51 protein-coding genes, 1 pseudogene and 3 riboswitches (1 of these 55 running past the window's edge) are annotated in these 56,354 nt (G+C 64.3%); of the genes and pseudogenes, 21 read left to right on the top strand and 31 right to left on the bottom strand.

The annotated features are described in order from the left end of the window. A protein-coding gene (locus tag ACT4OC_RS12275; protein ID WP_444839259.1) for an indolepyruvate ferredoxin oxidoreductase family protein crosses the window boundary here: on the bottom strand, nt 1-1,072 show its beginning. It extends 2,438 nt beyond the left edge of the window; 1,072 of the gene's 3,510 nt are visible here — the first part of the coding sequence; it begins with the start codon at nt 1,070-1,072; its stop codon lies off the left edge, out of view. A 377-nt stretch (nt 1,073-1,449) separates the two neighbouring features. Here ACT4OC_RS12275 and ACT4OC_RS12270 point away from each other — a divergent pair, with 377 nt between their 5' ends. Then, nucleotides 1,450-2,817, top strand: a complete 1,368-nt coding sequence (locus ACT4OC_RS12270; RefSeq protein ID WP_444839258.1) for a TrpB-like pyridoxal phosphate-dependent enzyme — start codon at nt 1,450-1,452, stop codon at nt 2,815-2,817. Nucleotides 2,818-2,901: 84 nt separating this feature from the next. On the opposite strand, the gene ACT4OC_RS12265 is transcribed toward ACT4OC_RS12270, so the two are convergent. The 3 genes from ACT4OC_RS12265 to ACT4OC_RS12255 all read right to left on the bottom strand — a co-directional run bounded on the left by ACT4OC_RS12265 (nt 2,902) and on the right by ACT4OC_RS12255 (nt 5,472). Next, nucleotides 2,902-3,045 carry a hypothetical protein gene (locus ACT4OC_RS12265; RefSeq protein WP_444839257.1) on the bottom strand — a complete coding sequence of 48 codons (144 nt, stop codon included), beginning with the start codon at nt 3,043-3,045 and terminating at the stop codon, nt 2,902-2,904. A 49-nt stretch (nt 3,046-3,094) separates the two neighbouring features. Then, entirely contained in the window at nt 3,095-3,643 is a 549-nt protein-coding gene (locus ACT4OC_RS12260) for a zinc-binding dehydrogenase (RefSeq protein ID WP_444839256.1), read from the bottom strand. 616 nt (nt 3,644-4,259) lie between these two features. Further along, nucleotides 4,260-4,405, bottom strand: a riboswitch (FMN riboswitch). Nucleotides 4,406-4,503: 98 nt separating this feature from the next. Continuing rightward, nucleotides 4,504-5,472, bottom strand: a complete 969-nt coding sequence (locus ACT4OC_RS12255; RefSeq protein WP_444839285.1) for an AraC family transcriptional regulator ligand-binding domain-containing protein — start codon at nt 5,470-5,472, stop codon at nt 4,504-4,506. 167 nt (nt 5,473-5,639) lie between these two features. Between ACT4OC_RS12255 and ACT4OC_RS12250 the strand changes: the two genes are divergently transcribed. From ACT4OC_RS12250 to ACT4OC_RS12230, 5 genes are read left to right on the top strand one after another with little or no spacing between them, the layout of a single operon-like run. Further along, a complete protein-coding gene (locus ACT4OC_RS12250) occupies nt 5,640-6,575 on the top strand; it encodes a bile acid:sodium symporter family protein (RefSeq protein ID WP_444839255.1) in 936 nt (311 codons plus the stop codon). Continuing rightward, nucleotides 6,572-7,549: an SDR family oxidoreductase gene (locus ACT4OC_RS12245; protein WP_444839254.1), complete on the top strand. Its 978-nt coding sequence runs from the start codon at nt 6,572-6,574 to the stop codon at nt 7,547-7,549. Before ACT4OC_RS12250 ends, ACT4OC_RS12245 begins: the two co-directional genes overlap by 4 nt. Beyond that, complete coding sequence (locus tag ACT4OC_RS12240) at nt 7,546-8,355, top strand: SDR family oxidoreductase (protein ID WP_444839253.1); 810 nt, start codon at nt 7,546-7,548, stop codon at nt 8,353-8,355. The genes ACT4OC_RS12245 and ACT4OC_RS12240 overlap by 4 nt, the downstream gene beginning before the upstream one ends. Before the next feature lie 13 nt (nt 8,356-8,368). Then, nucleotides 8,369-10,189 (top strand): Vgb family protein, encoded by a 1,821-nt coding sequence (locus tag ACT4OC_RS12235; protein ID WP_444839252.1) that lies wholly within the window; start codon nt 8,369-8,371, stop codon nt 10,187-10,189. Beyond that, entirely contained in the window at nt 10,186-11,406 is a 1,221-nt protein-coding gene (locus tag ACT4OC_RS12230; protein WP_444839251.1) for an MFS transporter, read from the top strand. Before ACT4OC_RS12235 ends, ACT4OC_RS12230 begins: the two co-directional genes overlap by 4 nt. A 549-nt stretch (nt 11,407-11,955) precedes the next feature. Here ACT4OC_RS12230 and ACT4OC_RS12225 read toward each other — a convergent pair. Then, on the bottom strand, nt 11,956-13,926 hold the full coding sequence (locus ACT4OC_RS12225) for an AMP-binding protein (RefSeq protein WP_444839250.1): 1,971 nt from the start codon (nt 13,924-13,926) through the stop codon (nt 11,956-11,958). 254 nt (nt 13,927-14,180) lie between these two features. On the opposite strand from ACT4OC_RS12225, the gene ACT4OC_RS12220 reads away from it, so the two are divergent. The 6 genes from ACT4OC_RS12220 to ACT4OC_RS12195 all read left to right on the top strand — a co-directional run bounded on the left by ACT4OC_RS12220 (nt 14,181) and on the right by ACT4OC_RS12195 (nt 19,405). Then, nucleotides 14,181-15,029 carry a branched-chain amino acid ABC transporter permease gene (locus tag ACT4OC_RS12220; RefSeq protein WP_444839249.1) on the top strand — a complete coding sequence of 283 codons (849 nt, stop codon included), beginning with the start codon at nt 14,181-14,183 and terminating at the stop codon, nt 15,027-15,029. 2 nt (nt 15,030-15,031) lie between these two features. Then, nucleotides 15,032-16,036, top strand: coding sequence for a branched-chain amino acid ABC transporter permease (locus ACT4OC_RS12215; RefSeq protein WP_444839248.1), 1,005 nt, complete (start codon nt 15,032-15,034; stop codon nt 16,034-16,036). Continuing rightward, nucleotides 16,029-16,739 carry an ABC transporter ATP-binding protein gene (locus ACT4OC_RS12210; RefSeq protein ID WP_444839247.1) on the top strand — a complete coding sequence of 237 codons (711 nt, stop codon included), beginning with the start codon at nt 16,029-16,031 and terminating at the stop codon, nt 16,737-16,739. Before ACT4OC_RS12215 ends, ACT4OC_RS12210 begins: the two co-directional genes overlap by 8 nt. Continuing rightward, nucleotides 16,736-17,434 (top strand): ABC transporter ATP-binding protein, encoded by a 699-nt coding sequence (locus ACT4OC_RS12205; RefSeq protein ID WP_444839246.1) that lies wholly within the window; start codon nt 16,736-16,738, stop codon nt 17,432-17,434. The genes ACT4OC_RS12210 and ACT4OC_RS12205 overlap by 4 nt, the downstream gene beginning before the upstream one ends. A gap of 46 nt (nt 17,435-17,480) precedes the next feature. Next, nucleotides 17,481-18,683 (top strand): ABC transporter substrate-binding protein, encoded by a 1,203-nt coding sequence (locus ACT4OC_RS12200; protein WP_444839245.1) that lies wholly within the window; start codon nt 17,481-17,483, stop codon nt 18,681-18,683. A 74-nt stretch (nt 18,684-18,757) separates the two neighbouring features. Further along, nucleotides 18,758-19,405, top strand: coding sequence for a TetR/AcrR family transcriptional regulator (locus ACT4OC_RS12195; RefSeq protein WP_444839244.1), 648 nt, complete (start codon nt 18,758-18,760; stop codon nt 19,403-19,405). Nucleotides 19,406-19,426: 21 nt separating this feature from the next. Here the strand turns inward: ACT4OC_RS12195 and ACT4OC_RS12190 are convergent, their stop codons facing one another. The 6 genes from ACT4OC_RS12190 to ACT4OC_RS12165 form a co-directional block, all read right to left on the bottom strand. Beyond that, the gene (locus tag ACT4OC_RS12190) at nt 19,427-20,284 is read right to left on the bottom strand and encodes an enoyl-CoA hydratase family protein (protein WP_444839243.1); all 858 of its coding nucleotides are present in this window, start codon (nt 20,282-20,284) and stop codon (nt 19,427-19,429) included. A gap of 66 nt (nt 20,285-20,350) precedes the next feature. Continuing rightward, nucleotides 20,351-21,097 carry an SDR family NAD(P)-dependent oxidoreductase gene (locus tag ACT4OC_RS12185; protein WP_444839242.1) on the bottom strand — a complete coding sequence of 249 codons (747 nt, stop codon included), beginning with the start codon at nt 21,095-21,097 and terminating at the stop codon, nt 20,351-20,353. Nucleotides 21,098-21,116: 19 nt separating this feature from the next. Beyond that, complete coding sequence (locus tag ACT4OC_RS12180) at nt 21,117-21,878, bottom strand: enoyl-CoA hydratase/isomerase family protein (protein WP_444839241.1); 762 nt, start codon at nt 21,876-21,878, stop codon at nt 21,117-21,119. Between the two features lie 8 nt (nt 21,879-21,886). Next, the gene (locus ACT4OC_RS12175) at nt 21,887-22,924 is read right to left on the bottom strand and encodes an NADPH:quinone oxidoreductase family protein (RefSeq protein WP_444839240.1); all 1,038 of its coding nucleotides are present in this window, start codon (nt 22,922-22,924) and stop codon (nt 21,887-21,889) included. Then, nucleotides 22,925-24,043, bottom strand: coding sequence for a CaiB/BaiF CoA transferase family protein (locus tag ACT4OC_RS12170; RefSeq protein ID WP_444839239.1), 1,119 nt, complete (start codon nt 24,041-24,043; stop codon nt 22,925-22,927). Between the two features lie 11 nt (nt 24,044-24,054). After that, entirely contained in the window at nt 24,055-25,188 is a 1,134-nt protein-coding gene (locus tag ACT4OC_RS12165) for an acyl-CoA dehydrogenase family protein (RefSeq protein WP_444839238.1), read from the bottom strand. Between the two features lie 142 nt (nt 25,189-25,330). Here ACT4OC_RS12165 and aliA point away from each other — a divergent pair, with 142 nt between their 5' ends. Together aliA and ACT4OC_RS12155 are read left to right on the top strand one after the other, a co-directional pair. After that, nucleotides 25,331-26,974 (top strand): cyclohexanecarboxylate-CoA ligase, encoded by a 1,644-nt coding sequence (gene aliA / locus ACT4OC_RS12160; RefSeq protein ID WP_444839237.1) that lies wholly within the window; start codon nt 25,331-25,333, stop codon nt 26,972-26,974. A 53-nt stretch (nt 26,975-27,027) separates the two neighbouring features. After that, a complete protein-coding gene (locus ACT4OC_RS12155) occupies nt 27,028-27,822 on the top strand; it encodes an enoyl-CoA hydratase-related protein (RefSeq protein ID WP_444839236.1) in 795 nt (264 codons plus the stop codon). Nucleotides 27,823-28,751: 929 nt separating this feature from the next. Here the strand turns inward: ACT4OC_RS12155 and ACT4OC_RS12150 are convergent. Then, on the bottom strand, nt 28,752-30,182 hold the full coding sequence (locus ACT4OC_RS12150; RefSeq protein ID WP_444839235.1) for a PepSY domain-containing protein: 1,431 nt from the start codon (nt 30,180-30,182) through the stop codon (nt 28,752-28,754). Nucleotides 30,183-30,194: 12 nt separating this feature from the next. Beyond that, entirely contained in the window at nt 30,195-32,549 is a 2,355-nt protein-coding gene (locus ACT4OC_RS12145; RefSeq protein ID WP_444839234.1) for a TonB-dependent receptor, read from the bottom strand. A 116-nt stretch (nt 32,550-32,665) separates the two neighbouring features. After that, nucleotides 32,666-32,867, bottom strand: a riboswitch (cobalamin riboswitch). A 133-nt stretch (nt 32,868-33,000) separates the two neighbouring features. Between ACT4OC_RS12145 and ACT4OC_RS12140 the strand changes: the two genes are divergently transcribed. Continuing rightward, complete coding sequence (locus tag ACT4OC_RS12140; RefSeq protein ID WP_444839233.1) at nt 33,001-33,573, top strand: histidine phosphatase family protein; 573 nt, start codon at nt 33,001-33,003, stop codon at nt 33,571-33,573. A gap of 7 nt (nt 33,574-33,580) precedes the next feature. Here the strand turns inward: ACT4OC_RS12140 and cobT are convergent, their stop codons facing one another. From cobT to cbiT, 8 genes are all read right to left on the bottom strand, one after another. After that, a complete protein-coding gene (gene cobT / locus ACT4OC_RS12135) occupies nt 33,581-34,642 on the bottom strand; it encodes a nicotinate-nucleotide--dimethylbenzimidazole phosphoribosyltransferase (RefSeq protein ID WP_444839232.1) in 1,062 nt (353 codons plus the stop codon). Nucleotides 34,643-34,675: 33 nt separating this feature from the next. Next, nucleotides 34,676-35,425, bottom strand: a complete 750-nt coding sequence (gene cobF, locus ACT4OC_RS12130; protein ID WP_444839231.1) for a precorrin-6A synthase (deacetylating) — start codon at nt 35,423-35,425, stop codon at nt 34,676-34,678. 45 nt (nt 35,426-35,470) lie between these two features. Next, on the bottom strand, nt 35,471-36,148 hold the full coding sequence (locus ACT4OC_RS12125) for an energy-coupling factor ABC transporter permease (RefSeq protein WP_444839230.1): 678 nt from the start codon (nt 36,146-36,148) through the stop codon (nt 35,471-35,473). Between the two features lie 105 nt (nt 36,149-36,253). Continuing rightward, entirely contained in the window at nt 36,254-36,982 is a 729-nt protein-coding gene (gene cobA / locus ACT4OC_RS12120) for a uroporphyrinogen-III C-methyltransferase (RefSeq protein ID WP_444839229.1), read from the bottom strand. Next, nucleotides 36,979-38,289, bottom strand: coding sequence for a cobyrinate a,c-diamide synthase (locus ACT4OC_RS12115; protein WP_444839228.1), 1,311 nt, complete (start codon nt 38,287-38,289; stop codon nt 36,979-36,981). The genes cobA and ACT4OC_RS12115 overlap by 4 nt, the downstream gene beginning before the upstream one ends. Then, nucleotides 38,289-39,071, bottom strand: a complete 783-nt coding sequence (gene cobM, locus ACT4OC_RS12110) for a precorrin-4 C(11)-methyltransferase (RefSeq protein ID WP_444839227.1) — start codon at nt 39,069-39,071, stop codon at nt 38,289-38,291. Before cobM ends, ACT4OC_RS12115 begins: the two co-directional genes overlap by 1 nt. Beyond that, complete coding sequence (locus ACT4OC_RS12105; protein ID WP_444839226.1) at nt 39,068-39,436, bottom strand: cobalamin biosynthesis protein; 369 nt, start codon at nt 39,434-39,436, stop codon at nt 39,068-39,070. The genes cobM and ACT4OC_RS12105 overlap by 4 nt, the downstream gene beginning before the upstream one ends. Continuing rightward, on the bottom strand, nt 39,433-40,614 hold the full coding sequence (cbiT, locus tag ACT4OC_RS12100) for a precorrin-6Y C5,15-methyltransferase (decarboxylating) subunit CbiT (RefSeq protein ID WP_444839225.1): 1,182 nt from the start codon (nt 40,612-40,614) through the stop codon (nt 39,433-39,435). Before cbiT ends, ACT4OC_RS12105 begins: the two co-directional genes overlap by 4 nt. On the opposite strand from cbiT, the gene ACT4OC_RS12095 reads away from it, so the two are divergent. Then, on the top strand, nt 40,613-41,359 hold the full coding sequence (locus ACT4OC_RS12095; RefSeq protein ID WP_444839224.1) for a cobalt-precorrin-6A reductase: 747 nt from the start codon (nt 40,613-40,615) through the stop codon (nt 41,357-41,359). The genes cbiT and ACT4OC_RS12095 overlap by 2 nt on opposite strands. Here ACT4OC_RS12095 and cobJ read toward each other — a convergent pair. From cobJ to ACT4OC_RS12060, 7 genes are read right to left on the bottom strand one after another with little or no spacing between them, the layout of a single operon-like run. Continuing rightward, the gene (cobJ, locus tag ACT4OC_RS12090) at nt 41,335-42,069 is read right to left on the bottom strand and encodes a precorrin-3B C(17)-methyltransferase (protein ID WP_444839223.1); all 735 of its coding nucleotides are present in this window, start codon (nt 42,067-42,069) and stop codon (nt 41,335-41,337) included. The two genes, ACT4OC_RS12095 and cobJ, sit on opposite strands and share 25 nt — an antisense overlap. Further along, nucleotides 42,066-42,797 (bottom strand): precorrin-2 C(20)-methyltransferase, encoded by a 732-nt coding sequence (locus ACT4OC_RS12085; RefSeq protein WP_444839222.1) that lies wholly within the window; start codon nt 42,795-42,797, stop codon nt 42,066-42,068. Before ACT4OC_RS12085 ends, cobJ begins: the two co-directional genes overlap by 4 nt. 2 nt (nt 42,798-42,799) lie before the next feature. Beyond that, nucleotides 42,800-43,429, bottom strand: a complete 630-nt coding sequence (locus tag ACT4OC_RS12080; protein ID WP_444839221.1) for a precorrin-8X methylmutase — start codon at nt 43,427-43,429, stop codon at nt 42,800-42,802. Then, nucleotides 43,429-44,580, bottom strand: a complete 1,152-nt coding sequence (cobG, locus tag ACT4OC_RS12075) for a precorrin-3B synthase (RefSeq protein ID WP_444839220.1) — start codon at nt 44,578-44,580, stop codon at nt 43,429-43,431. Before cobG ends, ACT4OC_RS12080 begins: the two co-directional genes overlap by 1 nt. Continuing rightward, nucleotides 44,577-47,819, bottom strand: a complete 3,243-nt coding sequence (cobN, locus tag ACT4OC_RS12070; RefSeq protein WP_444839219.1) for a cobaltochelatase subunit CobN — start codon at nt 47,817-47,819, stop codon at nt 44,577-44,579. The genes cobG and cobN overlap by 4 nt, the downstream gene beginning before the upstream one ends. Next, nucleotides 47,819-48,853 carry a cobalamin biosynthesis protein CobW gene (gene cobW, locus ACT4OC_RS12065; RefSeq protein ID WP_444839218.1) on the bottom strand — a complete coding sequence of 345 codons (1,035 nt, stop codon included), beginning with the start codon at nt 48,851-48,853 and terminating at the stop codon, nt 47,819-47,821. The genes cobN and cobW overlap by 1 nt, the downstream gene beginning before the upstream one ends. Next, the gene (locus ACT4OC_RS12060) at nt 48,850-49,224 is read right to left on the bottom strand and encodes a DUF1636 family protein (protein ID WP_444839217.1); all 375 of its coding nucleotides are present in this window, start codon (nt 49,222-49,224) and stop codon (nt 48,850-48,852) included. The genes cobW and ACT4OC_RS12060 overlap by 4 nt, the downstream gene beginning before the upstream one ends. 93 nt (nt 49,225-49,317) lie before the next feature. Beyond that, nucleotides 49,318-49,536, bottom strand: a riboswitch (cobalamin riboswitch). Nucleotides 49,537-49,579: 43 nt separating this feature from the next. On the opposite strand from ACT4OC_RS12060, the gene cobO reads away from it, so the two are divergent. Further along, nucleotides 49,580-50,221, top strand: coding sequence for a cob(I)yrinic acid a,c-diamide adenosyltransferase (gene cobO / locus ACT4OC_RS12055; protein WP_444839284.1), 642 nt, complete (start codon nt 49,580-49,582; stop codon nt 50,219-50,221). A gap of 10 nt (nt 50,222-50,231) precedes the next feature. Then, entirely contained in the window at nt 50,232-51,680 is a 1,449-nt protein-coding gene (locus ACT4OC_RS12050; protein ID WP_444839216.1) for a cobyric acid synthase, read from the top strand. Between the two features lie 4 nt (nt 51,681-51,684). Here ACT4OC_RS12050 and cobD read toward each other — a convergent pair whose 3' ends face one another. After that, on the bottom strand, nt 51,685-52,650 hold the full coding sequence (cobD, locus tag ACT4OC_RS12045; RefSeq protein ID WP_444839215.1) for a threonine-phosphate decarboxylase CobD: 966 nt from the start codon (nt 52,648-52,650) through the stop codon (nt 51,685-51,687). 11 nt (nt 52,651-52,661) lie between these two features. Then, entirely contained in the window at nt 52,662-53,603 is a 942-nt protein-coding gene (cbiB, locus tag ACT4OC_RS12040; RefSeq protein ID WP_444839214.1) for an adenosylcobinamide-phosphate synthase CbiB, read from the bottom strand. A 127-nt stretch (nt 53,604-53,730) separates the two neighbouring features. On the opposite strand from cbiB, the gene cobU reads away from it, so the two are divergent. Genes cobU through bluB form a run of 3 tightly spaced genes read left to right on the top strand, consistent with a single transcriptional unit; the run spans nt 53,731 to nt 55,654 of the window. Further along, on the top strand, nt 53,731-54,234 hold the full coding sequence (gene cobU / locus ACT4OC_RS12035; protein ID WP_444839213.1) for a bifunctional adenosylcobinamide kinase/adenosylcobinamide-phosphate guanylyltransferase: 504 nt from the start codon (nt 53,731-53,733) through the stop codon (nt 54,232-54,234). Continuing rightward, complete coding sequence (cobS, locus tag ACT4OC_RS12030; protein ID WP_444839212.1) at nt 54,231-55,022, top strand: adenosylcobinamide-GDP ribazoletransferase; 792 nt, start codon at nt 54,231-54,233, stop codon at nt 55,020-55,022. The genes cobU and cobS overlap by 4 nt, the downstream gene beginning before the upstream one ends. Further along, entirely contained in the window at nt 55,022-55,654 is a 633-nt protein-coding gene (gene bluB / locus ACT4OC_RS12025) for a 5,6-dimethylbenzimidazole synthase (protein WP_444839211.1), read from the top strand. Before cobS ends, bluB begins: the two co-directional genes overlap by 1 nt. On the opposite strand, the pseudogene ACT4OC_RS12020 reads toward bluB, so the two are convergent. Then, nucleotides 55,651-55,944: pseudogene (locus tag ACT4OC_RS12020) on the bottom strand (enolase C-terminal domain-like protein); the annotation flags it as partial. The gene bluB and the pseudogene ACT4OC_RS12020 sit on opposite strands and share 4 nt — an antisense overlap. Nucleotides 55,945-56,354: the final 410 nt, after the last annotated feature.

Here is a 56,354-nt window from a genome sequence, read left to right as displayed (position 1 = left end):
GCCGGTCGGCGGGCCAGTTGTACGCGATTTCCTTCAATTGCGGCTCGATCACCGCACGCCGCTCCTCCACGACCACGACTTCTTCGACGCCTTCGACGGCTTCGCGTATGCGCTTCCCCTCCAACGGCCAGACCATTCCAATCTTGTAGACTGCAAGCCCGAGCGCATTGGCAGCAGGTTCGTCAATGCCAAGTTCGTCGAGAGCCTGGCGAACGTCGGTGTAGGCCTTGCCAGCGGTCACGATCGTCATTCGACCGCCTGCGCGACCGAACGCGATCCGATCCAGCCTGTTGGCGCGCGCGAACGCGCGCGCAGCCGGCAGTCGCCATTTGAGCAGTCGAGCGTCTTGATCCCAGCGCTCATCGGGCCATCTGGCGTTGAGACCGTCCGGCGGCAATTCGAAGTCGTCCGGCGTGGAACAGCGGAACTCGCGTCCCGGCGTGGAGATTGAGCCAGTGCATTCAATCGTGTCGGCGACGGCCTTGACGCCTGTCCAAAGACCCGAATATCGCGAGAGGCTGAAGCCGATCAAGCCGAAACGGATGACCTCCTCGAGGTTGGACGGGCTGAGGACAGGTATGAGCGCCGAGATGAACGCGTGATCGCATTGGTTCGGCAGGGAAGAAGATGCAGCGGCAGGGTCATCGCCGACGATGGCCAGAACGCCGCCGCGAGCCGCGGTTCCGACGGCGTTGGCGTGCTTGAGCGCGTCCAAAGCTCTATCAAGCCCGGGATTCTTCGCGTACCAGATGCCAAACACGCCATCGCACCGGCCGCCGAACAGCTCGACTTGTTGGCTGCCGCTGACTGCGGTTGCGGCTATCTCCTCATTGAGGCCCGGCTCGAAATGAATGTCATGGGCTGACAAGTTGGCCGCGGCCTGCCAGAGCGCCGTGTCAACGCCACCAAGCGGTGAGCCGCGATAGCCGGACACGAATCCTGCTGTCCTGAACCCATCATGGGCGTCACGCCGTCGTTGATCTATCGCGAGGCGGACGATCGCCTGCGCGCCCGAGAGAAAGATCGGTGCGTCTTCCAGCAGGTATTTGTCGTCGAGCGAGATCGACCTCATGGGCCCCGATACTACAGGCGCCTGGCGCGCCGCCGGAGGGCTAGACGGGAACTAGCATATACTGTATACGGGATGCAGTCTACTGGAGGGTCCGCCATGGTGCTGGAACCCGGGTCGATCTCCTGGATCGACGTCGCGCTGCAAGCAGGTTTTGTCAGGTGGGGCCCGGCCCGATCCTCGAGTTGTTGGCTTTGTCGGAGAAATCTTCTCGCGACGCAGTCGCAAATAGCCCGTGGTCGAACATCCACGGCACTTTCTAACCATCATCAAGACGGAGTGGAGAATCGTCCCCTAGACTGGATCGCGGCATCCGCTGGTCGGAGCGCATGAGAGTCTCGGGGCGGTAAAGCTACTCGGGCAGTCAAGGAGGGGCGTGTATGAGCGACACCATCAAATATCAACTCGACGAAGCGCGTATTCCGAAGGTCTGGTACAATATTCAGGCCGATCTTCCGAAACCGCCGCCACCGGTTCTGCATCCCGGTACGAAACAGCCGGTCGGCCCCGACGATCTCTCGCCGTTGTTCCCAATGGCGCTGATCATGCAGGAAGTGACGACCGAGCGTGAGGTCGAGATCCCGCAACCGGTTCGCGATATCTATCGCATGTGGCGGCCGACCCCGCTCTTTCGCGCACGAGCCTTCGAGAAGAAGCTCGGAACGCCGGCAAAGATCTTTTACAAGTATGAGGGTGTAAGTCCGGCCGGCTCTCACAAGCCGAACACCGCTATTCCACAAGCCTTCTACAACAAGCAGGAGGGCGTGAAGCGGCTGTCGACCGAGACCGGTGCCGGCCAATGGGGCTCCTCGCTTGCACTCGCGGGCTCCCTGTTCGGTCTCGAGGTCATCATCTACCAGGTGCGGGTCTCCTACGATCAGAAACCCTACCGCCGCGCGCTGATGGAGACCTACGGTGCGAACTGCCTGCCCTCGCCGTCCGACACGACGGACTATGGACGGAAAGTTCTCGGCGAGCGGCCGGATCATCCGGGATCGCTCGGCATCGCCATCTCGGAAGCCGTCGAGATCGCGGCCAAGGATCCGCAAACAAAATATGCGCTCGGATCCGTTCTCAATCACGTGCTGTTGCATCAAACCGTGATCGGCCAGGAGGCAATGGAGCAACTGGCGATGGCGGATGCCTGGCCAGACGTTGTCATCGGCTGCGCCGGCGGCGGATCGAATTTCGCAGGTATCGCCTTTCCCTTTATCGGCAAGGGGTTGCAGGGCAAGGCGAAGAAGCCCCGCATCATCGCGGTCGAGCCGACCGCCTGTCCCTCGCTGACGCGCGGCAAATACGCCTATGACTTCGGCGACACCGGCCAGATGACGCCGCTCGTCAAGATGCACACGCTCGGCTCAAGTTTCACTCCGCCCGGCTTCCATGCCGGCGGCCTGCGCTATCACGGTATGTCGGCGCTGGTGTCGCATCTGAAGGAGCTTGGTGAAATCGAGGCAGTCGCCTACCAGCAGCGTGGATGTTTTGATACGGCCGTGCAGTTCGCCCGCTGTGAGGGCATCGTGCCGGCTCCGGAAGCCACGCACGCCGTGAAGGCGGCGACAGAGGAAGCCCTGCGCTGCAAGCGCGAAGGCAGGGCTGAGACGATCCTGTTCAACCTTTCGGGCCACGGCCATTTTGACATGGCCGCCTATATCGACTACTTCTCCGGCAAGTTGCAGGACGTGACCTACGACGAAAGCGAATTGGTCAGGGCCATGGCCGATTTGCCGCAGGTCGCTGCCTGAGGAAATGGGGAGGCGCAATTGTGCCTCCCCGTGTCACTCAGCCCGGATTTGACTTCAAGGGGCCGTGATCGCTCGATTCTCGGCTCAGTCGAACTGCAGCAATTGCATGGAGCGCAACACCTCGGCCATGGTCAGCGTGAAGCTACGCGTCGAGGCTTCTGGAGCGAACCCTTCGCCATCGAGCGCGCTTTCGTGATGATCGAGCGCAGCTTCGAGCGAGCCGGCCAATGCTAGCGCGCGGCGTCAGAATCGAGGTCGAGTTCGGACTTCGCCTTGTTCAGGCATCAAACCGCATGACGCCGCGCAAGTTCTTGCCGGCCTGAAGATCGGCATAGCCGACGTTGATCTCCTCAAGACGGTAGGTTTTGGTGATCAACTCGCGCAGCTTCAACGCGCCTCGTCGGTAGAGCATCAAGAGCTCGGGGATTTGTACCCTCGGGCTTGCAAAGCCATACACCGCGCCCATGATCGCCTTTTGCGAGGTGAACAGTTCGAGCGGCGGAATCTTTATCTCGGAGACCGTGTCGGGAGTGAGCGCTGTCACCACCACATTGCCCGCCTTGGCGGTTGCACGGAAGGCCGGCAACAACGTTGCTGGCGGGTCGATGCATACGAAGGCATGGTACACGCCAATGCCATCGGTGAGTTCCAGCACTGCACGGGTCAATTCCTCTCCCTGTTGCTGGAGCGTATGGGTAGCGCCAAAATCCCGTGCCCAGCTCAATTTGGTCGGGACTATATCCGCGGCGATGATCTTCGAGGCACCGCATAGTTGCGCACCCTGAACGACATTCATCCCGTCACCGCCGCAACCGACAACCAGCACCGTGTCGTTCTTGCGTCGCTCGCACGCAAGAGGTTCCTGATTTCAAAACCGCCATCTTCGCTGATGGTTTTCTGTGATGCGATGATGGATCCGATTTGGCCGGCATCTTGCGAGAATGGAAGCAATAGCCGCTCGTGAGCGACCACCCGCCCGGATAGATCAGTTAACGTCGCGATCGTATATATCGGAAGGGCGCTTCGCACACATTCACAGTAGACGGGCATGATGGACGGCCCGAGTCTTGGTCCGAGATATTCATCGAGATAGCGACCATTGCCGCCGTGACCATAAGCCTTGAGCACTCTTGACCCGATGTGCTCGATCACAAATCGTGGCGCCGGCTGCGCAGGTGCGAGTGAACGGATATCGGCTCGCTGCAACCAATCGGCGGTGTGGAGTATCCCGGGGTGGAGTGAGTTGCGCTTGCTCAGCCCGTATCGGTTGGGTTGACGTTTTGGCAGATCGCGGTCGCCACTACGATGCCGACGATGGCAGCATGGCAGTCAGTCTTGAGGAACGCGTAGCGGGTGTGTGTCATGGTGATCTCCCTTCCGGTAACCGACACGTCACCCAAGGCGATCACGTGCGCGCCGGCCCCGCATCAGAGGGCCAGCTCGCGCGTTCTCTTTCATCCGGACTTTAACCGTCGGCCCAGGCATCGCACCTGATCTGCTTGACCCTTCCAGTGGAAGGCGCTCGCGGGCTCGCAGCACTGGGCTGCATACCGCCGGTAGGGAGTTTCACCCTGCCCTGAGAACATGCGGATGCTGCCTCGCGCGGAAGAGGCCGTCAATGGACAACTTGCTAGGCGAAGAGAAGGAGAGTGATAAGCAATATCATCGGCCTGGCACCAGGAGCGCTCACAAGCTTACGCCGCGCGCATATTGCGCCGGGGTCTGGCCGCTCCAGCGGGAGAAGGCGCGGGAGAAGGCATTCTCGTCGGAGAAGCCCAACTGCGCGCTAATTGCCGAGGTCGGTTGCCTTCCGTGCAGTGCCTCGCGGGCCATTCCGAACAAGACGGTTTCGCGCAAGGCCTTGAACGACACCGATTCGGCGCCGAGCTTGCGATTGAGATGACGACCACTGATGCCGAGCGTCTCGGCGATGCGTTCCTTGCCCCAGCGCGGATGCGCGCGGATGACCTGTTCGACCTTCGCCGAGAGACTTCCCTGCCGTAGCGAAGCCAGCATGTCATCGGCAAGTGCGCGCAGATGCGCATGGACATCGCCGCCTGCATGGATCAGCGGGCGGGCGAGCTCCGAGGCATCCATCACGACGCCGTTGACGTCCGCCCCAAAACGAACCGGACAGCAAAGCAGCGCTGCATAGGCCTCGGCTTCGGCGGAAGGATGATGCGCAAACAGAAGCTCGCGAGGCTGGAAGCCCCTGCTCGTCATCCAGCGGGCCAGGTTGACGACGCACCCCAGCGTCGCCTCAACCCGCTCATTGCGGCATGCCTGGAATTCCGGCCAGTACCTCAGCGTGACCTCGTTAGCCGCCCGCACGACCTCGAAGCGCGCCTGATCGCCGACGATCGGGGCATATTCGGCGAGCACCTCCAGAGCGTCACCCAGCGTCTCGCAACTCAGCAGCAGGAGGCCGACGATGTCGAGATGCCCGGCCTGAAGCGACAATCCGAGGCGGAGCCCCGCCAACGGCTCCGGCCGCGCCGCACAGAACAGAGACCAGAAAGCATCCTGTTCGGCCATCGGCACCCGCGGGCCGGACGTAAGGGCCTGTCGCATCTCTGCCGGTACCTCCACCCCCAGTTGCAGCGCGGCTTCGAGCAGGGCCTGCGCGAAGCGGACGGTGACGGTATGCCGCATCATCTGGGCCAACGGGGATCCGTTTGGGGTGTCCTGAATTGATGGAGGCATGTCCCGACGTGCCGGATGCCCCGCAACTCAATCTGCCCTACAGGCAAGGATTAGAAAAGGTCTGACGCGAACGCCGCAAAAGGCGATTCAGGCGAAAGAAAAAGGGAGAACGTCCGGCCATGGCGCCGATCGATGCGGTCCAACTAAGCTTTGACCCGCAGACCCTGAAACTGCTGAACGCCGTGCTCGGACTGGTCATGTTCGGGGTGGCGCTCGAGCTGAGGGTGGAGGACTTCAGGACCGCGCTGAAGAGCCCGAAGGCGCTGGCTCTCGGACTGATCGGCCATCATCTGCTGTTTCCAGCGATGACCTACCTGCTGATCTCTGTCATCAATCCGCTGCCCAGCATCGCGCTCGGCATGATCCTCGTTTCATCCTGCCCGGCCGGGCACATTTCGAACTTTCTCGTGCACTACTCGCACGGCAATGCCGCACTGTCGGTGAGCGTCAGCGCGCTGTCGACGCTGGCCGCGCTCGTCATGACGCCGCTGAACCTCGCCTTCTGGGGCAATCTTCATCCGATCACCGCCGGCCTGATGAGACAGGTGGCGATGAACCCGTGGGAGATGCTCGAGGTGATTGTGCTCCTGCTCGGGGTGCCGCTCGTGGCCGGCATTTCGGTGGCGCGGCGCTGGCCGTCCCTCGCCCGCCGCATCCGCAAGCCGATGCAGGTCTTTTCGCTGCTGGTGCTGGCCGGCTTCATCGTCGGCGCGCTCGCCGCCAACTTCAAGCCGTTTCTGCAGTTCGTGCCATTGGTCGTCCTGGTGGTGTTCGTGCATAACCTGCTGGCGCTTGTGTCGGGCTATGGCCTGGCGGCCGCAATCGGCCTGGGGGAACGCGACCGGCGCGCGATCACCTTCGAAATGGGGATCCAGAATTCGGGACTTGGGCTCATCCTGATCTTCAACTTTTTCAACGGGCTCGGCGGCATGGCCGTGGTCACCGCCTGGTGGGGCGTCTGGCACATCATCGCCGGCATGACGCTGGCGACCTTCTGGCGCGGCCGACCGCCTCTGGTAGCAGCGGAGGGGCTTGTTCCAGGAGCCGTCAAATGACGGCACCGCGGATCCTGATCACCGGCGCCGGCGGCTATCTCGGCCGCCAGGTCGTCGAACGGTTGGCTGCGCTCGACGGCCCCGCAGCGCCGGCCGCGATCGTCGCGATGGATATCCGCGAACCCGCGGCCCGTCTTGCCGGCGTCGATTACGAACTTGCCGACATCCGCTCGCCCGATCTCTCGGCCATCCTCCAGCGCTATCGGATCGATGTCGTCGTGCATCTGGCCTCCATCGTCACGCCGGGCCGGAGCAGCAGCCGCGCCTTCGAGTACGACGTCGATGTCAACGGCACGCGCAATTTGCTCGAAGCCTGCGTCCGGGAAAGTGTGCGGCGGGTCATCGTGTCGTCCAGCGGCGCCGCCTACGGCTATCACGTCGACAACGCCGCCTGGCTAACCGAGGACATGGCGCTGCGCGGCAACGAGGCCTTCGCCTATTCGCATCACAAGCGCCTCGTCGAGGAGATGCTGCTGGGATTCCGGGAGCGTCATCCGGCTCTCGAGCAGCTGGTGCTTCGCATCGGCACCATTCTCGGCGCGACGGTCCGCAACCAGATCACCGACTTGTTCGAGAAGCCGCGCCTTCTGGCCATCGCCGGTTCGGACAGCCCCTTCGTCTTCATCTGGGATCAGGACGTTGTCGGCATCATTCTCCGCGCGGTTAAGGACGGGCCGCCCGGGATATTCAACGTCGCGGGCGATGGCGCCCTGACGATCCAGCAGATCGCCGACCGGCTTGGCAAGCGCTGTCTCAGGCTGCCGGCTTGGCTGTTAGGCGGCGTGCTTACCGTCCTAAAACCCCTCGGGCTGACCCAATATGGTCCCGAGCAGCTCGACTTTCTGCGCTATCGCCCGGTCCTCGACAATTCGAGACTCAAATCCGAGTTCGGATATGTGCCGCACTATACCTCGTCCGAGGTCTTCGACCTCTACCGGCGTGAGCGCTTCGGCACGACGGGGACGAAGCCATGACGCGCCGCGACTTTGCCGGCAGGACCGTCGTCATCACCGGCGCCGCCGGCGGCTTGGGCCGCAGCCTGTGCCAACGGTTCGCCGCAGCGGGTGCTTCCATCGCAGCACTGGACCGCGATGAAGCGGGTCTCGCTGACCTTGCGCGGGCGCTGACGGCGCAAGGCCAGGACCATTCCATCCATCAATGCGATGTCACCGACGCGGAAGCCTGCGCTACGGCCATTGCCGGCATCGCCAGCCAGCATGGCCATATCGACGTGCTGATCAACAATGCCGGGATCGCGCATCGCAGCGCCTTCGCCGCCACCCGGCTCGAGGTGTTGCACCGGGTGATGGACGTCAACTTCTGGGGAGCGGTCAACGTGACCAAGGCCGCGCTGCCGGCTTTAACACAGTCGAGAGGCTTGATCGTCGTGATTTCCAGCGTCGCCGGGTTTGCGCCGCTGATCGGGCGCACAGGCTATGCGGCCAGCAAACATGCGCTGCATGGGTTTTTCGATACCCTGCGCAGTGAAGTGCAGGACGACGGAATCGATGTGGTCATCGTCTGCCCGTCCTTCATCGCCACCGGGATCGATCGGGCCGCGCTCGGCGGCGACGGCCAGCCAGCGGCATTGCCGCGCCGGACGACCGGACGCGAAGCATCGCCGCAGGAAGCGGCTGACGTCGTCTTTTGTGCCGCCATCCGCAGCGAGCCGCTGGTGCTGTTCAGCGCCACGTCGAAGGCGGCCTATTGGCTGTCGCGGTTGTGGCCGCGCCGCTACGCCGCGGTGATGCAGCGAAAACTCAGGAGCGAGATCGCGTAAGAGGTATGAGATAATGCAACTTGTGAAGGCGGCGAAGGCCGTCGCATCGGTGACCGTTCTTGCGAGCGTATTGGCGCTCACGCCGTCCGTTGCGCTAACACTGACGGTCGAAATCCGCGGCGCCGATACCAGGCCGCTCGATCTCGTCATGGTGACGCGCCTGCCGGCGAACCCGCCCACCGCGGATGCCTCGGACAAGGGCTATCCCATGCCGGGGAAAATTCAGCAGGGGACGTTCGAGCTCACCCGGTTCTCCAACGCCGACGGCAAGGTGGAATTCCCGGACGAGAAGGCGGCGTTTCGCCTTCGGCTGCGCAAACCGGGGTTTCGGGATCTCGTGGTCGCGCCGGCGGACCTGCACGACGGCATCAGGCTGACGATGGCGGCGGAGACCGATGCCTTGGCTCTCGCCGAACAGAACCCATCCAATGCCTGGACCTCGACATTGTCGATGGCGATCCCCGACGCGGACAAGCGCAAGCAGTTCATGGCGCAATGCGGCTTCTGCCATCAACAGGGCTCCGCCAACCTTCGCCGTAGCCTCAATGCATCGGAGTGGGAGACCGCAATCAAGCGCATGATGCGCTATGGCTCGCGCCTTTCGAGTGAGTTGCAGAAGCAGTTGCCTGCCCTGCTCGAGGCGCACTGGAGAACCATCCATGACAGGCCGGATCTGGTGCCCGATGCCACTCCGTGGCGTGCCCACCTTGCCGGCGCGGCCATCACTGAACTGCCGATCGGCGACAGCTTCTCGCAGATGCACGACCTACTGGCCCACAGCAATGGCAAGGTCTACGTCGGCGATAACCTACAGGACCGAGTCTATGAAATCGACCCGAACACGGGCGCCTATACCGTGTACCGGATCCCGCCGGCACCCGGCGACACGCTCGGCGGGCTGCTCGCCGGGCGATTGCGGGACTTTCCCAAGCACGAGACCTATCAGGGCATTCACTCGCTCGCGGAATCGCCCAAGGACGGGCACATCTTCATCACGGCGTCCTACCAACGGCGGTTGATCGAATTCGATCCGACGCGCAAGTCGTTCGCCCGGCACGAGATGAGCACGGGATTTTATCCGCACACCCTGCGCATCGACAGCAAGGATCGCGTCTGGTTCACCCTGGCGCTGTCGAACCAGCTAGGGATGCTCGATCGCACCAGTGGTCAGTTCACGCATTACGACCTGCCGTTTCGCAGCATCATGGAGCGGCTGACCGTCAGGTTGACGCCATTCTTCTTCACCCTGATCGGCTGGGGTATCCCGGTCGCGAATTGGGTGAAAGTGGACGATGTCTCGACCGGCGTTCCACTACCTTACGGCATCGATATCACGCCGGACGGCAAGGTGTGGATCGCGCGGCTGCATACCGATGAAATCGCCTCGATCGATCCCGACACCGCCAAGGTGACCATGATCCGGACCCCACTGCACGCGCCGCGCCGTTTGCGGGCCGACAGCGACGGCAATCTGTGGATCGCGATGTATTCGGAATCCGCAATTCTGCGCTACCAGCCGGAAAACGGCGCCTTCACCAAATTCGATCTGCCGGTCGTGCCGAAAGGCAGCGACACGCCGTATTCGCTCAACGTCGACCGCAAGAATCGTCGGGTCTGGGTCACCGGCACCAATTCCGACTCGGTGCAGTGCCTCGACATCACGAGTGACAGCTGGCGGTTCTTTCCGTTGCCGCGAAGGGCAACATTCACGCGCGACGTCGAGTTCGGCACGGACGGACGTGTCTTCCTGTCCAGCGCGAGCTTCCCGTCCTGGCATATCGAGGACGGCCAGCCGACGCTGATCCAGCTCGACCCGAATGGGGCCGGCCGATGATCGCCCGTCACGGCCTTTTCTTCCTGTCCTGTCTCATCGCATTTACCGCGGGGCACATGTTCAATTACACGATCATCCTTTCCCTGCAGGAGAGCATTGGCTCGGACCTGCTTTCAGGGCTTGGTTTCGGCCTTGCTTTCGGCAGCTCCATCGTCTTCGGCTGGTTCGCCGGCGCCCTGTGCGACCGCATCGCGCCGGGGAAAGTCATTCATGCCGCCCACGGGCTGTTTCTGCTTGGGCTCTGCTGCCTGTGGTGGGCCGACGGGGGCGCCACTCCGGCTGCGCGCGTCGCGTGGACGCTGGCGGCAGCCCTGTGGGGCGGACTGGCTTGGTCCTTCTTCGGGCCAGCCCGGCTGACTGCGTTGGGACAGATCGTGTCCGCCGACGAGCTGCGGCCGGCGACCATCCTGTTCAATCTGCAAGTGCTGCTCGGTTTCGGCCTCGCGCCGGTGCTGATCGGATTCATCCGCGCCCATTCGCCGACCTGGGCGCCGGTTCTTGGCGTCGCCGCGGCGGGGTTTGTCGCAGGTTCCGTGCTCATCGCGTCGATGGCAACGCATGCCGGCAGCCAGTCGAACGGGCAGTCGCTGAAGCAGGATATCGCGGAAGGTTTTGCGGCCCTGCGCGAAAGTGCCTTGCTGTCGCAGCTCATGCTGGCCGCCGCGATCGGTTATTCCATGACCGGACCGATGCAGATCCTGCTGCCAAAGCTGGCGCGCCAGAATCTGGCCCTGACGGAGACGGTGCGCGGTCTGTACCTCGGCCTGTTGGCCGCCTCGCTGATCGTCGGCGGCGTGCTGGCACTGGCACTCGCGCGGCGGGTTCACAACGGTCTTCTGATCCTCGGTGGCATTATCACGGGGAGTATCCTGTTCGCGGCGTTGGCCGTCATTTCGTCGGCGGGCGCTTCGGCCCTCGTCCTTGCCCTGGTCGGCCTGTGCGGTGGGCTGGTGATGAGCCTGATCGTGGCGAACTTGCAGATGAATGCGCAACCGCGGACGCGCGGGCGCATTCTGGCGATGTATTCGATGAGCTCCCAGGTGATGCCGGCCCTATCCGGCATTGCAGCCGGTACCCTCGTGCGGGGCAGCGGCCTGACTGAAGCGATCCTCACCTGCGGCGTGGGTCTCGCCATGATCGCGGTGATCGGCGCCAGCCTGATGCCCGCGCTGCGGCATCACGCCGGAGTCTCGCTCGCGGATGTTCGAACCGCCTAGCGGGAAATGCGTGAATTTGCCCGGAAGTCGCTTCTAGCAGCCTCCGGCGGAGGCCGCTTTGCGAGGTGATCGACGCCACAAAACCGGCTCCACGAGCTGCTGCCCTGGGAATGGAAGGCGGCGCTGGCGAAATCCGGTGCCTGACTTGTCGGCAGGATCACTCTGCAGCGCTAGGCAGGGCGTCGATCCAGACCAAGCTTTGCAGCAACTGCCAGCAACGCGACGCCAAGAAAATAGCTCTGCAGTCGAGCAAAACTGGGGGCTCCACCAACGATGGCGACGATCCGCGAAGCCCCTACAATCACCCAACTATGTGCACAGGCTGCGGCGGCAATTTGGAGAAGACCCAGTTGCACAGTCTGCCAAAGAGAACTCAATCATCACCGTGGTCCAAAAGCGGATACGCTTCAACTATACGGGTGTCGACGTCGAAATGATAACAGATCGTCATTGAGGTATCTGAAGTGTTGTCCCAGACCGAGTCAGAGCTTGGATGCGGACTGCGGACAAGGTCAACGCGGCGACGCCAGAGGGGTCCTTCACTTCGCCTCAGCTTCGCGGCGCCGCCACGATCTTGCGCAGTTCCTCGACCGCCTCCGGATTGACCAGGGCCGAGAGATCACCTGGTTCCTCCGCGAGCAGAACTGCGCGGATGACGCGGCGCATGGTCTTGAGGTTGCGGGTGCGCGGCAGATCGCGCACGAACAGCAATTGTTTCGGCCGAAACGAGCCACCGAGGCCCGTGACGACGGCATCGGATAGAACGGCCGCGAGGTCTGGCCCCGGCGTCTCGTCCGGCCCGGCCACGACCGCGCAAGCGACCGCCGAGCCTTTGACGGGATCGGGGACTGCGACCGCGGCGGCGTCGCTGACGCGGTGGGTCGCCAGCAGCAGCGCCTCGATCTCCGCCGGGCCGGTCCGCTTGCCGGCGATCTTGATGGTGTCGTCGGAGCGCCCGTGGATGAACCATGAGCCGTCGGCATCGTGGGAAGCCCAGTCCCCGTGTACCCAAAGGCCCGGAATCCGGCTCCAGTAGTTTTCGATGTAGCGCGCCGGGTCGCGCCACAATCCGCGGGTGGTGCCAATGCAAGCCTGCCGCATCACCAGTTCCCCGACCTCGCCGGGTCCTACGCTGCGGCCTCTCTGGTCGACAATGTCGGCGCCGGTGCCCGGTATCGGACCGGAGAAACTCGCCGGCTTGATCGGATAGAGAATGTTGGTGGCGAGCAGGCCGCCGAGCTCGGTGCCCCCGGAGTAGTTCATCAGGGGGCCGCCGCGGCGAAGCGCGTTCTCGTAGATCCACATCCAGGAATCCCGGTCCCACGGCTCGCCGGTGGAGGCTGCGACTCGCAACGAGGACAGGTCGTATTTCGAAATGTCGTCCGTTCCGTAGCGCATCATCATGCGCGCGAGCGTCGGGCCGCAACCGAGGAAGCTCACCTTATGATCCTGCACCAGCCGCCACAGGCGGCCGGTCTGCGGGTAATCCGGCGTGCCCTCGGCCAGCACGCAGGTTGCGCCCGCGAGCAGTGCCGCCGTCACCTGAAGCGGACCGACCAGCCAGCCGAAATCCGTCATCCACATCAGCCGGTCGTCCGGCTTCAGGTCGAAGCACAGGATGAAGTCCTGGCCAGTCTTGACGGTGACGCCGCAATGGGTGTGCACGGTGCCTTTCGGGCGTCCTGTCGTGCCGGACGTGTAGGCGATCATCAGGGGATGTTCGGCCGGCAGTTCGACCGCCGCAAAATCGTCGCAACCGCGGGCAGCGACGTCGCTCCACCACCTATCGCGGCCGGCCTGCATCTGCACGTCATAGCCCAGCCGCCGGGCGACAACCACGTGGCGGACGGTCGGCGCCTCCTTGATCGCGTCATCGAGCACGCCTTTCATCTCGACCGGCTTGCCACGGCGCAACGAGCCGTCGGCCGTGATCACCGCAACAGCTTCGGCATCATTGAGCCGCACCGCGATGGCGGCCGCGCCAAAACCGGAGAACAGCGGCAATATAATGCAGCCCAGACGGGCAAGCGCGAGATAGGCGATGGCGACCTCCGGCACCATCGGCATGTAGATGCCGACGGCATCGCCGCTCCTGAGCCCGAGGGCGGCAAGGCCGGAGGCGAAGCGGTTCACCTCGCCGGCGAGTTGCCGGTAGCTGAGACGGCTACGGCTTCCGTCTTCGCCTTCCCAGACAATGGCATCGTGGCCGCCGCGTCCGGCGGCGAGATGACGGTCGAGCAGCGACAGCGTCATGTTGCCGGTCGCGCCAATGCACCATTGCGGCCATTCGATTCCCTTCGACTGGTCCAGCACGCACGCGTAAGGCTTCACGAACTGCACGCCGAGGAAGCGGATCAGGGCGTCCCAGAACCATTCGGGATCCTGCGCCGCCCTGCGCGCCAGCATCGGATAGTCGGCCAGGTTCTCGGCCGCGATGAAAGCTGTCCAGTTGCTCTCCCGCCTGAAAGCATCGCTCGGATACCAGACGAACCCGCCAGTCATGTCATCGATCCCTGCCATTTCAACGGTCCCCGTCGCAGAACCCGTCAGGCGCCGCGCTCGCAGATCAGCCGGCCACCCGGGCGACACCGCCCCGATATTGACACTCCAGACTGAATGAACCATCATTCAATCAAAAAACGGGGGTGACGGCAATCATCTCATGAGAGGGAGCTGGCCAAGTGGCAGCAAAGCTGAAGACGCGAACAGGGTCCCGATTGCGACCGGCTCCGGCAGGAATGCCGGCGCCAACCACGGCCGGGTGAGGATCACCGATGCTGGTGCAGATCCTCAACGGCTTGGTCTATGGCGGGCTCCTTTACATCGTATCGGTCGGGCTGGTGCTGATCTTTGGTCTGCGCCGGATCGTCAACTTCGCGCATGGCAGTCTGTTCATGCTCGGTGCCTATGTGGGCTTCAGCGTCGCCGCGATGGGCGGCTTCTGGGGCGCCCTGCTGGCCGCAGCGATCGTGCTGGCGGTGGTCGGCGCGCTGCTAGACATCGCGATCCTGCAGCCGCTGCAGCGTGAGGACCCGATCGTCACCGTGCTGGTGACGTTCGGCCTGCTGCTGATCCTCGAGGACTTCGCCCAGTTCGTCTGGGGCAAGGATTTCCTGAAGAGCCCGGTGCCCTCGATGTTTTCCGGCTCGGTGCTGATCTTCGGCGAGAGCTTTCCGGTCTACCGGCTGGTGGTGATCGCTGTCGCGACGCTGGTCGCGCTCGGCCTGTCGGCATGGCTGCGCGTCAGCAAGATCGGCCTCTACGTACGCGCCTCCAGCGCCGATCCCCTGACCACCGCGATGCAGGGCGTCAACACCGACCGTGTCAGCGTGATCGTGGTGGCGCTCGGGGCGGCACTCGCCGGCATATCCGGCACCATCTCCGCTCCGCTGCTGGCGCTGTCGCCGTCGATGGGCAGCTCCATCCTGATCGAGTCCTTCATTGTCGTAGTGGTCGGCGGCCTCGGCAGCTTCGCGGGCGCCTTCATCGCCGCAATCGTGATCGGCCAGGTGCACAATCTCGGCCTGGTCTACGTGCCGTGGGCCGCGACGATGATCCCGTTTTTGCTGATGGTCGGCGTACTGATCTGGCGTCCGACCGGTATCGCCGGGAGCCATGTCTGACAATGACCAGCATCGCAACCACCGAACCCGTCGTTACCCGCGCTCCTCCACCGCGTCACGCGCTCGCCCTCGCCGCTGCAATCGGCGCGATTGCCGGCGGCGCGCTTGTTGCGGCCACAATCCAGTCCAGCCTCATGATGACACTGCTCACCCAGGCGATCATCACCGGCATACTTGCCACCGGCGTCGGATTTCTGATCCGCCAGAACGGCGTCGTCTCGTTCGGTCACGCCGCGTTCTACGGCATCGCCTGCTACACGATCGCACTGGCCGTGAAGCTCGGTGTAATGCGGGTCGAATTCGCCATCATGCTGGCGCTGGTACTGCCGACGGCGCTGGCCTTCCTGCTCGGCCTGGTGATCGTCCGGATTCCCGGCGTCGCCTTCTCGATGCTGACCCTCGCCGTCGGCCAGGCGTTCTACGAATTCGCCATGAAGGCACGGCACGTCACCGGCGGCGAGGATGGCTTTTCGGTCAGCCTGCCAACGGCACTCTTCGGCATCCCGACGGCCTTGTTCCAGAACCCCCACAGCATGTTCGTGGTGAGTTGGAGCGTACTCGTCCTGATCATACTCGGCCTTGCCCTGATGGCGGCAAGCCCGTTCGGCCGCCTGACCGTTGCGATCCGCGAGAATGAGGAACGGGCGCGCTTCATCGGATATCGGACGACCCTGCCGCGGGTGCTGGTGCTGACGCTGTCGGCCTTCGTCACCGCGGTCGCCGGCGTGCTGTTCACGCTCTACAACACCTTCGTGTCGCCCGACGTGCTGCACTGGACCCTGTCAGGTTCGGCCCTGATCATGGCAATCATCGGCGGCCCTCGGCTGATCTGGGGCCCGGCCCTCGGCGCCATCATCTTCTTCTTCACCAAGGATATCGCCGGCGACGTTACCGAACACTGGCAAGCCATCATCGGCGTCATCCTGATCGCCGTCATGCTGGTAATCCCGGCCGGCCTTGGCGGCACGCTCGCGGCGCTCTGGCAGCGGAGGCTCGGCCATGGTTGAGAGCCACGCAATCGAAGGCAGCAAATTAACACGGCAGTTCGGCGGATTCTTTGCCCTCAAGGGCGTCGACCTTGCGGTCATCAAGGGAGAGATCCGCGGCCTGATCGGCCCCAACGGCGCGGGCAAGTCGACCCTGATCGACGTGCTTTCGGGCCGCGCGGAACACCGGTCCGGCACCGTCAGAATGTTCGGCACCGATATCAGCGCCATGACCGCCCAGCAGCGTCGCCACGCAGGTCTGGCACGGTCGTTCCAGCGCACCAACATCTTCCCGGATCTGACCGTGATCGACCAGCTCGACATCGCGTCGCGGGCGGCCGAAACGCCCAACATCGACGAGATCATGGCCGAGTTGAACCTGACGGCACTCGCCTTCAGGCGCGCCGCCGACATCTCATATGGCGACCAGCGCCGGCTCGACCTCGCGCTCGCCCTGATTGGCCGGCCGAAGATTCTGCTGCTCGACGAGCCGGCGGCCGGCCTGTCCATCGGGGAATCGCTCGAGCTCGCGCACATTCTCAAGGATCTCGCGGCCCGCTGGGGCGTCACCGTTCTGCTGGTCGAGCACGACATGGACGTCGTCTTCTCGATCTGCGACCGCATCACCGTTCTTCACCTCGGCACCATCCTGGCTGAAGGCACGCCGGACGAAATCCGTGGCGTTCCGGAGGTCGTCGCCGCCTACCTCGGAAGTTCCGTATGAGCGAATTGCTCGCCTTCAGTAACGTCGTGTCCGGCTATGGTGACGCCCGTATCCTGCACGACGTCGACCTGACGATCCGCGACGGCGAACGTGTCGCGATCCTGGGCCGCAACGGCGTCGGCAAGACGACGATCGTCAACACCTTCCTTGGCGTCGCCCGATTGTCGTCCGGCGAGGTCCGTCTTGCGGGAGAGCGCCATTCGCCGATCCGCCACTTCATCGCGGCGCGGCGCGGCATCGCGCTGGTGCCGCAGGGCCGCCGGATCATCCCCACCCTGACCGTGCGGGAGAATCTGACGATCGGCGGCGCCCCCGGCCGCAACAAGCCGTGGACCCTCGATCGCGTGTTCGACCTGTTTCCGATCCTGCGCGAGCGCGCCAACACGCCGGGCACTGCGCTGTCGGGCGGCCAGCAGCAGATGCTGGCAATCGGCCGCGCGCTGATGTCGAACCCCTCGCTGCTCGTGCTCGACGAGCCCAGCGAAGGCCTCGCACCCGTGATCATCGACGAGCTTGCAGTCGTCCTGCGGCAACTGGCGGACGCAGGCACCGCCCTGCTGCTCATCGAACAGCACTTCGGTCTCGTTCACCGCGTGGCGGAGCGATACTACGTGCTCTCTAAAGGCACGATCGTCGAGCAAGGCCATCTCGCGGGGATATCGATGGAGAGTCTGAAGAAGCACGTCGCAGTCTGAGGTCAACGACCAACGGAAGGAAGAAAACATGCAGAATGGAGGAAACATGCGCAGATCAAACTTGTTCGCGTTCGGCTTGCTCGGCGCGGTGGCCGCGCTGGTCACGCCATCCGATCCGGCGATGGCGCAGGAGACACTGAAGATCGGTGTGCCCACCGCACTCACCGGCACCTATGCCGGTCTCGGCGCCGAGGCGGTTCGCGCCGTCGAGTTCGCCGCTGCGGAGGCCAACGCCAAAGGCGGCGTCGCCGGCCACAAGGTCGAGGTCAGGATTCTCGACACCGAAGCCAAGCCAGAGGTCGCCCGCAAGCAGGCGGAGAAGCTGGCGCTGGAGGGCTACAAGATCCTGACCGGCACCATTGCGTCGGGCGAGGGTCTCGCCATGGGTCCGCTGCTGGCGCGCTGGGACGCGATCTACGTCTCGACCATCAACAAGAGCGACAAGCTGACCGGCGATTCCTGTGTGCCGCGGATGTTCCGCAGCAACCATCAGGACGCGCAGGATGCGGCCGTGGTCCGGCCGTGGCTCGGCAGCCGCAAGGAAGGAAAATGGGCGATCCTCGCCGCCGACATCGCGTGGGGCCGCGACTCCGGCAAGAGCTTCCTCGAAGCCGCCAAGGTCAACAAGAAGGACATCGTCGCCGAAATCTACTCGCCATTCGGTTCCAACGACTACGCTCCGTTCATCCAGCAGATCAAGTCGTCCGGCGCAGAGGGTCTGTGGGTGGCGCTCGCCGGCCGCGACGCCATCAACTTCGCCACGCAAGCAAAGGAGTTCGGCATTCTCGACAAGGTGTTCGTCGCCGGCGTCAGCTTCGTTACCGACAACAATGTCAAGACACTCGGGGCGACCTCCAAGGGAATATGGGGCATCATCAACTATTCCTCGACGCTCGACACGCCGGCCAACAAGGCATTCGTCGAAGCGTGGAAGAAGAAATACAACGGCGATGAGCCTGCGAGCTTCGAGGGCGAAACCTATCTCGGCATGCAGGTGATCTTCCAAGCGGTCGAGAAGGTGAAGAGCGTGAAGCCGGTCGATGTTGCCAAGGCCATGCGCGGGGGCACGTTCGACACCATCCTGGGCAAGGTGACGTTACGCGCGGAGGATCACCAGATGGTGCTGCCCAACTACTTCGGCTACATCGGCGAGCAGGGCGGCAAGCTGCGCCCGATCATCACGGAGACGATCCCGGCGAACGTGGCTACCACGCCGCCAACCGGTGCTTGCAAAATGGGCGCATTATAAGCAAAAGGACTGACCGGCGGCTGCCCCCTGCAGCCGCCGGGCAGTCGAAGTCGTCCGCGACGGGAAAGGTCTTCATGAGCCTGACGGTCAAGAGCAAGGTAGATGTACCCGAACTGATCGAGAAACGGCGCGGCCAGATCATCGCGGCAGCAATCGAGCTGTTTGCCAGGGATGGCTACCACGTGACCACGATACGCGACATCGCCAAGCGGGCCGATGTCAGCATCGGCACAATCTACCAGTACGTCTCCGACAAGGAGGACGTGCTGTTCCTGACGCTGATCGAGGTGCTCGACGCTTACCAGCGCCACGTTCCGGCAGCGATCGAAGGCGTAAGCGAGCCGCTGGCCCGCTTACACGCAGCGATCAAGGCGTACTGCACGGTCAACGACGACAAGATCGGCGCCACGGTGCTCGCCTATCGCGAGACCAAGTCGCTACCCAAGACGCGCCGCAAGATCATTCAGGAGAAAGAACTTGCCACCAACCGTCTCATCTCCGCATGCATCAATGACTGCGTCTCCGCAGGTCTGTTCGAGGAAGTCGACGTCGAGCTCTTCACCTATCAGATCGTTATGTTCGCGCACGCCTGGGCGCTGAAGGCGTGGCGCTTTCGTCCGATGATGACACTCGACGAGTATCTCGCGCGCGGAATCAGATTGATGCTCAACCCGAAGCTGACGCCGCGCGGCAGGAAGGCGTTCACCAAACTGAACGTCTAGCCCGCGTCACTGCGCGCCGGCTCAATTGCCCTGGAACACCGGCTTCTGCTTTGCCACGAAGGCCTCATAGGCGCGCCCATAGTCGAGGGTCTGCATGCAGATCGCCTGCGCCTGGGCCTCGGCTTCGATCGACTCGTCGATGCCCATGTTCCATTCCTGGTGGATGCACTTCTTGGTCATGGCGTTGGCAAAGGTCGGTCCCGCCGCGAGCGTCTGCGCCATCGCCTGCGCGTCGGCGAGCACCGCGTCGGGTTCGCAGAGTTTGTTGTAGAAGCCCCAGCGCTCGGCCTCGGTACCGTCCATCGCTCGGCCGGTGTACAGCAGTTCTGACGCGCGGCCCGCGCCTATGATGCGGGGGAGCATGTTGCATGCGCCCATGTCGGCGCCGGCAAGGCCGACGCGCACGAACAGGAACGCCACCTTGCTGCGCGCGGTGCCGAAGCGCAGGTCCGATGCCATCGCCAGGATCGCACCGGCGCCGGCGCAGATACCGTCGATAGCGGTGACGATCGGCTGCGGGCAGGCCCGCATTGCTTTGACCAGATCGCCGGTCATGCGGGTGAAGGCGAGAAGCCCCGCCATGTCGTCCTTGCGCTGCATCTCGACCAGCGGCCCGATGATCTCGTGCACGTCGCCACCGGAGCAGAAATTGCCGCCGGCGCCCGTGATGACGACGTTGGTGATGTCGCTGCAGTAGACCAGATCGCGGAAGGTATCGCGGAGCTCGGCGTAGGATTCGAGCGTGAGCGGATTCTTGCGCTCCGGCCGGTTCAGGGTGATCGTGGCGACCTTGCCGTCGCGCTGCCACTGGAAGTGCTGCGGCCTGAACTTCGAGAAATCAACCCGCGGCGGGTTGAAGCGGGTAGCAGTTGCAGTCATTCGAAGCATCCTTGTTTTATGAACTGGAAAGCGCTGGCACGCAGCTGGGAGGTGGCCTCACGGCGGTCAGCCGGAATAAGTGAGACCTCCGCTGACGCTCAGAATCTGAGCCGTGACATAGCTCGATTTTGGACTGGCGAAGAAGACGATCGCCTCGGCAATCTCCTGTGGCTTGCCGAGCCGGCGAAAGGCAATCGCCCGGACGAAGGCATCCTTCAGCTTGTCGGAACGGGTATCGAGCAACGGCGTGTCGGTCGGTCCCGGACATACGCAGTTGACGCAGACGCCCTGCCGCGCCACTTCGCGGGCGAGCGATTTAGTGAAAGCGATCATCCCGCCCTTGGCCGCTGCGTAGGCCGTCTCGCCGGTAGAGCCCACACGGCCCGCGTCGCTCGCGACGTTGACGATGTGGGCATTGCCGGCGGCAATGATCGACGGCAGCAGCGCCTGGGTCAGGTGCAGCGAGCCGGTCAGATTGCCGGCGATGACCTTGTCGAGATAATCGGGCGGCGTTTCGAGGAATGGATGGAAGGCGCTGAACCCCGCCGCGTTGACAAGAACGTCGATCTTGGGATGGCGTGCGGTGATGGTCGCGGCGCAGCGGCGCACCGAAGCGCTGTCGGTCAGGTCGATCGGCTCGTACTCGACGTTGAGTTTAGATCGGCTCGCTTCCTCGACCAGCGCCCGTCCTGTCATCTCGTTGATATCGGCGCAAATCACCCGCGCGCCGTTGCGCGCCAGCTCTATGACGGTCGCCTTGCCGATTCCCGATGCGCCGCCGGTCACCAGTGCAATCTTGCCCTCGAACTCCATCTCGCCTTCCTCCTGTTGGTCAGACCCGCGCGCCGGCGATGAAAGCGCCGACGCACTCCCGCGTCTCGGCGTCGGTCTGAAGCTCGCGTGTCAATTCCAGTTCGTCGCCAAAGCCGCCGCGGCCGGGTACTGCCGCGGCTGCCACACACCGCTTGGCGGCAGCGAGCGCCGCGGCCGGCAAAGCAGCGATCCGTCTGACGATGTCCGTCGCGCGATCAGCGAGCTCCGCCCGCGGACAGGCCCATTGCACAAGCCCGAGTTGTTCGGCGGTAGCCCCATCGACGGCTTCCGCGCCGAGGATCAATCGACTGGCAAGCCCGCGGCCGACAAGCCGCGTTAGCCGCTGCGTGCCGCCGCCGCCGGGAATCAAGCCGAGTTGCACCTCGGGCAGGCCAAGCTTCGCCTCAGCAGCCGCGATCCTGAGATCGCAGGCGAGTGCAAGCTCGAAGCCGCCGCCGAGCGCGGCGCCACCGATTTCGGCGAACGTGACCTGCGATAGCGACTCGATCCGCGCATACAGCCGCTGGATCGAAGCGACATAGGCGTAGGTGCGGTCGGGACCGTCGGCCGCGTCGAAGCGGTCGCGCATCTCCTTCAGGTCGGCGCCGGCGCAAAACACCTTCTGGTCGGAGCGCAGATGCAACACCTTCCAGTCGTCCCGCGATTCAATTCGCGAAATCTCGTGCGAAAGTCCCGATATCCAGGCCTCGCTGAGTGCGTTGACCGGCGGCGAGCTCATGATCAGCGTTGCGATCTGGCCGGCGACGGAAGTCTGGAACATGGCGGATCCTAGTTGCGAACAGGGTCAAGTGACGGGACCAGGCGGCCTGCGTAGCGATCGGTGAGCAACACGATCTTGCCGCGTACCTGCCGGTCAGCAATCCGACGCAGCGCCAGTACTGCGTCGTCGAGGCGCAGCGCTTCCGTCACCGGCGAAACGAGCCGTCCCTGACGCCACAGATCGAAGATCTCTTTCTGGGCGTCGCTGACCAGATTCGGCGTGCGATCGCGATAGTCGCTCCAATGCAACCCGACCGCAGCAATGTTCTTGATCAGCAGATAGTTGGAACGCAGCGTGGCGGCGGCGCCGGCGGCGAAACCGACCACCACGATGCGGCCGCACCAGGCAACCGAGCGCACGCATGCGTCGAACACGCGTCCGCCGAGATTGTCGACCACGACGTCCGCCCCGCCACCGCCGGTCAGTGCAGCAATCTCGGCCTTGAGGCCCTGATCGAGATCTGGCCGATCGAGCAAGATGACGTGATCGGCGCCGTGCTCGCGCGCGAAATCCGCTTTTGACGCCGTCATGCAGCCGGCGACGACCATGGCGCCGCAGGCCTTGGCGAGTTGCACCGTCGCGATACCCACGCCACCGGTCGCGCCGGTAACCAGCACGGTCTCGCCTCGCTTCATCTGGCCACGGGCGAACAGGGCGAAATGCGCGGTCTGGAAAGTGAGCCCAAGACCGATGGCGTCGGCGGCGTCGAGCCCATCCGGCAGCGGATGGCACAAGGACCTCGGCACGGTAATCCGTTCGACATAGCCGCCATTCTCGACATAGGCGAGTACATGGTCGCCTACCCTGAATTCTCCGGTACCCTCTCCAACCGCGCTGACGATGCCCGCGACTTCCTTGCCGGGACCGAATGGCAAGGGCGCGAGGTTCTGGTACGTGCCGCGCACGACCAGAAGATCGGGGAAATTGACGCCCGCCGCATGTACGTCGATCGTGATCTCGTGCGGCCCCGGCGCCGGCACCTGCACTCTGGCAAGAACGAGTTGCTCCGGTTCGCCGTGGCGGACGATATGGAGGGCGCGAACCATTCAGCCGCCCTTTCCGACAAGACCGCTATCGGCGCCGAGGCACGGCGCGGATTTGACAACGGCGGAATCGCGCAGCGCCGGATCGATCGGTACCGGCAGCGCCGGGATCGTCTCTGCGCCGACGCTCACACGACGGTCGAAAATCTTACGGGCGGTCACATGGGGGTCGCGCACCGCATCGGCGAGATTGGCGACGATGGCGCAGCATGCGTCCTGGCCCTCGAATACCTGCTGCCAATGCGCCGTCGGATATGCCGCAATGCGCGCGGCAACTCCGGCCCGGGTCGCAGCAGGGTCCCCGGCGTCGTCGCACAGCGCCGGATCGAGTTCGATCAAGCGGCAGAACACGTCCCAGAAACGCTGCTCGATCGGTCCGGCCGACAGGTAGCCGCCATCAGCGGTGCGGTAGATCTGGTAGCGCGGCGACGCGCCGGTCGTCAGCGCGCTTCCCGCCGTCGGCCATGCGCCGGCCGCAAAGCCATCGGCGAGGCCCCAATAGGCGAGCACGAACAGATTATCGGTCATCGAAATATCGAGATGACAACCCTTGCCGGTACGCTGGCGCTGCATCAACGCCAGCAGCACGTTGATCAGCGCGGGATAGGTGCCGGCAGCGATATCGGCGATCGGCATCTGCGGCATGCCCGGCGTGCCTTCGCGGTCGCCTGTCAACGACAACAGGCCGGCGAGCGCCAGATAATTCAGGTCGTGCGCCGCCATGTCCCGGCGGGGGCCGGTCTGGCCGAACCCGGTGATGCTGCAGTAGACGAGCGAAGGATTGATCCTGCTCAGCGCCGCATAGCCAAGACCGAGCCGCTCCATCACGCCAGGACGGAACTGTTCGATCAGAACGTCGGTGCACTCGATCAGCGGCGTCAGTTGCGCGACCGCGTCCGACGCCTTGAGGTCGATCGCGATCGAACGCTTGCCGCGGTTGAGAAGCGCGAAATTGGCGCTGTCCTCGCCGAAGCGCGGCGAATAGGTGCGCATCTCGTCACCGGTCCCGGGACGTTCGATCTTGATCACCTCCGCGCCGGCCTCGGCCAGGAACAGCCCGGCCATCGGCCCAGGAAGCAGGGTGCTGAAGTCGAGAACGCGGATCCCGGCGAGCGGTAGCATGGCGATCTCCGTCAGCCTCCGAACGAACGGCTTATCACCAGCCGCTGGATGTCGTTGCTGCCCTCATAGATCTTGGCGACGCGCACGGCGCGGAAGATCCGCTCGACGCCGTAGTCCTCGATATAGCCATTGCCGCCAAAGGTCTGGATCGCGTCGGAACACACCTGTTCGGCCATCTCGGACGCAAACAGCTTGGCCATCGAAGCTTCAACCAGGCACGGGCGACCCGCGCTGCGCAACGCCGCCGCGTGCAGCACCAGCTGGCGCGACGCCTCGATCCGGGTCGCCATCTCGGCCAGCCGGAATGCCACGGCCTGATGGCAGATGATCGGCTTGCCGAACGCCTCACGCCCCTTCGCATAGGCGAGAGCGAGTTCGTATGCCGCGCGCGCCATCCCCACCGACTGCGCCGCGATGCCGATACGGCCGCCTTCCAGATTGGCAAGTGCGATGCGGTATCCCTCTCCCTCGGAGCCAAGCCTGTTTTCGACCGGGATCTCGAGGTTCTCGAAATGAATCTCGCAGGTGTCGGAGGCGTTCTGCCCCATCTTCCGCTCGACCCGGCCGACCCGGTAGCCCGGCCATGCGGTCTCGACGATGAAGGCCGAAATTCCCTGCTTGCCGTCCCTCGGCTCCGTGAGGGCAAAGACCAGGGCTACGTCCGCATTCTTCCCGGTGGTGATGAATTGCTTGGTGCCGTTGAGTACATAACGACTACCGCGCAGCTCGGCCCTGCTCTTCAGCGCAGAAGCGTCCGATCCGCTGTGCGGCTCGGTCAGGCAGAAGGCGCACAGCTTTTCGCCGGATGCGAGCGGCCGCAAATAGCGTTCCTTCTGCTCATCCGTGCCGTAGTCCAATATCGGCATGCAGCCGACCGAATTGTGCCCGCTCATAACGGTCGAAGTCGCGCCGTCGCCGGCGGCGATCTCCTCCAGCGCAACGGCGTAGGCAATATAGTCCGCCCCCGCCCCGCCCCACTCCGGCGACACCGTCATGCCCATGAAGCCGAGCTTGCCCATCTCTAGCAGCGCTTGGCGCGGGAATGTCGCGGTGCGCTCCCACTCAGCCGCATGCGGGGCGAGATGGACCCTGGAAAAATCTCGCGCCGTGGCGCGGATCATTTCTTGTTCTTCCGTCAGGATCATGGATAATGGACTTTCGAATGAACGCTCATTCAGTCTGGTGGTTTCCGCGGAGGCTGTCAAGCGATCATGCGCCTCCGGCGTGCAGCAGGCGGGAACCAGGGATTTTCCGGCGAGGCTCCGGCAAGGAAGCAAAGGAGGAGACATGAAATTCGATCCGATACTGCCTGAGGGGCGGGTCGCGACGATGCGGGCGCGGGGCTACTGGGGCGACGAGCTTCTCGTCGACCACCTCGATCACTGCATCGCGCAGGCGCCCGACAAGACGGCGATTGTTGACTTCAACTCGATGCAGGGCACCGGCCGCCGGCTGAGCTACCGGGAATTCGGCGATCTCGTCGATCGCATCGCGGTGGGTCTTGCCGAGCTCGGCATCGAGAAGGACGACGTGGTGGCCTGCCAACTGCCCAACTGGTGGCAGTTCGGCGCGCTGGCATTCGCCTGCTGGAGGATCGGTGCGGTCATCAACCCGATGATGCCCATCTTCCGCGAGCGTGAGGTCAAGTTCATGCTTGGTTTTGCTGAAAGCAAGGTGTTCGTCGTTCCGCGCGAATTTCGCGGTTTCGACCACCCGGCCATGGTGCGGGCCATGCGCCACGAGCTGCCGCATCTCAAGCATTTGCTGGTGGTTGGCGGGAGCGGAGAGGAAAGTTTCGAGGACGTGCTGGTCGACAGGCCGCGCCAGACGAAGCGCAACGCCAAGCGCCTGTTCGCAGAGCGGCGCCGGAGTGCGGATGACATCGTTCAGTTGCTCTACACCTCGGGCACGACAGGCGAGCCAAAGGGCGTGATGCACACCTCCAACACCATCCTGTCGAACGTGCGCCCGTTCCGCGATCGGCTCGGTCTCACCGGGCAGGACGTCGTGCTGATGTCATCGCCGCTCGCGCATCAGTCCGGCTTCATGTACGGGCTGTTCTTGCCCGTCGTATTGCAGACCACCGTCGTGCTGCAGGATATCTGGGAGCCGCAGCGAGCGGCCGAGTTGATAGCGGCCGAAGGGGTGACCTTTACCTTCGCATCGACTCCATTCCTGTCAGACCTGACCGATGCCGTCGGCCGCGGCGGTTGCGACGTCTCAAGTCTGCGTATCTTCCTCGCCGCCGGCGCGCCGATTCCACGCGTGCTGGCCGAGCGCGCATCGAAGACGCTCGGGGCAGCCGTCGTATCGGCATGGGGCATGACGGAGAACGGCGCCGTGACAACCACGAAGCTCGGCGATCCCGATGAGAAGGCCTTCTTCACGGACGGCTGCGCGCTGTCGGGCATGGAGGTAAATGTGTTCGGACCTGACAGCAAGTCCCTCCCGCCCGGCGAGGAAGGCGTCCTCAAGGTACGCGGCTGCTCCAGTTTCGTCGGCTATCTCAAGCGCCCGCAGCTCTACAATCACGACGCCGAGGGCTGGTTCGACACCGGCGACCTCGCACGGATCGATGCGGACGGTTACGTCCGCATCACTGGCCGGGCCAAGGACATCATCATCCGCGGCGGCGAGAACATTCCGGTGGTCGAAATCGAAGGCCTGATGTTCCGCCATCCAGCGGTGCAGGCGGTGGCGATTGTAGGCATGCCAGACCCGCGGCTCGGCGAGCGCGCCTGTGCGTTCGTCGTGCCGAAGCCCGGCCAACAACTCATCTTCGAGCAGATGGCGCAGTTTCTGGCCGATCAAAAGGTCGCGCGACAGTATCTGCCCGAACGGCTGGAGATCGTGGCCGAGTTGCCGCTGACGCCAAGCGGCAAGGTCCAGAAATTCAAGCTGCGCGAGATCGCGAAGGCATTCAGCGCGTGACGGCGTCGAGCAACGCGCCTTTCACGACAAACCCGAACCAAAGGAGACCTCATATGACAGCAGCAAGCGCATACACCGACCTCCTGTACGAGGAGCGCGATGGCATCGCGACGATCACCATCAACCGGGCGGAAAAGCTCAACGCGTTCCGCGGCAACACATGTGACGAACTGATCGACGCTTTGAACCGCGCCGCGTGGAACGCGCAGATCGGTGTGATCGTCCTGACCGGAGCAGGTACGCGGGCGTTTTGCACCGGCGGCGACCAGTCGGCGCATGACGGCGGCTATGACGGCCGCGGCACCGTCGGCCTGCCCATGGAAGCGCTGCACGCCATCATCCGGGTGGCGCCGAAGCCGGTGATCGCCAAGGTGCGCGGTTACGCGATCGGCGGCGGCAACGTGCTGGCGACCCTGTGCGACCTGACGATCGCCGCGGAAAGCGCCCAGTTCGGCCAGGTCGGCCCCAAGGTCGGTTCGGTCGATCCGGGCTTCGGCACCGCCTATCTGGCCCGCATCGTGGGCGAGAAGAGAGCGCGCGAGATCTGGTATCTGTGCCGCCGCTACGGCGCCGCCGAAGCGGCCGCCATGGGGCTCGTCAACAAGGTGGTGCCGGACGATCAGCTCGATGCCGAGGTGGAGATCTGGTGCCGCGAGATCATGGATCGCAGTCCGACGGCGATCGCAATCGCAAAGCGTTCCTTCAATGCCGATAGCGATTCGATCGCCGGCATCGGGGCACTCGGCATGCAGGCGCTGAAGCTCTACTATGAGACGGAGGAATCGAAGGAAGGCGTGCGTGCTTTCAACGAGAAGCGCAAACCGGAATTCCGCAAGTACGCCAAGTGAAGCGTGACGCAAGGCGCCGGCTCTCGGGCCGGCTAGGCGGCGTCAACCGGTCACTCGATGTAACCTTCTTTCTCGCTTCACATTAGCGCGATTCCCGGAAACGCGACAGGCGCGATCAAGAACAAGCGAGAACGCGGCAAGTTCAACAAAGCTGGTCGAATATCCACTCCCTCAAGCCGGTCAGGTCGCCGGTTCTGCAGCGGCCAGCCCAATCAAGCTGGTTGTCCCTGGATTTTCTTGGACGTCTCAGTGCACACGTCGTGCACACGCGACCATCTAGCCGATTGAAAAACTTGAACTCTCATTCCAATCCATCATCGGTGCAACGCTAAATCGATGCGCTAACATGTTGATGTTATTTCGCTTTATCGTCTTGTCTGGAATAGCTGATTTTTGGGCCTACACAAATTCAAAGCTGACTATTTGGGCATTTTCCTTTCGTTTCAAGTGCTTAAGCCGATTGCCTGTTCGTTCTTTGATGATGCCGCGCCTTGTCCGGTACAGCATTGCAGTACCGGATGAGCTCGTGCAGTACCGCGCTAGTTTGTACCTCCTGATCAATCCCATCTACTTCGGCCGCAAAGTAGCCTGCCGCTCTCCCCAAGCCCAGCGCTTCAGGACCGCGGTCGTAGTTCTGGCGATGGTAGAATAAGAAAAACTTGCGCCCTGCGGATCGGAGGTGAGCATTTTCGCTATGACAACCGAGGTCGAGCAAATCGGCGTGTCAGCAAAGCCACCAGCCTAGCCGTCGCGCGACCCTTTTTTCCGTCAGGCGAGCGTTCGCAACAGCGTGACGAAGCTCAGCGCCCGTAGTTTTGGTGCATGTCGAGTCCTATGTCAGGTTGGGTCAGGAGGCGACCAGTTTGCGATCGTGTCGCCAAGACCCTCGGGAAGCCGATAGAACTCTTCTGGTCCAGGAAGAACTGATGTCAACATAAACATCTCCGGAGCAAGCGACGCCAACCAATCACAATACCGGTTATTGAGAACAGCAATCCGAGCACACAGAGGCCGACGATCAAGCTGCTGCGGACCTTCGGGTGGGCCGCCAGGATCGGAAAATCCAGCGTGTGCAGGGCGCGGTAGAGCCAGCGATAGGCACGACGTGACCGGTCCAGTCGTTGCAGCAGGTTACCGTTCGCACCGTCGATGTCGAACCACACCTCGGCGCATTTGGAGCGATAGACGGGAACGCCCGGAGTTGCCGACAGTACCGGATAGTCATCGTCGGCGGCGAGCACCGACGCCTCCCCGCAGTTGGTCGCCAGACGCGCCGCGAACCCCTCGATCTCACGCGGGCTCAAGGCCCCCGCCCGATCATCAGGTTCTGCACCGCGTGCTCTGAACAAGATCTGTCGATCAAGACCGATCCTGTCTCGCCGGTAGAAACGCTCATTGAATGCGAACCATTCAACCTCCAGGACCGATGGTGAAGGCTCCATACGGTTCGCGGGAAGCATCCTCCAGCCCGGAGAGGCAGTGGCCATATCGGTTTCGGCCTTGGTCAACTGCCCGTGCGAGAAAAGCCGCCCGTGGTCCATGGAGAGCCAGCCGCTGAAGATCCATGTCAGGACGAAGACCGTCGCCAGCAAGCCGATGACGTGATGCAGCGCATGCCAGCCGCGATACGGTGACACGGGCACTCCGCGCGCAACCCTGAGCCGCGCCACCCCAAGCACCGCCCCCAGCGCGGCTGAGATCAAGGCGAGCAGCGACAGCGCCCACACCAAGCGGTCCCAGAGTGACCAGTTGCTCCGGAGCATCGTCGGGTAGATCCAGTGCAGGACGCTGCCTGCAAGATTCCACCACCGCTCGCGGCGAGTCGTATCCAGCACGACCTCACCGGTGACCGAGGACAGGTAGACTTCGGTGCCGGCCGCATCGTTGAGCGCCACGCGAAACAAGGGACGGTGGCGATCGAAGCCGTTCGGCACGCTCCATTGATCATAATCTGCGCGCTCAACAACTGACGCGCGCGAGATATCCAGGCCGCGCCGGCTTGCATGATCCCTCGCCGCAGCGAGAGCGATGTCGGGAGATTTGACTGCGGCATCGGCCGAATCTGACGCACGGATCGCCCGCAATTGCGACGGCCCCGAAACGACGTACACCGGCCCGTCGCTCCGCTGGATCAGCCGAACGCGCGCGCCATCCCCGATCCCGCTTGCCCTGACAGCATCTGGCGGATCGATCACCACACGCGCGCTGTCCACGACCGCAAGGCCGGCAAAGCGCTCCGCCTCCGTCAGTGACGGAAACGGAACGAAATGCATGACGATGCCGGTTGCAAACCACATCGCGAACAGGAGACAAAACGCGACCCCGAGCCATCGATGCAGCAGAACCAGCCCGCCCATCATGCGTCCTCCACCTCACCATTTGAACGCGGCGGAGATCTCGCAGGTGCGCGGTGCCCCCAAGAGGATCTGATCGGGATAGAACGGATCGCCCCAGATCGCGTAGCGCTTGTCGGCCAGGTTCCTCACCCGGAATGTGAGCCGCGTTTGCTCGACGGCATTGAACACCGATTTCGGGATGTCGACGAAGGCATAGAGGTCGGCGACCGTGTAGGCATTCATCGTCACGGTGTTCGCATCGGTGTTGTAGCGATCGCCGACATGGCGACCGATCACGCCTAGCTCGACCGGCCAGGGCGTGAAGAACCGGTAGGCCGCGCCGGCATTGGCGACGACGCGCGGCACGTTCGGCGGCGTATTGCCGGAGAACGAACCGCCGGCAAAATCATAGTCGGCGTAGCGTGCATCGACATAGGCGATGTTGCCCCACAGCCGCAGCGCTTCCGTGACGCGCACGGCAGCCGCCAGCTCGACGCCCTTCGATTCCTGACGTCCGGCGACATTGAGCTGCATGCCGCCGGCCGCCGCATAGACGTTCTTGCGTTGGATGTCGAAGGCCGAAAACGACCACTCGGCCCTGCTGTCCCACAACAGATGCTTCACACCCGTCTCGTAAGTGCGCGACGTCGTGAGATCGAGTGGCTGGAGCGGCCCGAGCAGGAAGATGTTGTTGGCGGAGACGTCCGCACCGGTCGCGTACTGACTGAAGAAAGTGAGGCCCGGAATGGCTTCCCAGGTGTAGCCGACGCGGCCCGTCACTGGCGTCCAGGATTTCGAGAATGGAAAGCCCGCCTTCACCACACCGTTCACGTCAGTCGAATTGCGATCGAGCCCGATATGCTCCATGCGGAGGCCCGCGACCAGCGCGAACGTCCGCGAGATCTTCAGTCGGTCCTCGAACGACAGCGATTCATTATCGATCCGCGCCGTCTGCTGCTGCGTTGTCAGGAGGCCATAATATCCCCGTGCCGGATCGACCAGCGTCACCTGGTCGTGCGGAAAGTTGGCGGCACCCGGCCGGACGAAATCGAGGGCATTCGCCGCTACCGTCGTCACCAGGCGGTTATCCATCCCGGCGATGTTCGTGTCCCAGGTCAAGTCGGTGATATTTCCGGCAAGCTTCTGGCGATGCGCCACGTAGAAGCGCTCGCGATCGACAAGATTCACGTTGGCGTTGAACGCCTCGACCTCGTTGTTGAACCACTCGCGCTCCGCGCCGTAGCCATAGGCCTGGCTCTTGAGTGTCAGCCCGGGCGCCAGCTTCAACTCGAAGCCGCCGCGCAGCCACACCTCCTTTGCGACGTTGCGATTATCGAGGACATTATAGTTGGTGTTGAAGGTGCGGTCGTCGATCGTGACCGGGCCAAGATTCGACCCGTTGTAGTTCGAGACATGGCTTCCCGAGACGATCCCGCTCGTGGCATGAGAGCCGCTGAAGGCGATCGGGACCAGCGGCACGCCCCAATAGGCCTTCCCGCGGTCCTCCCTGTACTCGACGGCGCCCCAGACCTTGAGATTGTCGGAAATGCGGTAATTGAGCTGGCCCGATACGTTGAGCGTCTTGGTGTTGGTATCATCGGCGAAGCCGTTGAGCGAGGAGCGGCTGATATCGAAGCGATAGTCGAGCCCCCCAACATTGGTGCTGCCGCCGGAGCCGTAATAGCTGCGGAACGAGTTCAGGGAGTCGTAGGAGAAGTAAGTCTCGTTCCGGATCGGCCCGGCGTGCGGCTGCTTTGTCACGAAATTGACCGCACCGCCACTGGCTCCCTCGCCCGACAACAGCGAAGCCGGACCTTTCAGGAACTCCACGGCCTCGAGATTGGCCGTGTCCATGACGCGCGACGTCATATTCTGCGGGCCGATCTTGATGCCGTTATAGAGCACGTTGATCTGGCTGTTGGTAAAGCCACGCATCGAGAAGGCCGAGGGCTCCGCCGGATTGTCGCCGGAGGTCACGCCGACCGCGCCTTGGGCCACCTCCGACACCGTCCGATAACCTTGCTCGCGGATCGTCTCGGCCGAGATCACCTCCACGGTCGCAGGCACTTCGCGCACAGTCAGGCCAAGGCGAGATGCGCTTTCGGCGACGGCGTTCGTGTTGAGCGGCGTCTGCGTTGCTTGTCCGGTCGGCTTCGGTGCGGTCGCTGGCGAAGCAGCTCTATTTGCTGCCGCACGACGGGCGCTTCGTTCCGCGCGGCCTGCCGGCTTGCGCTTCTGGTCCGAGCGCGGCGAAATCACGACCGGCGGCAATTGCTCGGGCGAGCCCGCCTGTTGCGCCCAGGCTGGCGAGATATCGATGGAAGCAAAGGACGAGAGAATGCCCGATGCGAGCAGGAGCCCGCGCGGCCGGACAGCACGAAGAGACGACATGGTTGGGACCTCGGTATGACGTCAGTGGCACGTCACACCGAACCAGGTCTCAACCTCCGGCCTGCTAAGCCTTCAGGTGAAGCCGAATGTCTGTACTCCCCGACCGACATCTTCGCGTGCGACCACGGCTGACGGCAGGTCTCCTGGCTTGCGGGTCGTTACCTTGCGTCGCCTTCCCGGGACCGAAGTTACCCAGTGGCTCGTGACGCAAGATTCTCCGCTCACAGTTGCGGGGGCAGCTACGGCATTGAGGAAACTTCCTCGCACCGCATTCCCTTTTCATCCCCCGAAGGGGAAACCGTCGCAAGCATCTAGGACTAAGCCGAGTGGAGAGTCAATGTACCGTCCCGGGTGCGGTGTCGCAGCGATCTCTGCATTGACAGCGGCTCGGCCGCAACCACCTATCGCAGAGCTCCCGGCGTCACGGCGCGGATATCCTTGGAGACGTGAAATGGAAGGAAAAACCTTCCTTTGGTTGGTCCGACATGCAGTCGTCGACGGCGTCGCTGGGACAATCCATGCCTCGGATGCTCCAGCCGATCTCAGCGACCAAACGCAACTGGACGCGCTGCGACGACAGCTCCCTCAGGATGCCCAGAGCTACGCAAGCCCGTCCCGGCGGACTGTCGATACGGCGCGCGCGCTGGGGCTCGATCCGGTCCTGGTCCCTGAATTCCGGGAGCAGGACTTTGGCGACTGGATGGGGCGCCGCCACGACGATCTCGCTGCCGTTGGCGGTGAAGGTTACAGAAAATTCTGGAGCGATCCCGCGCGCTCAAGACCGCCCGGCGGTGAGAGCTTTGAGGATCAGATCGCCCGGATTCGGCTCGGCCTCGATCAGATCGCGACGGGTGCAGCGAACCTCGTGGTCCATTCCGGCACCATTCGCGCCGCGCTGTGCATCGCGCTCGACCTCACCCCGGAGGCCGCCCTGCGCTTCGTCATCAACCCTCTCTCCCTCACCCGCATCGACCGGCTGTCGAATGGCTGGCGGGTGGTGTCCGTCAATCAGAGAGCCACTTGAGCCACCATCATCCGGCGGGGCGATCCGGCACGTTGGCCTGCGCGAAGGTCGCCATGCCATTGTGCAGCACGCATGCGAGCCGCACGAGCGGCAATGCGACCGCCGCACCCGATCCCTCGCCGAGCCTCAGATCCAGACTGACCAACGGATGTACGTTCAGGGCTCGAAGGACGAGGCGATGGCCCTGCTCCGCCGATTGATGCGAAGGCAGCAGAAACGGCTGGCAGGACGGATTGAGGCGCACCGCGGCCAAGGCAGCAGACGACACGATGAAGCCGTCGATCAGAACCGGAATGCGCCGCTGTGCCGCCGCGATGATCGCACCGCAAATGGCCGCGATTTCGAGACCGCCAACCGCACACAGGATCTTCTCAGCCGCGACGCCCGGACCTGTGAGGCCGTGGCGCGCCAGCGCGGCGTCAATCAGGCGTGCCTTGCGGGCCCGGCCGGCTGCATCGACGCCGGTACCACTGCCCGCAACCTCCCCAGCGCTCACGCCGAGCAGGGCCGAGGCGATGGCCGCCGACGTCGTGGTGTTGCCGATCCCCATCTCGCCGAGAATAAAAATATCGGGTTGTCCGGCTTCAGCGCGCAACACTGCCCGCTTTCCGCATTCAAAGGCAAAAGCCAGCTCCGCTGGCGCGAGCGCTGCCTCGACGCTGAAATCGCGGCTGCCGCAACGTGGCTTGTCCGTGACAATCCCGGGCAGCGGCGCTTGCGCCAGCGTGCCTGCGTCAATGACTTCAAGAGTTGCCCCCAGCTCGCGCGCTAGAACCGAGATCGCAGCTCCGCCCGAGGCGAAGTTCGTCATCATGGCGATCGTCACGGCTTGTGGATAGGCCGACACGCCTTGCGCGACGATGCCATGATCCCCTGCAAAGATGATGATCGGAACGCGCGAGGCGCGCGGTTGCTCCGTCTGCTGCAGGCCGGCGAGATCGATGGCAACGTGCTCGAGCCGGCCGAGCGCACCGGTCGGCTTGGTCAACTGAGCCTGCCGCACGAGAGCCGTTTCGCGATGGACGGCTGAGATGCCTGGGCATTCCTGGTAGACCCAATCGGGGAGCATGTTGTTCTGCCTCTCGACGATGTTGTGGCCGCGTCACGATCTGCGTTTGAGAATATAGCTGTCCATGATCCAGCCATGCCGCTCGCGCGCCGCTTGCCGTGCGGCGACGATGCGCGGACCTACTTCGGGAAGCCCGCCGGACAGGATGATTTCATCGGGCATGCCGAGATAGGCGCCCCACCAGATTTGCAGTCCCTTCGGCTCCAGCGCCTGAAAGGCCGCGCCACCATCGAGCATCACGACGACGGTATCCGCACCGGCCGGCCATCCGCCTTCGCGCAACCGCCGCCCCGTCGTGACCAGGAAGGGCTCGCCGATATCGTTCAATGGCAGCGCATGCGCCGCGCACAGCGTCTGGATCGACGTGATGCCCGGGACGACCTCGATTGCAGGCAACGGATCAAGCCGGCGCGCTATGCGCAAGGAGGAGTCATAGAGCGATGGATCGCCCCAGATCAGCAGCGCCACACGCCCGCGGCTTCCGAGGTGGCTCGCGATCTCCCGCGACCAGGTTGCAGCGACAGCGTCGTGCCAGTCGTCGACGCCCTTGCGGTAGTCTGCCTCGCCAGCGGCGCGCACAGGCAGATCGAATTCCGCGATGCGTGTCCTGTCGTTGGTGAGCACGCCTGTGCAAATGGCCCGCCGCAATTCGGCAAGGTCGGACTTCGCCGCTCCTTTGCGCGGAATGAGGATAAGATCAGCGTCGTTGATCGTGCGGATCGCGGCAAGCGTGAGCTGCTCGGGAGCACCGCAGCCGATGCCTATCAGGGACAGCGTCAGCATAGTCTTTGTGAAGGGCGGCCGTTGCAGCCGCCCCTCACGTCATCTCTATGCTGCGTTGTGCAAGCGAGGCGTGACAAAACCGTCGGCCGTAACGCCGCGCAGCGATTTTGCCAGCGCCAGCATAGCCAAGTCGGCCAGCGGCTCGATCACGATGACCAGCGCATAGGATCCCGCAAAGGTCGCGATGTTGGCGAGATTCGTTGCGCCAAAGCCCGCACCATAGAGCGCCCAGAACGCGACCCACGCCACGATGCCGGACTGATACGCCGTCGAAAGCGCCAGCGCCTGACGGTACTGCAAGTCAACATAGGCGGTGTTGCGCGGAATGATGCGTTGGGCCAACGCTTGAATCGCGAACAGCGGCACCAGCAGCGTCGTTACGTTCATGCCGTATTGCGGCAGGTCGGTCGGCACGAAGAACAGGCCTTGCAACAGAAGACCAAACGCCAGTCCGAACGCGGCAGGGGCCGCCCCGAACAGCAGGAACAATGTCGAGCCGAGGATGAAATGCACCTCGGAGACCCCGACGCGGAAGTGCGGCAGCATCTCGAAGAACGAGAACACCAGCGCTGTCGTCGCAACCGTGCGCACGACGAAAGAAGCGACGCCCTGCTCGCGCACGCTGTTGACTGCAAGCTTGAGCGCAACGCCGCCGGCGGCAACGCCGGTCGCATAGCTCAGCACGAGTTTTGCACCCGTCACGATTCCCGGTTCGATATGCATGGCCTTTCGTCCTTCCTGCCGTTACACCCGACGGCTTTGGCGTGAAAAATTGGCCCCTTCCCTGACTACGCGTCAAGGGGCGAGCGAAGATCGGCGACGGCGCCATCACGAACGATCTCCCGCGAGCGCGCCGAACAGGATGACGGCAGCAGCAGCCGCCGCGCTGCCTCGCGCAAGCTGCTCCGCGAGTTCGGCGATGGTGGTGCGGATAAGGCGTTCGTCGGCGCGACCCAAGGATTCGGCAAACAGCGCCGGTGTGCTGGGCGCAAGGCCCTGTTCGATCAGTTTCGCGGCCAAAGTCGGAAACGTGCGGCGGCCCATATAGACGACCGTCGTCGCGTCCGGATCGGCGAGCGCCGCCCAGTTCAGGTTCGCGGGCAACTCGCCGGTGACATCGGCGCCGGTCACGAACTGGACCCGGCGCGAAGTGTGCCGTCGGGTCAGGGGAATACCGGCCCGCGCAGCAGCAACGCAGGCCGAAGTCACACCGGGAACGATCTCGTAGCCGATGCCAGCCGCACGGAGCGTCTCGATCTCCTCTTCCAGACGGCCGAAGATGCCCGCATCGCCCGATTTCAGGCGGACCACGCGCGCGCCCGTTCCGGCATAATCGACGAGCAGCCGGTTCACATGCTGCTGCTTGGTCGAGGGTCGACCGGCGCGCTTGCCGACCGCCACGAGATTGGCGTCAGGACGGGCCAGATCGAGGATCGCGCCGGAGGCCAGATCGTCGTAGAGCACGACGTCGGCCTCGCGCAGCCGCGCGGCCCCCTTCAGCGTGAGGAGGTCGGGGTCGCCGGGACCGGCCGAGATGAAGGAAACAGAACCGCTCACCGGTCCTCCGCAATCAAATGGAAGAACGTACCGGTGGTGTTATCGCGCTGCGAGCCGGTTTCGGCAACGATGGCGCCAGTCGCATCGCGTACGAGTGCGAGCGGCGTATCAGGCTGCGCAACGATTGTCGAATAGTGAAACTCATGGCCGCGCAGGCGTGCGCCAGGCTTGTGTCCCGGCATGGGCGCAGCCAGTTCCGCAAGCCGATAGCCCAGATGCATCCGCCGCTTGGCAAAGCTCGTCTCCAGGCCGAGCAGGCCGGCCATCTCATGGCGTGCACCCTCGGCATCGATCAGGGCCTCACCTAGCACCATATAGCCCCCGCATTCGCCATGCACGGGGCGCGTTCTGGCGAAGGAGCGCAGTGCGCTGCGAAACCCTGTGTTTGCGGCGAGCCGGCCAGCATGCAGCTCGGGATAGCCGCCGGGTAACCAGCAGACGTCGGCGCTCACGTCAGGCCCTTCATCGGCAAGCGGCGAGAAAGTCGAGATTTCGGCGCCTGAGGCGTGCCAGGCTTCGAGCATGTGCGGATAGACGAAGGAGAACGCCGCGTCGCGGGCGAGCGCAATGCGCTGGCCGGGCGGCGTGACGCTGAGAGCGCGCGCGACAGAAGGCGGCGACCAGGCGCAGGCCGATTGAAGCACCGCGTCGAGATCGACATGCTCGGTGACGAAGCGCGAGGCCTCGGCGATCAGATCACCAACCTCCGCCTGCTCTTCGGCCTGCACCAAGCCGAGATGCCGCTTGGGCAAGGATATCTCGGCGTGGCGGGGCATCGCGCCAAACACGGCAATGCCAGCGTCCGCCAGGGCGCGCCGCACGAGATCTTCATGCCGCGGGCTCGCAACGCGGTTGAGAGCGACGCCCGCAAGGCGCACGCCCGCGCGAAAATCGCGTAGTCCAGCGGCAATCGCCGCGGCCGTCTGTGCCTGCCCGGACGGATCGAGCACGAGCAGCACGGGCCACCCCATCATCTCCGCAATGTCGGCCGTTGCGCCCGTGCCGGTGACGCCGCGCGCGGCGACACCATCAAACAGGCCCATGGAACCCTCGGCGAGAACGAGATCGGCGTCCGCACCGCGGCTGACCAGTCGCGCGATCGTCTCACGGTTCATGGCCCAGCTATCGAGATTGACAGAGGCGCGCCCGGTGGCCGCCGCATGAAAGGCAGGATCGATGTAATCGGGCCCGCTCTTGAAGCACTGTACCGTCAGCCCGCGACCGCGATAGGCATGCGCGAGCGCGAGCGTCAGCGTCGTCTTGCCGACGCCGGATGCCGGCGCCGAGATGACGAGGCCCGCCGCCATCACGACGCCTCCGGAAAGCGCGGTGAAGACCCGACCGGCCGGTAGCGACGGTCGTAGTCGGCCGCATAAAGGCGGCTCTCGGCGAACTCCTCCGAGCCCAGAGTCTTTCCAACGAGAATGAGCGCCGTGCGCTCGAGCTCGGTATCTATCGCGGCATCAAGCGTGGCCAGCGTCGCGCGCACGATGCGCTGATCGGGCCAGCTTGCGCGCCAGACGATCGCGACCGGACAATCTCCGCCGTAATGCGGCATCAGCTCGGCGATCACCTTGTCCAGCAGATGGATCGACAGATGTATGCCGAGCACCGCACCGGTCGTGGCAAAGGCGGCGAGATTCTCGCCCTCCGGCATCGCGCTCGCCCGGCCCGGCGTGCGCGTCAGCACCACGGACTGCGCAAGACCCGGCAGCGTCAGCTCGGCCTCGAGCGCGGCGGCGGCGGCGGAGAAAGCCGGCACACCCGGCGTGATCGAATAGGGAATATTGAGCGCGCGCAGGCGGCGCAACTGTTCGCCCATCGCCGACCAGATCGAAAGATCGCCGGAATGCAGCCGCGCGACGTCCTTGCCTTCCGCGTGCGCGGCAGCGATCTCCGCGATGATCTCGTCAAGCGATAGCGGCGCGGTGTTGACGATGCGCGCGCCGCGCGGGCAATGCGCAAGCACCCCTTCCGGCACGAGCGAGCCGGCATAGAGACACACCGGGCAGGCGGCGATCAGGTCGCGCCCGCGCAAGGTGAGCAGATCGGCAGCGCCCGGCCCGGCGCCAACGAAGTGCACTGTCATTCGCCATCTCCCTCTGCGATCGCCGCGGTGGCGGTTCGGTCCTGCGAGACCGCCCGCGTCGAGACGAGCCGCGCGTGGCGCCCGGCTGCCACGAGCGCCGCGGCTTCGGCGACCGAGCCGGTGCCGAACTTCTCCTTGATAAGCTCGGACTGGGTCGACGTCGCGATACCTACCAGCACATTGGCCGGAATGGCTTTGATTGGCACATTGAGCTCACCCGCCAGTCGCTCCAGCGCATCCGATCCCAACTTGTCGCTCACGGTGGCTATGGCCGTAACGCCTTCGGCACCGCCGGCAGCAATGAGCGCTTCGCGAAGCGAGGCGAACGTGACGTCGCGCCTAAATCCCAGACCTGCGACCCTCATTTGATCGCACTCCATTGCACGACCGGTCGCACTGGCTCCCAGGATCGGTAACGGCCCAGCGGACCAGCATGAGCGATCTCGACCCGCATCAACTCGCCGCCGTGGCGCTGATGAAGGTCCGCGAGAAGTGCCTCTGTCTCCAGCGTCACACCATGAGCGACCAGCCGAGTCCCCGCCGCGACGCGCGACCAGACGGCGTCGAACAGCGTGACGTTGAGACCACCGCCGATGAACACGGCATCGGGCGTCTCGAGGCTCGAGAGGATCTCCGGCGCCGTCCCCTCGACGACAGTGATCCGATGCGCCAAACCGAAAGCCGCGGCATTTCGCCGGATGTTCGCGGCACGATCTTGGCGAGCCTCGACCGCAATCGCGCTTCCCTCACCCAGAGCCCATTCGACCGAGATCGAGCCCGAGCCCGCGCCAATGTCCCACAATCTTTCGCCGGGCAGCGGTGACAGTGCTGAAAGCGCTAGCGCCCGCACGGGCCGCTTGGTGATCTGGCCGTCGTGCACAAAGAGATCGTCCGAAAGACCTGAGCTGCGCGCAACTCCCTTCGATCCCCTCGGCTCCAGCGCAATCGTCACGAGACTCTCGCCCGGCTCAGCCGTGTAGCTATCGGCGCGAAGCTGTCTGACGCATTCGCGCGGGCCGCCAAGGGCCGAGAGCGTCCACAGAGGTGATGCGCCCCAACCGCGTTCCGTCAGCCAGGCGGCGAGATCGCCACCTGCCTTGCCGTCGCGTACCAGGCAAATGATCCGCGCGCCGCACACCAGATGCGGCACCAGGCGTTCGAAAGGCGCGGCATGGAGGCCGAGACACACAATGGATTCGAGGCGCCAACCCAACCGCGCTGCCGCAAGCGAGAAAGTCGAGGGCGCGGAATGAGCGATCCATTCGCCGGCGTGAAGCTTTTCCGCAAGCGTGCCGCCGACGCCGTGCCAGAACGGGTCGCCCGAGGCGAGCACGGCCGTTGGCCGGCCGCGACAGCTCAGCACGCAATTTGCGTCGAATGGCACGGGCCATGGATGGCCGCGCTCGGCAACGCCAACCAGTGCGAGATGACGTTCGCCGCCAAAAACAGTTTCGGCTTCGGCAAGCGCCTTTCGGCTTGCCTCGGACAGGCCGCCAAGGCCATCTTCGCCGACGCCTATGATAATCAACCAGGGATCAGTCATGACGCGCGCCCTCATTCTGGGCGGAACGGCCGACGCCAATCAACTTGCCGAGGCGCTCGCGCACGTGGGGCTCGATGCAATCTATTCCTATGGAGGCCGCACGCGCGCGCCCGCCGGTCAACCGCTGCCGACTCGCATCGGCGGCTTCGGCGGCGTGGCTGGTCTTGCCGAGTACATTCGGCAGGAGGGCATCACACATGTGATCGATGCGACCCATCCGTTCGCCGCCGAGATGAGCCGCAACGCGGTCGCGGCGTGCGCAGAAACCGGTACGCCGCTGATCGCGGTCGAACGCGCGCCCTGGGCGAGAACGCCCGGGGACACCTGGATCGAGGTCGCTGACATTGCATCCGCCGTTGCGGCGCTGCCAGAAAATCGCGCCAGGGTCTTCCTCGCAATCGGCCGACAGCATATCGCGCCCTTCGGCGCCAGGCCGCAGCACGCCTACACATTGCGGTTTGTCGATCCACCCGAGGGCGCACTGCCGTTCGATGCCAACGTCATCGTGTCGCGCGGGCCGTTCACACTCGATGGCGAACTGGAGATGATGCAAGCGCGCGGCATCGAATGGGTCGTCGCCCGCAATTCCGGAGGTGACGGCGCGCGCGCCAAGATCGATGCTGCGCGCGCGCTCGGCCTTCCTGTCATCATGCTGTCGCGGCCACAATTGCCCGAGAGGCCGCGGATGGACAACGTGGCCGATGCGTTGCAATGGCTCGGTCATCGGACTTGCCTCGGTGCATAGACCCAGCGGCCGACGCGGCGCGTCGCCGAATTGCCGACGATCACCAGCGTCCGCATGTCGGCCATGTCGGGTCTTGCCTCGCATAGCCTGACCGTTTCGATCCGCTCGTCGGGGGCGCTGACCGCGCGGGCGAAAATCGCCATCCGGCCACCGCATCCCGCCTCCTTCAGTATCTCCAGCGCACGCGCAAAACCCTCAGGCCGGCTCGCCGAGCGCGGATTGTACATCGCGATCGCGAAGTCAGCCTCTGCGGCTAGCCGCAGGCGCTTCTCGATGACGGTCCACGGCTTGAGATTGTCGGAGAGATTGATCGCACAAAAATCGTGACCGAGCGGCGCGCCCGCGCACGCCGCAGCCGCCAGCATCGCAGTTACACCGGGCAGAACGCGGATCGGAAGGCTCTGCCATTGCGGATTGTCTTCAAGCGCCTCGAACACAGCTGAGGCCATCGCAAAGACACCGGGATCCCCGGAGGATACCACGACGACTTGCCGTCCCTCCGATGCCAGCCGCAGGGCTTCGCCGGCCCGCTGCAACTCCACGCGGTTGTCGGACGGATGCAGCGTCAGCCCCTCGCGCGGACGCACGCGCGCGACATACGGCGCATAGCCCACGATGTCGGTCGCAGCCGCGAGCGCAGCGGTGACTTCCGGCGTGACGAGTGCATCGTCACCGGGGCCGAGTCCCGCGATGGTGAGCGTGCCCGTCATTCGACGGCCTCGATACGTCGCCCCTGCCCGTGCACCAGCACGATCGCAAAGTACGGACAGTCGACCTCGTCGATATCGATCAACCGCGCGACGCGTTCACCGGGCATGGTACCACGCTCGACCAGCCAGGCGTCGGCCAAGCGGCCGGCGGACGCGAGCGCGCGGCGCACCTTGGTCAGGTTGCGCCCGGTCTTCATGATGATGAGCGCGTCGGAATTGCGCATGCGCCGCTCAAGCGCATCTTCGGCGAGCGTACCCATCAAGACGGTCGTCACGTCGTCGCCGAGCGCGATCGGCCGGCCGACCGAGTTCCAGCAACCAGCCATTCCAGGAATGCCCGCGATCACCTCGATCTCGACCCGCCCCTGCAAGCGGGCGTGCAAGTGCATGAAGGAGCCGTAGAAATAGGGATCGCCTTCGCAAAGCACGACGACGTCGACCGCACGCGCAAGCCACGCAAGACGCTCCGCCCATTCGTCGTAGAAACCCGTCAGCAGACGGAAATATTCCGGACTGTCGAAGGCGATCTCCGTCGTGACCGGATACTCCATCGGATATTCCGAGACATCCCCCGCCAGCATCCCCTCGACGATGCGCCGCGCCTGGCCGGGTCGTCCCTTCTTGCGGAAATAGGCGACATGCTTTGCCGCGCGCACCTCGCGAGCGGCACGCACGCTCATCAAGTCCGGATCGCCTGGCCCGAGGCCGCAGCAGATGATACGGCCCATCGCTATTCGTTCCGACTCGCTAGCGCATTCACGGCGGCAACGGCGATCGCCGACCCGCCAAGGCGCCCCTCGACCGTCAGTGCCGGCGCCGGCGGGTTTGCCATCAACGCGGCCTTGGATTCGGCAGCCCCCACGAAACCGACGGGGCAGCCGATGATCGCGGCCGGCCTTGGACAGTCGCGGTCCTCCAGCATGTTGAGAAGATGAAACAGCGCGGTCGGCGCGTTGCCGATGGCGACGATCGCGCCCTCAAGATGCGGCCGCCAGAGCTTCAGCGCCGCGGCTGAGCGCGTATTGCGCATGGATTGCGCGAGCGCAGGAACGGCGGGATCGCCGAGCGTGCAGATGACGGCGTTGCCGGCCGGCAGCCGTGCGCGTGTAATTCCCTCCGACACCATGCGCGCATCGCAGAGAATGGGCGCACCATTCCGCAAGGCGGCGCGTGCGCCGATGGCCATGCCGGGCGTGAAGCGGATATGCGCCTCGAGACCCACCATGCCGACAGCATGGATCATGCGCACGGCTACGGGTTCCTCATCCGCCGTGAAGCGACCGAGATCGGCCTCGGCCCGGATGGTGGCGAAGGACTTCCGATAGATCGCCGCGCCATCGGTTTCGTAAGTGTGCGGCATCAGCGCGTTCCCACCAACACGGAGGGATCCCTGACGATGGCTGCGCCGCTTAGGCCGCGTCTGATCGGCGTATCCCGCGTCGAGCCGCCACGGACAAGGTCAAATCCGTCGCGGGTCGCAACCAGCGTGATTGACGCCGGGCCGGCATGGGCGCAGCCCTTGGCGCAACCAGAGACATGAAGCCGGGCGTCGGGCGCAATGTGCGGTGCGAGTGCAGACGCAAGCTCGCGCGTATCGGCATGCGCTTCGCGGCAGCGCGGTGCGCCGCTACAGGCGATCGCACGGAGCAGGGGATCATCAGTCCGTGTAATGAGACCCGGCAACCGAGGCATCTCATTGAGCCCCTCTGCCAGCATCATGCGCCATGGCGTCATGCGGAGCGCTTGCGCACAGCCTGCGAGATGGCTGAGTGCCAAATGCGTGACTTGCCCGAATGCTGCGCCGACCATCACGCCCTGCGGATAGAGGCCCAGAGACGGCGCCGCGGATATGCGCGCAGGCTCGGTGTCGCCCTGAAGAGCTTTCGGCAGCCTGACTCCGGCGCGGAGATGGGTCGCCATCCGCCCTCGCCCGCCCGATGCGACGAACCATTCGGCAAGCGCAAGCGCGACATTCACGGCTTCGCTTCGCGCGACCGAGCGACCGAATTCGGCACCATCGGCGCAGACGATGAGACCACCCGTAAGATCGCGCTCGATCCGCACATCAGCCGACGCGGCAGCGAGCTCGCGTTCCTTCCCGTCATCGACTGCAAAACCAAACTTAGTCGGAAGATCGAGCGTGCTATCGGCCAGAGCCTGCTCGAGCTCAGCGGCAAGCGAGAATGTGTCGTCGCTAGTGCGCCAGAACGGCGTCACCAGAATGTTGCGCCGCGACTCGATTTCTGGATCCGGGTCGAGCATCCCCAACCGCGCCAACCCATCGAGCAGCGCTAGATGCTCACGTTCGTTGACGCCACGGATCTGGAGATTGGCGCGGCTGGTCAGATCGATCAGACCGTTGCCGTAGCGCTCCGCCAGATCGGCAATGCCGACCGCCTGCTTCGCGTCGAGCCTGCCGCCATATGGGCGTACACGCACGACCAGCCCGTCGCCGGAGAGCATCGGCCGCAGGGCTCCCGGGCACCACCCCTTGATCGCGACGGTGCTCAAGACGCCTCCCGCAGCGCGGCCGCAATCGAATTGCGGCGCGTCTTCCACAACGACGCCTCATGCAGCCGGGTGAAGCAGGTTTCCATCGCGACAAGCGCCGTCGGATTTTCGCGCGTCATAAAGCTGCGGACGTCGTCATTGCCGAGTGTCGCGTCGTAGTAGAGATCAAACAGATGGGGCGGCACGACGCCTGCTAGATGGGCAAAGGCCGCCATGTGCTCCAGCGTCGCAGTGATTTCGGCTGCACCGCGAAAACCATGGCGCATCATGCCAGCGATCCAGTCCGGGTTGGCGGCACGTGCACGCACCACGCGCGAAATTTCCTCGGCTACCGCGCGCGCCCGCGGCTGATCAATGCGTGTTGCATCGAGGTGATAGAGTTCGATATCCGTGCCGAGCCGCGCCGCCGCAGCCGCAATGCCCGCCTCATGCGCGGCATAATCAGCGGCGAGCAGCAGATCCGTCTCCGGCAGATCCTGGGTATGGACGAAGGCATCAGCGGCCGCGAGCCGCGCCTCGATGCCTGCACGATCAGGCTTCATTGCGCCATCGGACGAGAACGCCCAGGACGATGCCGACAGCCAGGCCTCACCGGCAGCTTCCCGTGATTCTATCGTGAAGACGTCAGGTATCGACGACAGGCCGACGCCATATTGCCCCGGACGGGGCCCGAACACGCGTGAGGCGCGATGGCGATAGGGATTTTCCTCGCCCTCCCCTTCGCGCGCCGAGAGCGCTTCGGTCGCCGCCTCGAACAATTGCGCGAGCCCCGAGAAGACGTCGCGGAACAGTCCGGACACGCGCAGCGTGACGTCGATGCGGGGACGGCCGAGCTCGGCGGGCGCGATGATATCGTAGCCGATCACCCGGCCCGACCCGTGGTCCCAGCGCGGCGCGAGTCCTGCAAGATGCAGGGCCATCGCAAAATCCTCGCCCGCGGTGCGCATAGTCGCCGAGCCCCAGAGATCGACGACGAGCCCCTTCGGCCAGTCGCCATGATCCTGCAAGTGACGGCGCAGCAGTTCCTCGGCGAGCTTGATGCCTTGCACATGGGCCGACGGCGTCGGCACCGCACGGGGGTCAACAGCAAACAGATTGCGTCCCGTGGGCAGCACGTCCGGGCGACCGCGATAGGGCGAGCCCGCCGGCCCGGGCGCAACGCGCCGGCCGGCAAGCGCATTGAGCACCGCGCCCTTCTCCGCTGCACCGCAGGCGCCGCGACCGAGCACATGCAGGCCGTCGCCGAACTGACTTTCCTTGAGATCGCAGACGAAGCGGTCGATTGGCGGAATGGCCTCGGCCGGCGCTGTCGATACGGCAAGGCCCAGATCATCTTCCAGCCCGGCGGCGCGCGCCTCGTCGCGGATCGCCGCAATCAGGCGCTGGCGGCGCCCGGGGTCGAGGCCATCAGCGGTCGAATATTCGTCGAGCAGATGTTCGAGCCGGCGCAAGCCTTCCGGCACCGCGGCCTTCGCCAATGCCGGTGGCAGATGACCGATCGTGACCGCACCGATCCGTCGCTTGGCCTGCGCGGCTTCACCGGGATCGTTGACGATGAAGGGATAGACTACCGGCACATCGCCGATCAGCGCGTCCGGCCAGCAGGACGACGACAGCGCGACGGACTTGCCCGGCAGCCATTCGAGCGTGCCGTGTGCGCCCATGTGGACAACGGCGTCGATCCCTTGGCGCCGTAGCCACAGATAGAAGGCAACATAGGCGTGACGCGGCGTGCGTGACAAATCATGATAGTCGGTATCGCGGTTGCTGACCGCACCGCGCTCCGGTTGGACGGCGATGATGGCCTTGCCGCGCCGGATCGCAGCAAAATGAAACGCGCCGTCGCTACAGCTCGGATCATCTTCCGGCGCGCCCCAGGCGCGCGCGAGGTCGTCCTGCAACTGGCGTGACAGGTCTGAGAGCGCCGCACGGTACTCGGCGACGCTCCAGGTTAATTGCTCCCGCAAGAGGACGTCGCCAAGTGCCTCCGCCGCTTCCACATCGAACCCGGCTTCGCCGAGATCGGAGAGCAGCGCCTCGACCGAGGCGAGCGCGTCCAGCCCCACCGCATGCGCGATTTGATGCGGACGGCCCGGATAGTTTGAGAGCACGATAGCCGGCCGCTTCTCGTCGGCCGGCTTATTCGCAAGTCTCTGCCAAGCCGTGACCCGCGCGGCAACGGCGCTCACGCGTTCGTCGTCGGCTCTGTGTGCTAGACGGGCGAATTGCAGATCGGGATCGCGCTCGCTCGCCGACTTGAAACTCACCACACCAGCGAACAGCCGGCCGTCGACCTCGGGCAACACCACATGCATGGCGAGATCGCCCGGTGAGAGACCGCGAAGCGACTCGGCCCAATCCTCGCGCCGGGCTGTCGACAGCGCAACCTGGAAGACCGGGCACGATGCAGCATCGAACGGGGTGGTGTCGTCGTCACCGGCCGCGGAGAACGCCGTCGCATTGACGATGGCAGCCGGCTCATGTTGCGCAAAGTGCGCTGGCAGCCAGCCCGCGACGCCCGGCGACTTCAGGGAGGTGACGAACACGCCAAAGGCATCAAAGCCCTTCTGCCGTAGCGCTGCGATCAGCGCGTCGACCGGGCCCGTATCGGCAGCGGTGAGATAGGAGCGATAGAAGGTGACGAGCGCGCGCGGCCGCCCATCGCATGTCGGCGCTGCCACAATGCCGCGAGCGGGGTCGTAGAAGCCGATCTCGGGAACATCCAGCTCCCCGACGACGGGTCCCGCATAAAGTCCTGACGCCAACGCGAGCTGGGCGATCACCGCCTGCGCCGCGACCGGTCCGCCCTTGTCGCAGAGCGCCTTGAGCCGCCTGAGCGTCGAGCCCGGCAGGGTGGAGAACGCATCCAGTCGCAGATCATCGCGGCCATCCGCCGGCAGTACGGCCAGCGCGATATTGCGATCCTTTGCCAGTTGATGCAGAGCCGTGAGCCCGTACGACCAATAGGACTCACCCCCGATCAGCCGCACGAGGATGCCGCGCGCCTGCGACAATGTTCGCTCGATATACGTGTCGACCGACAGCGGGTGACGCAGCTCCGCGAGGTTCGCGAGCCTCAGCGACGGCAGGCCGGCGCGCCCGCGCCGCCAGCCAGACGCGAAGGCGGCGAGATCGCTGTCGGAAAACGAGAGCGCCACGAGATCGGCCGGATCCTGGCCGATGTCTCTGGGCGTCGCGGTCTCCTCAAGACCACGGTTCTCGCGAAAGACAACGTGCATCAGATGCCAAGTCCCGCCTTGATCGCGGCTTCGTCGATGTCGCCTTGCTCGCCGATCACGACCAGTTTTGACTGTCTCGGCCGCGCCCCCCAGGGCCTGTCGAACTGATGCCGCACCCGCTCGCCGACCGATTGCAGCAGCAGCCGCATCGGCTTGCCCTCGACCGCGATATAGCCCTTGGCACGCAACACGTTCTGCTCGCGCGCCAGCCGCTGGATCGATGCGACCAGCGCATCGATGTCGGTGACCTCCGGGATATCGACGACGACGGACGCAAAATCATTGTGCTCGTGCTCATCCTCGCCGTCATGATGCGAAGGGCGCGCGGCGAGATCATCCTCTGCGGCCGCTTCGAGGCCGAGGATCACACGCGCGTCGACCGCACCGTCGACGACCGACAGCATCGGCACGCGGCGCGGCATCTCGGCTTCGATCGCAGCCTTGGCCGCTTCGAGCCCTGCCGAGCCGGCGAGGTCCGCCTTGGTGAGCAGCACGATATCGGCGCAGGCAATCTGGTCCTCGAACACCTCTGACAGCGGCGTTTCATGATCGAGATTGTCGTCGGTCGCCCGCTGCGCTTCGACAGCATCCGGATCCGGCGCGAAGCGGCCCGCCGCCACGGCCTCCGCATCGGCGAGCGCAATCACGCCGTCGACCGTGATCCGCGACCGGATTTCCGGCCAATCGAACGCCTTGAGCAGCGGCTTCGGCAGGGCCAAGCCCGACGTCTCGATCAGGATATGATCGGGCTTCACGGTGCGTGCGAGCAGTTGCTCCATAGCCGGAATTAGATCATCGGCCACGGTACAGCAGATACAGCCATTGGCGAGCTCGACGATGTTTTCCGCCGGGCAATTGGCATCGGCGCAGGATTTCAAGATCTCACCGTCGACGCCCTCGCTGCCGAACTCGTTGACGAGCACCGCGAGCTTCTTGCCGTTGGCATTGGCGATCAAATGCCGGATCAGCGTCGTCTTGCCCGATCCGAGAAAGCCGGTGACGACGGTGACGGGGACTTTTGCGAGTGAGCTCATTCGGCGGCCTCCGGCACGACGGCAATGGGTGGAATGCGGGCGAGCGATTGCTTGCGAAAGATCTCAGGCCGGCTGCGCCACGGCACGATGCCATCGGACGCCCCGGCGTAAGCTGATGCACCGGCAATCACGTCTTTCGCATTGGCGTCCGACAACCGGCCGTAAACATAGGACCAGCGTCCCGGCGCGCTGAGCGCGATGGAGCAGCCCTGGCTACACGCAGACAGGCATTCGACGGGAACGACATTCACGCCCTCGGGCACGCCGGCATCCAGGATCGCGGCGTGCAGGCGCTTGCCGGGCGTGGTCTCGCCCTCGCTGAGCGTCTGGCCGGCACGGCAGGTAATGCAGACGTGAAGTGTGACAGTCATCGCCCCTTCCAGAAAAACAAACGGGGGGCGATGAGGCGCGCGAACCACTTTGCCAAGGGCTCGCTTCCCCGTCGCGGAACACCCCGTCCGCCGGTCCAAAACGTTGCGCTGGCAGGTCTCCCGGCTTGCGGAGCAGGATCTCGTCCTTCGATCCCCGCCTTCCCAACCCCTTCAGGGATCAGTGGCTTTGGGAATCTCTCCGGTCACGGTCGCGGGGGCGGCTGCTTTTCGAACCCAAACCTCTCGATTTGAGCCCTATCGCATTCCCTCTTCGCCTGTCGTAGGACAGGAACCAACGCAGGCCCACCATTTGCCCAAGGCTCCAACTTGTCAAGCCGAAGGATCACCTCCGATGATGTCTGAACAGGATGCCGCCGGGGACGCGGACACCGCCGTCTCCGAGGCTCGTCACGCGGCGAAAATGGCCAAGAAGAAGGTCGCCCGCGACAAGATCATGGCGACCAAGAGCGGCGAGAAGGGACTGATCATCGTTCATACCGGCGCGGGCAAGGGAAAATCATCCTCCGCCTTCGGCATGATCGTGCGCTGCATCGCGCATGGCTTTCCCTGCGCGGTCGTCCAGTTCATCAAGGGAGCTTGGGATACCGGCGAGCGCCGCCTGCTCACCGGGCATTTCGGTGACCTCTGCCAGTTCCATGCGATGGGCGAAGGTTTTACATGGGAAACGCAGGACCGCGCCCGCGACATCGCTGCCGCAAGAGCGGGCTGGGACAAGGCGAAGCAATTGATCCTGGATCCCGATTTGCGCATGGTCGTGCTCGATGAGATCAACATCGCGCTTCGCTATGACTATCTGGAGATCGCGGAGGTCGTCGAATTCCTGAGGGTGCACAAGCCGCCGACGACGCATGTCGTTCTCACCGGACGCAATGCGAAGGACGAGTTGATCGAGATCGCCGACCTCGTCACCGAGATGACGCTGGTGAAACATCCCTTCCGGTCCGGCATCAAGGCCCAGCCCGGCGTCGAGTTCTGAAGACAGTTCGATGGCGCGCGCATTGATGATCCAGGGTGCGGGCTCCGACGTGGGCAAGTCGCTCGTCGTCGCGGGCCTCGCGCGCCTGGCAAGACGCCGTGGCCTACGTGTGCTCCCGTTCAAGCCGCAAAACATGTCGAACAATGCGGCCGTCACCGTGGATGGCGGCGAGATCGGCCGTGCGCAGGCCTTGCAGGCGCTGGCCGCCGGTGTCGAGCCGCATACCGACATGAATCCGGTCCTCTTGAAGCCGGAGACCGATGTCGGTGCGCAGATCATCGTACACGGCAAGCGGATCGCCACGGCGCGTGCACGCGAATATGCTGCCCTCAAGCCTTCACTGATGGGCGCTGTTCTGGAGAGCTTTGCGCGGCTGAAGCAGCGCGCCGATCTCGTTCTCGTCGAAGGCGCCGGCAGCCCGGCCGAAGTCAATTTGCGCAAATCCGACATTGCCAATATGGGCTTTGCCCGCAAGGCTGACATCCCCGTTGTTTTGATCGGCGACATCGACCGCGGCGGTGTCATCGCGCAGCTCGTCGGCATCAAGACCGTGATCGACCCGGACGATGCAGCGATGATCCACGGCTTTGTCATCAACAAGTTCCGCGGCGATCCCACGCTGTTTGACGACGGCTATCGGCTGATCGAAGCCAGGACAGCATGGCGCGGCTTCGGCGTGCTCCCCTACTTCACCCGCGCGAACGAGCTTCCGGCCGAGGATGCGCTGGGGCTCGGCGAGGCGCGCAAGCCCGGTCAGTGCAAGATCGCGTTTCTCGCGCTGTCGCGGATCGCCAATTTCGATGATCTCGACCCGCTTAAGCTTGAACCCGGCGTCGATCTCGTGATAGTTCGCCCCGGAGACGCCATTCCCGGCGACGCCAGACTCGTCATTATTCCCGGCTCGAAGTCGACACGCGGTGATCTTGCCTTCCTACGCGCGCAGGGCTGGGATATCGATCTGCTTGCGCATCGTCGCCGCGGCGGTCATGTGCTCGGTGTCTGCGGCGGCTACCAGATACTCGGGCGCAGCATCGCCGATCCCGAGGGGATCGAAGGACCGGCGGGCGAGACGCAAGGCCTCGGGCTCCTGGATGTGACCACGGTCATGACCGAACAAAAGACGCTCACCCGGGTCGCCGCGCAACACGTGGAGACCGGGCAGCCGATCGATGCCTATGAGATCCATATCGGGCGAACCGATGGGCCTGACCGCGGACGTCCGTTCGCCCTGCTCGATGGCGCGCCGGAAGGCGCGATCTCGCCCGACGGACGCGTCTACGGCAGCTATCTGCATGGCCTGTTTGCGTCCGACGATTTCCGTAGCTCGTTTCTCGCGCAGCTCGACATTCCGGCCACGGACCAGCCGTATCGTGGAAGGGTAGAGAGCGCACTCGACGCGCTTGCCGACCACATCGAGGCCCATCTCGACGTCGAAGGACTGCTTGCGCTTGCGCGTTGAGGGATCAGCGCGATAGAGCGGCGGCCAGGCGCGCCCACTCGGTCTCGTCGCCCGGCAAACCCAGCCGCAACCATCGCGGTTGTTGTTCAAAGATACGCGACCAGATGCGTGCGCCGGCAAGCCGCTTCTGTGCAGCGCGCGCGTCTTCTGTCTCGTAGAGACGGAACAGCGGCGTACCACCAATCAACCGCCAGCCCTGCGATTTCACCGCAGCATCGAGCTGCTGGCAATCGCGTCCGAGACGGCTCGCGGTTGCTTCGACCCATTCGCGATCCAGCAAGGCGCGTCGTCCGACCGCAATTGCAGCACCGGAAACCGGCCACGGACCCGCCATTCCCGATAGCGCAACGATGTCCCCTTCCCCGCCCAGCACGAAGCCAAGCCGCAGGCCGGCGAGTCCATAGAACTTTCCGAACGACCGCAGGATCAGGAGGCTTGGTCCTGCCGCCTCCGCCGCGAGCGACAATTCGGGGACAGCGTCGGCGAAACTCTCGTCGATGATGAGACGACCGACGCGCGGCAGCAATGCGAGCAGGTCTCCCCGCTCATGGCGTTTCCCATCGGGATTGTTGGGATTGACGATCACGGCGAGATCGGCTCCCGTCAACGCCTCAAGCGTAGGGACCTCGGCAACGTCCCAGCCGGCGACTGACAGAACCGCGGCGTATTCGTTGTATGTGGGCGCGAGAATGTGCGCTCGACCACGGGGCGCGAGGCACGGCAGAAGCTGGATAGCAGCTTGCGCGCCGGCCATCGCCACGATCGGCGCGTTGGTCGCATAGGCCTGCCGCGCGGCCTGATGCAAGGATTCGATGTCAGATCGCGATGGCAGCGCTTGCCAGTGTTGAGGCTCGATCTCGCCGACCGGATAGGGTTGCCGATTGATGCCGGTCGACAGATCGATCCAGTCCTCCACGCGTCCACCGAAACGCTGGACCGCCTGATCGAGATTTCCACCATGCTCCTGCATCGCCGCCCTCGTCATGCAATCGCCAGCGCCACGAGCAATCCGCCGAGGAGCAGCATCGCGCGTATGTAGAGCGTCAAGCCTTGCCGGACATCGGCGGAGAGCGGATCGCGCGCGCCCTCGTTCAGCCAAGCCTCATTGGTCACGCTGCCATGGTAACTCCGCGGTCCGCTCAACCGTACGCCGAGCGCGCCTGCCATGGCAGCCTCCGGCCAGCCGGCATTGATCGAACGATGGCGGTTCGCGTCTCGCACCATGCAGGACAGCGCTTCCGAGAAGTGCGGGGAGACCAGGACGAAGAGAAAGCCCGTGAGGCGCGCCGGGATGAAATTGGCGATGTCGTCGATGCGCGCGGCCGCCCAGCCGAAATACAGATGACGCTCGGAACGATGGCCGATCATGGAATCGAGCGTATTGATGGCCTTGTAGCCAACGATGCCAGGCAGACCGAACAGCGCGCCCCAGAACACCGGCGCCACGACGCCGTCCGATGCATTCTCGGCGAGGCTTTCGATGGCGGCGCGCGCAATCCCTGCTTCATCGAGCGTTGCAGGATCGCGTCCCACGATCTGAGCGACCGCCAGACGCGCCGCATCGATGTCGCCAGATTGCAGCGGCTGCACCACCGCGGCGACATGGTCATAGAGCGAGCGCAGTGCGACCAGGGGCCATGCGAGTACCGCCAGGAGCACGACGCCGCCCCACCGGGGAGACAGTACGGCCTGCACGATCCAACCGATCGCGACGCAAAGCCCGATCGCCAGCAGCGCGGCGCCGACGCCTGCGATGCGGCGGATCGGCGGCGCATCGGCGGACCGGTTCCAACTGTGATCGAGTAGGCTGATCAGTCGGCCAATCCAGGTGACGGGATGGCCGATGCGCGCGAACAGCGCGCCGGGCCACCCCACCAGGGCGTCCACCGTCATCGCCACCGCCATTGCCCCGGCAAAACCCACGCATCGTCTCCCGTTACGTCTGCCCTGATGCGCAAGAATTGCGAAGGAGCGCAAGCCCCTCGGAGCAGAATTCGGCTTTGTCTTTGCCGGCGATTGGTGGTTAGTGCGGATCCGAACGGAGGGTTCGATGCCGATTGTGCTGATCACGGGAGGCGCCAGGTCGGGAAAAAGCCGGCACGCCGAGGCGCGCGCACACGCCTATCCCGGCCGGCCCATCTATATCGCCACCGCCGAAGCGCTTGATGCGGAGATGGAAGCGCGGATCGCCAGGCATCGCGCGCGCCGCAGCAACGACTGGATCGAGCGCGAGGCTCCGCTAGACCTCGTGCAGGCGCTGACCGAGACGGACGGCGGCGGCGCCCGCCTTATCGATTGCCTGACGCTGTGGCTGTCGAACCTCCTCCATGCCGAACGCAACTGGTCGGACGAAGCGGCCCTGCTCACGGATGCACTCGGCCGGCAACAAAGTCCGGTGATCCTTGTCACCAACGAGGTCGGCCTCGGGATCGTGCCAGATAACGCGCTCGCGCGCAGCTTTCGCGATGCCGCCGGTCTGTTGAACCAACGGATCGCCGCGGTCGCCGACGAGGTCGAGCTCGTGGTGGCGGGATTGCCGATGAAGGTCAAGTGATGCTTCAGCTCGAACAGCTGCGAACGATCGTCACCGACTTGAGGATAGGCGTTTCGTTCGCCACGATTCTTCCCTTCGGTCCACCCACGGCCGTAAGCGATGGCGAAGTTACACGCGCAAGCTGGGCGCTGCCGGTTGCGGGATTGCTGGTCGGCCTGGTGGGATCCGCCGTTTACGCTCTCGCCCATGCGATTGGTCTGACGCCGGGGCCGGCAGCCATGCTCGCGCTCGCGAGCACGGTGATCGTGACCGGCGCGCTGCATGAGGACGGGCTTGCCGACACCGTGGATGGACTGGGCGGTGGCCGGACGCGCGAGCGCAAGCTCGATATCATGCGCGACAGCCAGATTGGTACGTATGGCGCATGCGCGCTTGTCATCTCGCTGATCCTGCGCTGGAGCGCGTTGGCAGCGATCGCCGCGCCGCGATCGGTGATGATTGCGCTGCTGCTCGCACATGCCGCCGCACGCGCAGGAGTGCCGACCTTCATGGCCTTCGTGCCGCCGGCACGGCCGGACGGGCTTTCGGCTCGCGCAGGCCAGCCGGCACCGCAAAGCGCCGCCATTGCGCTTGGCGTGGGTGCCGTTGTGCTCGCGTTCGGCCTTGGGCCGGCCAAGGCGATCCTGGCCGTGGTCCTTCTCGCCCTCATCGGGCTGATGATGACTTGCCTCGCGATCAAACAGATCGGCGGTCAGACGGGCGATATATTGGGTGCATTCGAACAGCTTTCCGAGACCGCCATTCTGCTGATGGCCGCCGCCCTTTTCCAATCGGGCCCGCAACTCTGATGGTCGCCTTCGACGATCAATTTCGCCGGCAATTGCGCGAGCTCTTCATCTGGCGCCGCGACGTGCGTCGATTTCGGACCGATCCGCTGCCCGAAGCCGCGCTGGAGCGGCTCATCGATATCGCCTGCCTGTCGCCGTCGGTTGGGCTGAGCCAGCCCTGGCGTTTCGTCATCGTCGAGGACGCGGCGAGACGCAGCGACGTGATTGATGACTTCAAGGCCTGCAATGCCGATGCCCTGGCGTGCTATTCGGGGGAACGGGCAGCGCGATATGCCGCGCTAAAACTCTCGGGCCTTGAGGACGCACCGGGTCATCTGGCTGTCTTCGCGGAGAAGGCCAGCGATATCGGCCATGGCCTCGGGCGCGCTACGATGCCGGAAACGATCGAATATTCCGTCGTCGCGGCTATCTGCGCGATGTGGCTCGCCGCCCGCGCGGAAGGTATCGGGATCGGCTGGGTGTCGATCCTGACGCCTGCCCGGATCCGCGAGATTCTCGACGTGCCGGAGTCCTGGAGACTCATCGGCTATTTCTGTGTCGGATATCCTCAGGCCGAATTCGATCGGCCTGAGCTCGAGCGAGCCGATTGGGACTACCGGCGGGCGCCGAGCGAATTCACGATCCGACGTTAGTGCGTGCGATAGTGCGCGATCGAGGCAAGATCGGGCACTGCACCGAGCCCCGGATCTTCGCTCAATTCGACAGTCCCATCCGTCACTTTGACTACGGGACCACAAGACTGGTCGCGCGACGGATTGTCGCTGGCGTCAACCTCCAGCCAGCCGTCACCTCCGATGCCGGCAAGCAGATGGGCGGACGCAAGCAAGCCGATGCCTCCGCCGCGATAGTGGGGACAGAACGTGTTGGCGGCGCTCAGAATGTCGCGCGCTAGTTCCGCGCAGACGGTAAGCCCATCCCATTTTGGCCGCGGCAAGTGAGGAGAAACCGCTTCGTGTCGTTACAGCCGCTGATTTCGCAGGTGGCAATAGCGCCGCCAGCGCTTGCATGCGGCGACGGGGTCGCAATGGCGCCTGCGCGGATTGAATACTACACTTCGTTACGCTGCACCCGCCGAACAAACGCAGGAGCGCGAAATCGCTTGCTCTTCGAAACTCCGAACTAGCGGCGGTACTTCATTTGGTACGGCATGACCGATCGAGACTTAGCTTAAGTGCTGATCGCGCTTCGCTTTTTGAGATCTCCCGGTCCAGTCCATCATCGGGGCGACGGAGAATTTCCATTCCATCTCAGTTGCTTAACTGCAATGCCGGTTCGATGCAACGTGGTGTTTGCAACCCTGCCCGTCCGCGAAGCATGTCCGACCGAACCAAA

It is taken from the genome of Bradyrhizobium sp., assembly GCF_052389815.1.
In the GTDB taxonomy this organism is placed as follows: domain Bacteria; phylum Pseudomonadota; class Alphaproteobacteria; order Rhizobiales; family Xanthobacteraceae; genus Bradyrhizobium.
This window is presented reverse-complemented; position numbering and strand designations above follow the sequence as displayed.

Excerpts from the sequence above, each read along its gene's own strand:
- ACT4OC_RS12270 (WP_444839258.1), top strand. The coding sequence starts at position 1,450 with ATGAGCGACACCATCAAATATCAACTCGACGAAGCGCGTATTCCGAAG.
- ACT4OC_RS12255 (WP_444839285.1), bottom strand. The coding sequence starts at position 5,472 with ATGATGCGGCATACCGTCACCGTCCGCTTCGCGCAGGCCCTGCTCGAA.
- ACT4OC_RS12250 (WP_444839255.1), top strand. The coding sequence starts at position 5,640 with ATGGCGCCGATCGATGCGGTCCAACTAAGCTTTGACCCGCAGACCCTG.
- ACT4OC_RS12245 (WP_444839254.1), top strand. The coding sequence starts at position 6,572 with ATGACGGCACCGCGGATCCTGATCACCGGCGCCGGCGGCTATCTCGGC.
- ACT4OC_RS12240 (WP_444839253.1), top strand. The coding sequence starts at position 7,546 with ATGACGCGCCGCGACTTTGCCGGCAGGACCGTCGTCATCACCGGCGCC.
- ACT4OC_RS12235 (WP_444839252.1), top strand. The coding sequence starts at position 8,369 with ATGCAACTTGTGAAGGCGGCGAAGGCCGTCGCATCGGTGACCGTTCTT.
- ACT4OC_RS12230 (WP_444839251.1), top strand. The coding sequence starts at position 10,186 with ATGATCGCCCGTCACGGCCTTTTCTTCCTGTCCTGTCTCATCGCATTT.
- ACT4OC_RS12225 (WP_444839250.1), bottom strand. The coding sequence starts at position 13,926 with ATGGCAGGGATCGATGACATGACTGGCGGGTTCGTCTGGTATCCGAGC.
- ACT4OC_RS12220 (WP_444839249.1), top strand. The coding sequence starts at position 14,181 with ATGCTGGTGCAGATCCTCAACGGCTTGGTCTATGGCGGGCTCCTTTAC.
- ACT4OC_RS12215 (WP_444839248.1), top strand. The coding sequence starts at position 15,032 with ATGACCAGCATCGCAACCACCGAACCCGTCGTTACCCGCGCTCCTCCA.
- ACT4OC_RS12210 (WP_444839247.1), top strand. The coding sequence starts at position 16,029 with ATGGTTGAGAGCCACGCAATCGAAGGCAGCAAATTAACACGGCAGTTC.
- ACT4OC_RS12205 (WP_444839246.1), top strand. The coding sequence starts at position 16,736 with ATGAGCGAATTGCTCGCCTTCAGTAACGTCGTGTCCGGCTATGGTGAC.
- ACT4OC_RS12200 (WP_444839245.1), top strand. The coding sequence starts at position 17,481 with ATGCGCAGATCAAACTTGTTCGCGTTCGGCTTGCTCGGCGCGGTGGCC.
- ACT4OC_RS12195 (WP_444839244.1), top strand. The coding sequence starts at position 18,758 with ATGAGCCTGACGGTCAAGAGCAAGGTAGATGTACCCGAACTGATCGAG.
- ACT4OC_RS12190 (WP_444839243.1), bottom strand. The coding sequence starts at position 20,284 with ATGACTGCAACTGCTACCCGCTTCAACCCGCCGCGGGTTGATTTCTCG.
- ACT4OC_RS12185 (WP_444839242.1), bottom strand. The coding sequence starts at position 21,097 with ATGGAGTTCGAGGGCAAGATTGCACTGGTGACCGGCGGCGCATCGGGA.
- ACT4OC_RS12180 (WP_444839241.1), bottom strand. The coding sequence starts at position 21,878 with ATGTTCCAGACTTCCGTCGCCGGCCAGATCGCAACGCTGATCATGAGC.
- ACT4OC_RS12175 (WP_444839240.1), bottom strand. The coding sequence starts at position 22,924 with ATGGTTCGCGCCCTCCATATCGTCCGCCACGGCGAACCGGAGCAACTC.
- ACT4OC_RS12170 (WP_444839239.1), bottom strand. The coding sequence starts at position 24,043 with ATGCTACCGCTCGCCGGGATCCGCGTTCTCGACTTCAGCACCCTGCTT.
- ACT4OC_RS12165 (WP_444839238.1), bottom strand. The coding sequence starts at position 25,188 with ATGATCCTGACGGAAGAACAAGAAATGATCCGCGCCACGGCGCGAGAT.
- aliA (WP_444839237.1), top strand. The coding sequence starts at position 25,331 with ATGAAATTCGATCCGATACTGCCTGAGGGGCGGGTCGCGACGATGCGG.
- ACT4OC_RS12155 (WP_444839236.1), top strand. The coding sequence starts at position 27,028 with ATGACAGCAGCAAGCGCATACACCGACCTCCTGTACGAGGAGCGCGAT.
- ACT4OC_RS12150 (WP_444839235.1), bottom strand. The coding sequence starts at position 30,182 with ATGATGGGCGGGCTGGTTCTGCTGCATCGATGGCTCGGGGTCGCGTTT.
- ACT4OC_RS12145 (WP_444839234.1), bottom strand. The coding sequence starts at position 32,549 with ATGTCGTCTCTTCGTGCTGTCCGGCCGCGCGGGCTCCTGCTCGCATCG.
- ACT4OC_RS12140 (WP_444839233.1), top strand. The coding sequence starts at position 33,001 with ATGGAAGGAAAAACCTTCCTTTGGTTGGTCCGACATGCAGTCGTCGAC.
- cobT (WP_444839232.1), bottom strand. The coding sequence starts at position 34,642 with ATGCTCCCCGATTGGGTCTACCAGGAATGCCCAGGCATCTCAGCCGTC.
- cobF (WP_444839231.1), bottom strand. The coding sequence starts at position 35,425 with ATGCTGACGCTGTCCCTGATAGGCATCGGCTGCGGTGCTCCCGAGCAG.
- ACT4OC_RS12125 (WP_444839230.1), bottom strand. The coding sequence starts at position 36,148 with ATGCATATCGAACCGGGAATCGTGACGGGTGCAAAACTCGTGCTGAGC.
- ACT4OC_RS12115 (WP_444839228.1), bottom strand. The coding sequence starts at position 38,289 with ATGGCGGCGGGCCTCGTCATCTCGGCGCCGGCATCCGGCGTCGGCAAG.
- cobM (WP_444839227.1), bottom strand. The coding sequence starts at position 39,071 with ATGACAGTGCACTTCGTTGGCGCCGGGCCGGGCGCTGCCGATCTGCTC.
- ACT4OC_RS12105 (WP_444839226.1), bottom strand. The coding sequence starts at position 39,436 with ATGAGGGTCGCAGGTCTGGGATTTAGGCGCGACGTCACGTTCGCCTCG.
- ACT4OC_RS12095 (WP_444839224.1), top strand. The coding sequence starts at position 40,613 with ATGACGCGCGCCCTCATTCTGGGCGGAACGGCCGACGCCAATCAACTT.
- cbiT (WP_444839225.1), bottom strand. The coding sequence starts at position 40,614 with ATGACTGATCCCTGGTTGATTATCATAGGCGTCGGCGAAGATGGCCTT.
- cobJ (WP_444839223.1), bottom strand. The coding sequence starts at position 42,069 with ATGACGGGCACGCTCACCATCGCGGGACTCGGCCCCGGTGACGATGCA.
- ACT4OC_RS12085 (WP_444839222.1), bottom strand. The coding sequence starts at position 42,797 with ATGGGCCGTATCATCTGCTGCGGCCTCGGGCCAGGCGATCCGGACTTG.
- ACT4OC_RS12080 (WP_444839221.1), bottom strand. The coding sequence starts at position 43,429 with ATGCCGCACACTTACGAAACCGATGGCGCGGCGATCTATCGGAAGTCC.
- cobN (WP_444839219.1), bottom strand. The coding sequence starts at position 47,819 with ATGCACGTTGTCTTTCGCGAGAACCGTGGTCTTGAGGAGACCGCGACG.
- cobW (WP_444839218.1), bottom strand. The coding sequence starts at position 48,853 with ATGAGCTCACTCGCAAAAGTCCCCGTCACCGTCGTCACCGGCTTTCTC.
- ACT4OC_RS12060 (WP_444839217.1), bottom strand. The coding sequence starts at position 49,224 with ATGACTGTCACACTTCACGTCTGCATTACCTGCCGTGCCGGCCAGACG.
- cobO (WP_444839284.1), top strand. The coding sequence starts at position 49,580 with ATGTCTGAACAGGATGCCGCCGGGGACGCGGACACCGCCGTCTCCGAG.
- ACT4OC_RS12050 (WP_444839216.1), top strand. The coding sequence starts at position 50,232 with ATGGCGCGCGCATTGATGATCCAGGGTGCGGGCTCCGACGTGGGCAAG.
- cobD (WP_444839215.1), bottom strand. The coding sequence starts at position 52,650 with ATGCAGGAGCATGGTGGAAATCTCGATCAGGCGGTCCAGCGTTTCGGT.
- cobU (WP_444839213.1), top strand. The coding sequence starts at position 53,731 with ATGCCGATTGTGCTGATCACGGGAGGCGCCAGGTCGGGAAAAAGCCGG.
- bluB (WP_444839211.1), top strand. The coding sequence starts at position 55,022 with ATGGTCGCCTTCGACGATCAATTTCGCCGGCAATTGCGCGAGCTCTTC.